This is a genomic window from Pseudomonas sp. GW822-FHT04H02 (genome assembly GCF_058800645.1).
This window is the reverse complement of record NZ_JBXAMM010000001.1, coordinates 948073-1005743: the sequence shown is the minus strand read 5'-3', so window position 1 is coordinate 1005743 and position 57671 is coordinate 948073. Positions and strand designations below refer to the sequence as shown.

At 66.1% G+C, this 57671-nt stretch carries 41 protein-coding genes and 3 pseudogenes (1 of these 44 running past the window's edge); 31 read left to right on the top strand and 13 right to left on the bottom strand.

All coding sequences use genetic code 11. The annotated features are described in order from the left end of the window. Positions 1 to 233, bottom strand: partial view of a LysR family transcriptional regulator gene (locus AC1RMG_RS04690; RefSeq protein ID WP_041118100.1) — the beginning only. 682 nt of this gene lie to the left of the window's left edge; only the first 233 of its 915 coding nucleotides appear in the window; the start codon lies at positions 231 to 233; its stop codon lies off the left edge, out of view. Between the two features lie 118 nt (positions 234 to 351). Between AC1RMG_RS04690 and AC1RMG_RS04685 the strand changes: the two genes are divergently transcribed. After that, positions 352 to 1347 carry an aldo/keto reductase gene (locus AC1RMG_RS04685; RefSeq protein WP_493168521.1) on the top strand — a complete coding sequence of 332 codons (996 nt, stop codon included), beginning with the start codon at positions 352 to 354 and terminating at the stop codon, positions 1345 to 1347. Positions 1348 to 1392: 45 nt separating this feature from the next. Here AC1RMG_RS04685 and AC1RMG_RS04680 read toward each other — a convergent pair whose 3' ends face one another. Then, on the bottom strand, positions 1393 to 1926 hold the full coding sequence (locus AC1RMG_RS04680) for a hypothetical protein (RefSeq protein ID WP_015635535.1): 534 nt from the start codon (positions 1924 to 1926) through the stop codon (positions 1393 to 1395). Positions 1927 to 2367: 441 nt separating this feature from the next. Between AC1RMG_RS04680 and AC1RMG_RS04675 the strand changes: the two are divergent. The 22 genes and pseudogenes from AC1RMG_RS04675 to AC1RMG_RS04570 all read left to right on the top strand — a co-directional run. Further along, positions 2368 to 3504: pseudogene (locus AC1RMG_RS04675) on the top strand (cache domain-containing protein); the annotation flags it as partial. A gap of 327 nt (positions 3505 to 3831) precedes the next feature. Next, positions 3832 to 4362, top strand: a pseudogene (locus AC1RMG_RS04670) (methyl-accepting chemotaxis protein); the annotation flags it as partial. Between the two features lie 79 nt (positions 4363 to 4441). Next, complete coding sequence (locus AC1RMG_RS04665) at positions 4442 to 4897, top strand: SRPBCC family protein (RefSeq protein WP_011061183.1); 456 nt, start codon at positions 4442 to 4444, stop codon at positions 4895 to 4897. An 85-nt stretch (positions 4898 to 4982) separates the two neighbouring features. Continuing rightward, entirely contained in the window at positions 4983 to 6731 is a 1749-nt protein-coding gene (locus AC1RMG_RS04660; RefSeq protein WP_493168519.1) for a copper resistance system multicopper oxidase, read from the top strand. Next, a complete protein-coding gene (locus AC1RMG_RS04655) occupies positions 6721 to 7719 on the top strand; it encodes a copper resistance protein B (RefSeq protein WP_019095245.1) in 999 nt (332 codons plus the stop codon). Before AC1RMG_RS04660 ends, AC1RMG_RS04655 begins: the two co-directional genes overlap by 11 nt. 154 nt (positions 7720 to 7873) lie before the next feature. Further along, complete coding sequence (locus AC1RMG_RS04650; protein WP_047286401.1) at positions 7874 to 8323, top strand: DUF411 domain-containing protein; 450 nt, start codon at positions 7874 to 7876, stop codon at positions 8321 to 8323. After that, positions 8320 to 8757, top strand: a complete 438-nt coding sequence (locus tag AC1RMG_RS04645) for a YqaA family protein (protein WP_493168517.1) — start codon at positions 8320 to 8322, stop codon at positions 8755 to 8757. The genes AC1RMG_RS04650 and AC1RMG_RS04645 overlap by 4 nt, the downstream gene beginning before the upstream one ends. Before the next feature lie 168 nt (positions 8758 to 8925). Next, positions 8926 to 9936 carry an alpha/beta fold hydrolase gene (locus tag AC1RMG_RS04640; protein WP_493168515.1) on the top strand — a complete coding sequence of 337 codons (1011 nt, stop codon included), beginning with the start codon at positions 8926 to 8928 and terminating at the stop codon, positions 9934 to 9936. 15 nt (positions 9937 to 9951) lie between these two features. Beyond that, positions 9952 to 10905: a D-2-hydroxyacid dehydrogenase family protein gene (locus tag AC1RMG_RS04635; RefSeq protein WP_053151526.1), complete on the top strand. Its 954-nt coding sequence runs from the start codon at positions 9952 to 9954 to the stop codon at positions 10903 to 10905. Between the two features lie 550 nt (positions 10906 to 11455). Further along, positions 11456 to 13024, top strand: coding sequence for a glycogen synthase GlgA (gene glgA, locus AC1RMG_RS04630; protein WP_011061176.1), 1569 nt, complete (start codon positions 11456 to 11458; stop codon positions 13022 to 13024). 13 nt (positions 13025 to 13037) lie between these two features. Beyond that, positions 13038 to 14834, top strand: a complete 1797-nt coding sequence (gene treZ, locus AC1RMG_RS04625; protein ID WP_493168513.1) for a malto-oligosyltrehalose trehalohydrolase — start codon at positions 13038 to 13040, stop codon at positions 14832 to 14834. Then, the gene (gene malQ / locus AC1RMG_RS04620) at positions 14831 to 16912 is read left to right on the top strand and encodes a 4-alpha-glucanotransferase (protein WP_493168511.1); all 2082 of its coding nucleotides are present in this window, start codon (positions 14831 to 14833) and stop codon (positions 16910 to 16912) included. The genes treZ and malQ overlap by 4 nt, the downstream gene beginning before the upstream one ends. Beyond that, positions 16909 to 19689 (top strand): malto-oligosyltrehalose synthase, encoded by a 2781-nt coding sequence (locus AC1RMG_RS04615; RefSeq protein WP_493168509.1) that lies wholly within the window; start codon positions 16909 to 16911, stop codon positions 19687 to 19689. Before malQ ends, AC1RMG_RS04615 begins: the two co-directional genes overlap by 4 nt. A gap of 21 nt (positions 19690 to 19710) precedes the next feature. Continuing rightward, positions 19711 to 20010: a DUF2934 domain-containing protein gene (locus AC1RMG_RS04610; protein ID WP_015635523.1), complete on the top strand. Its 300-nt coding sequence runs from the start codon at positions 19711 to 19713 to the stop codon at positions 20008 to 20010. Positions 20011 to 20123: 113 nt separating this feature from the next. After that, complete coding sequence (gene glgX, locus AC1RMG_RS04605; protein ID WP_011061171.1) at positions 20124 to 22283, top strand: glycogen debranching protein GlgX; 2160 nt, start codon at positions 20124 to 20126, stop codon at positions 22281 to 22283. A 2-nt stretch (positions 22284 to 22285) separates the two neighbouring features. Further along, positions 22286 to 23302 carry an acyl-CoA dehydrogenase family protein gene (locus AC1RMG_RS04600; protein WP_492583479.1) on the top strand — a complete coding sequence of 339 codons (1017 nt, stop codon included), beginning with the start codon at positions 22286 to 22288 and terminating at the stop codon, positions 23300 to 23302. Next, complete coding sequence (locus AC1RMG_RS04595) at positions 23299 to 24057, top strand: PIG-L deacetylase family protein (protein ID WP_493168507.1); 759 nt, start codon at positions 23299 to 23301, stop codon at positions 24055 to 24057. Before AC1RMG_RS04600 ends, AC1RMG_RS04595 begins: the two co-directional genes overlap by 4 nt. Then, positions 24054 to 24653, top strand: a complete 600-nt coding sequence (locus AC1RMG_RS04590) for a class I SAM-dependent methyltransferase (RefSeq protein ID WP_493168505.1) — start codon at positions 24054 to 24056, stop codon at positions 24651 to 24653. The genes AC1RMG_RS04595 and AC1RMG_RS04590 overlap by 4 nt, the downstream gene beginning before the upstream one ends. Beyond that, positions 24650 to 25315, top strand: coding sequence for a glycosyltransferase family 2 protein (locus tag AC1RMG_RS04585; RefSeq protein ID WP_072441934.1), 666 nt, complete (start codon positions 24650 to 24652; stop codon positions 25313 to 25315). Before AC1RMG_RS04590 ends, AC1RMG_RS04585 begins: the two co-directional genes overlap by 4 nt. Positions 25316 to 25597: 282 nt before the next feature. Next, positions 25598 to 26356 (top strand): PIG-L deacetylase family protein, encoded by a 759-nt coding sequence (locus tag AC1RMG_RS04580; RefSeq protein ID WP_011061166.1) that lies wholly within the window; start codon positions 25598 to 25600, stop codon positions 26354 to 26356. Between the two features lie 83 nt (positions 26357 to 26439). After that, positions 26440 to 27246, top strand: coding sequence for an endonuclease/exonuclease/phosphatase family protein (locus tag AC1RMG_RS04575; RefSeq protein WP_493168503.1), 807 nt, complete (start codon positions 26440 to 26442; stop codon positions 27244 to 27246). Between the two features lie 105 nt (positions 27247 to 27351). Then, positions 27352 to 28042, top strand: a pseudogene (locus AC1RMG_RS04570) (alpha/beta hydrolase). A gap of 118 nt (positions 28043 to 28160) precedes the next feature. Here the strand turns inward: AC1RMG_RS04570 and glgB are convergent. The 3 genes from glgB to AC1RMG_RS04555 all read right to left on the bottom strand — a co-directional run bounded on the left by glgB (position 28161) and on the right by AC1RMG_RS04555 (position 35845). Beyond that, complete coding sequence (glgB, locus tag AC1RMG_RS04565) at positions 28161 to 30392, bottom strand: 1,4-alpha-glucan branching protein GlgB (RefSeq protein ID WP_019095234.1); 2232 nt, start codon at positions 30390 to 30392, stop codon at positions 28161 to 28163. Further along, a complete protein-coding gene (gene treS / locus AC1RMG_RS04560; RefSeq protein WP_493168501.1) occupies positions 30389 to 33736 on the bottom strand; it encodes a maltose alpha-D-glucosyltransferase in 3348 nt (1115 codons plus the stop codon). Before treS ends, glgB begins: the two co-directional genes overlap by 4 nt. A gap of 120 nt (positions 33737 to 33856) precedes the next feature. After that, positions 33857 to 35845: an alpha-1,4-glucan--maltose-1-phosphate maltosyltransferase gene (locus AC1RMG_RS04555; RefSeq protein ID WP_053151444.1), complete on the bottom strand. Its 1989-nt coding sequence runs from the start codon at positions 35843 to 35845 to the stop codon at positions 33857 to 33859. A gap of 201 nt (positions 35846 to 36046) precedes the next feature. Between AC1RMG_RS04555 and AC1RMG_RS04550 the strand changes: the two genes are divergently transcribed. Beyond that, positions 36047 to 36211, top strand: a complete 165-nt coding sequence (locus AC1RMG_RS04550) for a hypothetical protein (RefSeq protein ID WP_019095231.1) — start codon at positions 36047 to 36049, stop codon at positions 36209 to 36211. Positions 36212 to 36268: 57 nt separating this feature from the next. Here the strand turns inward: AC1RMG_RS04550 and AC1RMG_RS04545 are convergent, their stop codons facing one another. Further along, positions 36269 to 36772, bottom strand: coding sequence for an MgtC/SapB family protein (locus AC1RMG_RS04545; RefSeq protein ID WP_493168499.1), 504 nt, complete (start codon positions 36770 to 36772; stop codon positions 36269 to 36271). Between the two features lie 274 nt (positions 36773 to 37046). Between AC1RMG_RS04545 and AC1RMG_RS04540 the strand changes: the two genes are divergently transcribed. The 7 genes from AC1RMG_RS04540 (at position 37047) to AC1RMG_RS04510 (ending at position 44026) form a co-directional block, all read left to right on the top strand. After that, positions 37047 to 37280, top strand: a complete 234-nt coding sequence (locus tag AC1RMG_RS04540) for a DUF3203 family protein (RefSeq protein WP_011061159.1) — start codon at positions 37047 to 37049, stop codon at positions 37278 to 37280. Between the two features lie 208 nt (positions 37281 to 37488). Then, positions 37489 to 38904 carry a cytochrome c oxidase accessory protein CcoG gene (ccoG, locus tag AC1RMG_RS04535; protein ID WP_011061158.1) on the top strand — a complete coding sequence of 472 codons (1416 nt, stop codon included), beginning with the start codon at positions 37489 to 37491 and terminating at the stop codon, positions 38902 to 38904. A gap of 157 nt (positions 38905 to 39061) precedes the next feature. Beyond that, the gene (gene mapR, locus AC1RMG_RS04530; protein ID WP_011061157.1) at positions 39062 to 40471 is read left to right on the top strand and encodes a GntR family transcriptional regulator MpaR; all 1410 of its coding nucleotides are present in this window, start codon (positions 39062 to 39064) and stop codon (positions 40469 to 40471) included. A 295-nt stretch (positions 40472 to 40766) separates the two neighbouring features. Further along, on the top strand, positions 40767 to 41822 hold the full coding sequence (locus tag AC1RMG_RS04525) for a hypothetical protein (RefSeq protein ID WP_262214568.1): 1056 nt from the start codon (positions 40767 to 40769) through the stop codon (positions 41820 to 41822). Between the two features lie 14 nt (positions 41823 to 41836). Next, positions 41837 to 42622 carry a PoNe immunity protein domain-containing protein gene (locus tag AC1RMG_RS04520; protein ID WP_053158334.1) on the top strand — a complete coding sequence of 262 codons (786 nt, stop codon included), beginning with the start codon at positions 41837 to 41839 and terminating at the stop codon, positions 42620 to 42622. Between the two features lie 14 nt (positions 42623 to 42636). Further along, positions 42637 to 43413 (top strand): PoNe immunity protein domain-containing protein, encoded by a 777-nt coding sequence (locus AC1RMG_RS04515; protein ID WP_493168496.1) that lies wholly within the window; start codon positions 42637 to 42639, stop codon positions 43411 to 43413. A gap of 58 nt (positions 43414 to 43471) precedes the next feature. Then, positions 43472 to 44026 (top strand): hypothetical protein, encoded by a 555-nt coding sequence (locus AC1RMG_RS04510; protein WP_065363984.1) that lies wholly within the window; start codon positions 43472 to 43474, stop codon positions 44024 to 44026. Between the two features lie 225 nt (positions 44027 to 44251). On the opposite strand, the gene AC1RMG_RS04505 is transcribed toward AC1RMG_RS04510, so the two are convergent. The 7 genes from AC1RMG_RS04505 to tpx form a co-directional block, all read right to left on the bottom strand. Then, entirely contained in the window at positions 44252 to 44998 is a 747-nt protein-coding gene (locus AC1RMG_RS04505) for an SDR family oxidoreductase (RefSeq protein WP_015635506.1), read from the bottom strand. Between the two features lie 208 nt (positions 44999 to 45206). Beyond that, complete coding sequence (locus AC1RMG_RS04500; protein WP_065363983.1) at positions 45207 to 47282, bottom strand: putative bifunctional diguanylate cyclase/phosphodiesterase; 2076 nt, start codon at positions 47280 to 47282, stop codon at positions 45207 to 45209. 278 nt (positions 47283 to 47560) lie between these two features. After that, on the bottom strand, positions 47561 to 49054 hold the full coding sequence (locus AC1RMG_RS04495; RefSeq protein ID WP_019095227.1) for an efflux transporter outer membrane subunit: 1494 nt from the start codon (positions 49052 to 49054) through the stop codon (positions 47561 to 47563). Further along, positions 49051 to 52158, bottom strand: a complete 3108-nt coding sequence (locus AC1RMG_RS04490) for an efflux RND transporter permease subunit (protein ID WP_015635503.1) — start codon at positions 52156 to 52158, stop codon at positions 49051 to 49053. Before AC1RMG_RS04490 ends, AC1RMG_RS04495 begins: the two co-directional genes overlap by 4 nt. A 37-nt stretch (positions 52159 to 52195) precedes the next feature. Then, positions 52196 to 55294: an MdtB/MuxB family multidrug efflux RND transporter permease subunit gene (locus tag AC1RMG_RS04485; RefSeq protein ID WP_015635502.1), complete on the bottom strand. Its 3099-nt coding sequence runs from the start codon at positions 55292 to 55294 to the stop codon at positions 52196 to 52198. Continuing rightward, positions 55291 to 56610, bottom strand: a complete 1320-nt coding sequence (locus tag AC1RMG_RS04480; RefSeq protein WP_123577787.1) for an MdtA/MuxA family multidrug efflux RND transporter periplasmic adaptor subunit — start codon at positions 56608 to 56610, stop codon at positions 55291 to 55293. The genes AC1RMG_RS04485 and AC1RMG_RS04480 overlap by 4 nt, the downstream gene beginning before the upstream one ends. Before the next feature lie 177 nt (positions 56611 to 56787). Further along, positions 56788 to 57288 (bottom strand): thiol peroxidase, encoded by a 501-nt coding sequence (tpx, locus tag AC1RMG_RS04475; protein WP_011061148.1) that lies wholly within the window; start codon positions 57286 to 57288, stop codon positions 56788 to 56790. Positions 57289 to 57671: the final 383 nt, after the last annotated feature.

Sequence of the window (57671 nt, the reverse complement as noted above, 5' to 3'; positions counted from 1 at the left end):
TCCTCCAGGTCCGCCAGCAAGCGTACGCAACGCTGGTAATAGGCGGCTCCGTCCAGGGTCGGGCTGACCTGGCGGGTGGTGCGGTGCAACAACTGCACCCCCAGATGGGCCTCCAGTTGCTTGATCAGAATGGTCACCGAAGCCGGCGGCATCTGCAGACTGTCGGCAGCCTTGGCAAAGCCGCCCAGCTCGACGATACGGGTAAAGACGCGCATGGCGTTGAAACGATCCATGGAGCAAACCTGCCGATTATTTAGAATTCAATAATAGTGATAGCACTTTTAGCCTATTTATCGGTTTTTTGTCGAGTAGCACACTGCAGGCTCTTTCCCCTTACCGGAGCATTCATCGATGCGCACTCGACAACTGGGCCAGGACGGCCCGCAGGTTTCCGCCATTGGCCTGGGCTGCATGGGCATGAGCGATTTCTACACCACCGGCAACGATCCCCAGGAAGCCGTCGCCACCTTGCATCGGGCCCTGGAACTGGGCGTCAACCTGCTCGATACCGCCGACATCTACGGCCCCCACAGCAACGAAGAGCTGATCGGCCGGGCCATTCGCGGCAAGCGCGAACAGGTGTTCCTGGCCAGCAAGTTCGGCATTGTCCGCGACCCGGCCAACCCGGCGGCCCGCGGGGTCGACGGCCGGCCGGAATACATCCGCGCCGCCATCGACGGCAGCCTGCGGCGCCTGGGGGTGGACACCCTGGACCTGTACTACCAGCACCGGGTCGACCCGGACGTGGCCATCGAGGAAACCGTCGGCGCCATGGCCGAGCTGGTCCAGGCCGGCAAGGTGCGCTACCTGGGCCTGAGCGAAGCCTCGGCGGCAACCCTGGAGCGGGCGCACAAGGTGCATCCGATCAGCGCCCTGCAAAGTGAATATTCGCTATGGAGCCGGGATCAGGAAGACAACGGCTGCCTCGCCGCCTGCCAGCGCCTGGGCATCGCCTTCGTGCCCTACAGCCCGCTGGGCCGGGGGTTTCTCACCGGGGCCCTGAAAAGCCCGGAAGACTTCGCCGCCGACGACTACCGGCGTTTCAACCCACGTTTCCAGGGCGAAAACTTCCAGCACAACCTGCGCCTGGTGCAACAGGTGCAGCAGTTGGCGGCGGACAAGGGGGTGAGCAGCGGGCAACTGGCCCTGGCCTGGGTGCTGGCCCAGGGCGATTACCTGATTCCGATTCCCGGAACCAAGCAACGACGGTATCTGGAGGAGAACGTGGCGGCGCTGGAGGTGAGGCTGAGCGCCGAGGAACTGGCGTCACTGGAGCAGATCTTCAGCCCGCAGACCACCGCCGGAACCCGGTACGCCGAAGAGGTAATGGGCTTGCTGGGGCGTTGAAAGCAGAGCTGTGCGCGCACCGGCAGGCAGTGCGCGCCATGGGAATCAGGCCTTGGTGGAGACGTTCTTGTCGGTCACCGTGGTGCCGTTGCCCTTGCCATAGTTCTGCAGACCCTGAAGTACATAGATGGCTTTCTTGTACTCGGGGATCAGGTAGTTGGCGTACTTGTTGCCCTTGAGGTTGTTGTTCTGGATGTCATCGAGCTTCATGGCGAAATACTCGAGGGCATTGAACGGCTGATCGGGGTTCTTCGGAATCCCGAAACGGTCGAACTGATCGCCCGCGTTGATCAGGTTCAGCGCCGTGACATCGGAAATCAGGCCATTGTTCTTGAGAAAGGTACTCATGCCGCCCAGGGACTTGGCGGTGACGTTGGTCGGATCGAAACCCTTGATCTGCTTGTGCAGCTTCAACTGATCCATCTTGCGGATGTCGAGCACGGTAGGGTTCTGGCCTACCAGGCTGAGCATCTGCCGTACCTTGGCGCTTTGGGAAACCGGTTTGGACGAGCTGCCCGGGCTTTCCTGCACCAGCAGCCCAGCCTTGCTGGTCCATCCGCCGACGTATCCGATTGCCATGCTGTAACTCCTGTAGTCCGGCCTTCCAATCACCTTTTTCAGCACCATGAAACTTCTGACAAGGTGCCTGAACAAGGATGTAAGCCGTGTTGAAACATCTGAATGGGCGCAAGTATCAACGCCGTGGCAAGCACCAACAACGCTTTATTTCCTGAATTTACAATTTTTGTACAAACTCGACACAATTACCGCAAAGGCCCTGTTTAAAAGGCCCGGGAAGTTTTCCCGCACATCAAGGCGTCATCTTTTCATGCCTGGCCTTGCCCTTGACCGGGCGCCTTTGCCCTACCCCACCATCCCTGGGCACAGTTTTTTTCCAGGGCATGCCTTTTTTTGGACGATCGTACTAAAGAGCGGAAAAACCGCGCCGACATCCTGTGGATGCCCTGACAAGGCATCGCATTCCCGAATAATAAAAATCGCTCGGTAAGGACAGGTCCCATGCCCGCTTTGCGCACGATTCAAGCCCGCTACACGCTGTTTCTGGTCCTGTTCATTGTCTTGATGCTGATACTCACGGTAGTGGGCATCAGCCAACTGGTAGCGCCCAAGCTGCGTCATACCGAAGAACAGGTAGCCCTCAACCGCATCGCCGAAGTGGCGCAGCGCATCCAGGGCGAACTGAACAAGGTCCAGGCCCAGCAACGCAGCATCACCCAGACCATTCCCCTGCTCGACAGCGACAGCATCGACAAGGTCCTGCCGGGCCTGGTGGACCAGTACGGTGAACAGAAAGTCTTCGGCGGCGGCATCTGGCCCCTGCCCGGCCAGCGCACCCCGGGGCGCAACAAACACAGCACCTTCTGGCACCGTGACGCCTCCGGCAAACTGGTGGTCAACACCTTCTGGAACAGCGACCCGGCGCCCAACTACTACGAGCAGCCCTGGTACCTGGGCGGCATGCAGACCGCCCCCGGCCAGTGCGCCTGGGCTGCGGCCTACAAGGACGATGCCAGCGCCGAGCCGCGCACCAACTGCGCCATGGCCATCCGCCGCGACGGCCAGCCCTGGGGCGTGGCCACCATCGACGTGACCCTGGGTTTCTTCAACGACCTGGTGGCGCGCCAGGAACAGGCACTCAAGGCCGAGATGCTGATCGTCGAAGCCGACGGCAAGATCATCAGCAACAGCTCGCGGATCAACGGCCCGATCGTGCTCAAGAACATCCGCGACCTGAGCCCCGGCTCCCCTTTCGCCGCCCAGGTCCAGGCCGCCCTGCAGCAGCGTGACCAGGGGGCACAGCGCGTCGAGTTCGACAATGCCGGGGTGCCCAGCACCTTCTTCATGCGCGCCATCGAAGGCACGCCCTGGTTTCTCGCCAGTGCCCTGCCGACCCAGCTGATCACCGCCCAGCGCGACGACGTGCTGAGTACCCTGAGCCTGTTGCAGATCCCCATGGTGATCCTGCTGGTGTTGCTGCAGGTCTATGCGATCCGCCAGCTGGTGCAGCGTATGAAGATCCTCAAGGGCAATATCGACGCCCTGGCCACCGGCGACGCCGACCTGACCCGGCGTATCGTGATCCGCGCCGAGGACGAACTGGGGGCCATCGGCCACTCGGTGAACCGCTTTATCCAGTACCTGCAGCAGATGATCGGCGAGGTCACCCAGGCCACCGAGGCCATGGCCGGGAGCCTGGGGCAGTTGCAGCAGAGCTCGGCCCACAGCCAGCAGATCCTGTTGCGCCATGCCTCGGAAACCGATCAGACGGTGACCGCCATTACCGAAATGAGCAGCACCGCCGACAGCGTTGCCGCCAACGCCGCCCAGACCGCAGACTTCACCCGCCGCGCCAACGAACACGCAGAACGTTCCCGGGTGGTGGTGGGCGAAGCTTCCGGCAGCGTCATCGCCTTGATCGACGAAGTCGCCGATGCCACCCACAAGGTCGAGGCCATGCAAGCCGACGCCCAGCGCATCACCGAGGTCCTCGGGGTGATCGGCGCCATCGCCGGGCAGACCAACCTGCTGGCCCTGAACGCCGCGATCGAGGCCGCCCGGGCCGGAGAACAGGGCCGCGGCTTCGCCGTGGTCGCCGATGAAGTGCGGGCCCTGGCCGCGCGGACCCAGGACAGCACCTCGCAGATCAACGAAATGCTCGCGCGCCTGACCCAGGGCGTGAGTTCCTCGGTCAGCGCCATGGAAAACACCCAGGCCAGTTGCCAGTCAGCGGCGGATGCCACAGCGCGGGTCAACAGCGGGCTCGACGAAATGGCCGACTCGGTGAGCCAGATCAACAGCCTGAGCACCCAGATCGCCACCGCCGCCGAACAGCAGAGCGCTGTGACCGAGGAGATCAACCGCAGCATGGTGAGCATCCGACACATGGTCGAGGAGCTGGTGGACAGCGCCCGGGCCGGGGAAAGCAACACCCAGAGCCTGTTGCAGGCCAATGCCCAGGTCAGCCACCTGATGAGCCGCTTCAAAGTCCGCTGAACGGTCTGCCCCCGCCCCTGGCAGCCCGCCGGGGCGGGGCTATATTTCAGGCTCCGGTCACAAGGACGTGAGGTGCCTCATGGGACAGCGCCAGACACATCTGTTGCATGAACAGATCAGCCACGAACTGTTTATCCAGGCCAGTATCGACACCGTCTACTACTACGTGACGCAGCCGGACCGCTGGCCGGAGTGGCACCCTTCCAGCCTGCGTGCCGACACCGGCCTGTGCGGTTCATTGCCCGCCGGCCACCGCTTCAGTGAAACCATGGACTTGCTGGGGGTGCAGCTGCCCATCAGCTACCGGGTGCTGGTGGCGGTGTTTCCCAAGGAGTTCAAGACCCTGTTCAGTTCCGCCGCGCTGGACGGTTCGATCCACTACCTGTTGAGCAAGCAGGGCGACGGCACACTGTTCCGGCGCACCCTGGAATACGCCACCGACCTGCAGCTCAGTGGCCTGCGAGCACGCATGGAGCAGCTTTCGAGCCAGGCCCTGGGCAACCTCAAGCAGCGTCTGGAACAGCCCGACGACTGACAAATCTGTAATGCCCACCTCAGTTTCCTGACAGCCAGCGCCGATTAGAGTCCGCTCCAATCCGCTGACTGACTGGAAGCCTCCGATGCCGCGCCCCTCCTCGTTCCACAGCCCCTCCCGCCGCACCTTCGTCAAGGCCCTGGCTGCCGGTGGTGTGCTAGCCGGCTTCGGCCTGTGGCGCAACCCGGTCTGGGCCGTCAGCAGCCCGGGCCAGCCCGAGGTCCTGGCCGGCAGCGACTTCGACCTGTGCATCCAGCAGTTGCCGGTGAATTTCAGCGGCCGGCCACGCAAGGCCATGGCCATCAACGGCAGCCTGCCCGGGCCCCTGCTGCGCTGGCGCGAAGGCGACCGGGTGACTGTGCGGGTGCGCAACCGCCTGGACCAGCCCAGTTCCATCCACTGGCACGGGATCATCCTGCCGGCCGACATGGACGGCGTGCCCGGCCTGAGCTTCGAGGGCATCGAGCCCGGCGGGCTCTACCGCTACAGCTTCCCGGTCAAGCAGCACGGCACCTACTGGTACCACAGCCATTCCGGGCTGCAGGAGCAACTGGGGGTGTATGGCCCGCTGGTGATCGACGCCCGGGAACCGGAGCCCTTCAGCTACGAACGCGACTACGTGGTGCTGCTCTCGGACTGGAGCGACGAGGAGCCGGGGCAGATCCTGCACACCCTGAAGAAACAGTCCGACTACTACAACCAGCACAAGCGCACCCTGGGCGACTTCATCGAGGACGTCGGCCGCGACGGCTGGGCGGCCACGCTGGCCGAACGCAGCATGTGGGCGCAGATGAACATGACCCCCACCGACCTCGCCGATGTCAGCGGCGCCACCTATACCTTCCTGCTCAACGGCCAGGCCCCGGGCCAGCCATGGTGCGGGCTGTTCCGCCCCGGCGAACGCCTGCGCCTGCGAGTGATCAATGCCTCGGCCATGAGCTATTTCGACCTGCGCATTCCCGGGGTGCAGATGACCGTGGTCGCCGCCGACGGCCAGCACGTGGTGCCCGTGACCGTGGATGAACTGCGCATTGCCGTGGCCGAAACCTTCGACGTGCTGGTGCAACCCGGTGCCGGAGCCCACGCCTTGTTCGCCCAGGCCATGGACCGCAGCGGCTATGCCCTGGGCACCCTGGCCAGCGCCCCCGGACTAGTGGCCGAGGCACCGGCCATGGACCCGCGACCGCTGCTGGGCATGACGGACATGGCCATGGGTGCCATGGATCACGGGGCAATGCCGGGCATGGACCATGGCGCCATGGCCGCCATGGATCACGGCGCGATGAACGCCACGATCAGCCACCCGACCTCGGAAACCAACAACCCCCTGGTGGACATGCAGGCGGTGAACCCCATGCCGCGCCTGGACGATCCGGGCATCGGCCTGCGCGACAACGGCCGCCGGGTGCTGCGCTACGCCGACCTGAAAAGCACCTTCGCCGACCCCGACGGTCGCGAACCGAGCCGGACCCTGACCCTGCACCTGACCGGGCACATGGAAAAGTTTGCCTGGTCCTTCGACGGCATTCCCTTTGCCGAAGCCGAACCCCTGCGCCTGCGGTATGGCGAGCGGCTGCGCATCGAACTGGTGAACGACAGCATGATGGCCCACCCCATCCACCTGCACGGGCTGTGGAGCGACCTGGAGGACGAACACGGCCGCTTCCAGGTGCGCAAGCACACCATCGACATGCCCCCGGGCACCCGCCGCAGCTACCGGGTCACCGCCGATGCCCTGGGGCGCTGGGCCTATCACTGCCACCTGCTGTACCACATGGAAAGCGGCATGTTCCGCGAAGTCCGGGTCGAGGAGGAACGCCACCATGAAGCTTGATTACCTCCGCTTCACCCGGCAGCCCGGCGTTGGCCTGGCCCTGCTCCTGCTGGCCTGGCCCTGGGCACCGGCACAGGGCGAATCGATGCCGGGCATGGACCATTCCAGCGTGCCCGGGACCGCCATGGGCGCCATGGACCACTCGCAGATGCCCGGCATGCAGGCGCCGACACAGGGCCAATCGACGCCCGGCGTGGCCCCCTCCACCATGCCCGGCCACGCCATGGGTGCCATGGACCACTCGCAGATGCCCGGCATGCAGGCGCCAGCCCCCACACGAAGCCGCACACCGATCCCGGTGCTGACCGATGCCGATCGGGCGGCGGTCTACCAGGGCCCCAGCGGCCACATCCACGGCCCGTCGCTGAACACTTTCCTGCTGGTGGACCAGTTGGAATGGCAGGACGCCGACCCGGGCGGCAGCGTCGCCTGGGAGGTCGAGGGCTGGGTCGGTGGCGACCGCGACCGGCTCTGGCTGCGCAGTGAAGGCGAACGCACCCGGGGCGTCACCGAGCACGCCGAGCTGCAAGCCCTGTGGGGCCATGCCATTGGCCCCTGGTGGGACCTGGTGGGCGGCCTGCGCCAGGACTTCAAGCCCGGCACGCCGCAGACCTGGGCCGCCCTGGGGCTGCAAGGCATGGCCCTGTACAACTTTGAAAGCCAGGTCACCGCCTACCTCGGCGAGGACGGCCAGGCTGCCTTGCGCCTCAAGGGTGACTACGACCTGCTGCTGACCCAGCGCCTGATCCTCCAGCCCTCCGCCGAGGTCAACCTCTATAGCCGCAATGACCGGCAACGGGGCCTGGGCGCAGGCCTGGCGGACAGCGAGATCGGCCTGCGCCTGCGCTACGAGATCCGCCGCGAGTTCGCTCCCTATATAGGGGTGACCTGGAACCGCAGCTACGGCCGCAGCGCCGACTACGCCCGGGACGAGGCCGAGCTGGACAACGACCCGCGCCTGGTCCTGGGCCTGCGCCTGTGGTTCTGAAGGCCACAACCGCTGGCCGGCCTTGGTATCACCTTGAAACAAAAGCCAGCGGCGGCCAGCGAAAAAAACCGCAAAATGCACCACCCCGAGCGTGCAACCGCGGGTGACCGGCCATGCCACCCTTCCTTATTGATCAGCGACAAAGAGACTTTCGATGAACACCTCACTGCGTCTGGCGGCCCTGTCCGCCCTGCTGATCGGCTCCCTGGCCCAGGCTGGAGAACTGATTCCCATCGACGTGCACCGCGACGCCAACTGCGGCTGCTGCAAAAAGTGGATCGAGCACCTGCAGGACAACGGCTTTGCCGTGACCGACCACGTGGAAAGCAACATGAGCGCGGTCAAGCAGCGGCTCGGCGTCGCCCCGCGCCTGGGCTCCTGCCATACCGCGGTGATCGACGGCAAGTTCGTCGAGGGCCACGTGCCGGCCGAACAGGTGCTGGCCCTGCGCAAGCGCGATGACCTGCTGGGCATCGCCGCCCCGGGCATGCCCATGGGCTCCCCCGGGATGGAAATGGACGGCATGGGCGCCGATGCCTTCCAGGTCATCGGCCTGACCCGCGAGGGCAAGGACGTGGTCGTCGCGGACTACCCGGCCCGTTGATCTTCGGCGCCTACTTCGGCCTGTTCCTGGCGGCGTTCGGCGCCGCCACCCTGCTGCCCCTGCAATCGGAAGCGCTGCTGGTGGGGTTGCTGCACAACAGCCAACTGGCAGTGCTCGGGCTGTGGCTGGTGGCGACCCTGGGCAATGTCCTGGGCTCGCTGGTCAACTGGTGGCTGGGCCAGCGCCTGGAACACTACAAGGAGCGCCGCTGGTTTCCGATCAGCCCGCGTCACCTGGAGCGGGCCCGGGGGCCTTACCAACGCTATGGCCACTGGACGCTCCTGCTGAGCTGGATGCCGCTGATCGGCGATCCGCTGACCCTGGTGGCCGGCGTCATGGGCGAACCCCTCAAGCGCTTCCTGCTGCTGGTCACCCTGGCCAAGGGCGCGCGCTACGCCGTGCTGGCGTGGCTGACCCTGGGCTGGATCGGCTGAGCGCCCGCAGCTCCCCATCACCGCGCAGGAGCTGGCTTGCCAGCGAAAGTGCCCGCCCCGGCACCACGTCTTCCTTGTCGGCAAGCCGGTGCCCAGGGTTTGCCTGTGGCTTAACGTCGCCCTAATCCGGCGGCTACAGCATCGCCCGCAACCTTGCGGAGTGTCCTTATGCCCCTTGCTACCCCTCGCTGGCTCAGTGCCTTGCTGCTGCCCCTGGCCCTGCCTGCCCTCGCCGCCCAGGCGCCGGTCTACGGTCCCGAACTGCAGGGCTTCGACTACCCCTATCCCTTGCAGCACTTCAGCTTTGTGTCCCAGGGCCAGGCACTGCAGATGGGCTATATGGATGTACCGCCCCAGAGCCCGGCCAACGGGCACAGCCTGGTACTGATGCATGGCAAGAACTTCTGCGGCGCCACCTGGGAGGGCTCGATCAAGGCTCTGAGCGCCGCAGGCTACCGGGTGATAGTCCCGGACCAGATCGGCTTCTGTACCTCCAGCAAGCCCGAACACTACCAGTACAGCTTCCAGCAACTGGCGCAGAACACCCATCAACTGCTGGCCAAACTTGGCGTCAGCCAGGCCAGCCTGCTGGGCCATTCCACCGGTGGCATGCTGGCCACCCGCTACGCCCTGCAATACCCCGATCAGGTACGGCAACTGGCCCTGGTCAACCCCATCGGCCTGGAAGACTGGAAAGCCCTGGGCGTGCCCTGGCGCAGCGTCGACCAGTGGTACCAGCGCGAGCTGAAGCAGACCGCCGAGGGTATCCGCCGCTACGAGCAGCAGACCTATTACGCCGGCCGCTGGAAGGCCGAGTACCAGCGCTGGGTGGACATGCTCGCCGGCCTCAACCAGGGCCCCGGCAAGCGCCTGGTGGCGTGGAACTCGGCGCTGATCTACGACATGATCTTCAGCCAGCCGGTGTACTACGAATTCCAGGACCTGAAGATGCCGACCCTGCTGCTGATCGGCACCGCCGACACCACCGCCATCGGCAGCGATATCGCGCCGCCCGAGGTCAAGGCGCGCATCGGCCACTACCAGGACCTGGGCAAGCAGGTGGCGCAGCGCATCCCCCATTCGACCCTGGTGCAGTTCCCGGGGCTGGGCCACGCACCGCAAATGGAACAACCCGAGCCTTTCCACCAGGCCCTGCTGGGCTGGTTGAAGCAACCCTGAGCCAGGAGCCCGAACATGGCACTAGAGATTGCGGTAATCGATGATTGGCAGGACGTAGCGCGCGAGGTAGTGGACTGGTCGGTGCTCGATAGCATCGGCCGGGTCAGCTTCCTTCACGACTACCCGGCAGACCCCGCCACCCTGGCCCGGCGCCTGCAACCGTTCCAGGTGATCTGCGTGATGCGCGAGCGCACCCGGTTCGATGAAACCCTGCTACGCAGCCTGCCGCAGCTCAAGCTGCTGCTCACCGGCGGCATGCGCAACGCCGCCATCGACCTCAAGGCGGCCAGCGCCCTGGGGATCCAGGTGTGCGGCACCGACAGCTACAAGCACGCCGCGCCGGAGCTGACCTGGGCCCTGCTCATGGCCCTGAGCCGCAACCTGCTGAGCGAAGCCTGCGCCCTGCGCGCAGGCGGTTGGCAACAGGGCCTGGGGGGCGATCTGCACGGCAAGACCCTGGGCATTCTCGGCCTGGGCAGCATCGGCCAACGGGTGGCGCAATTCGGCCTGGTGTTCGGCATGCGGGTGATTGCCTGGAGCGAGAACCTCACCGCTGAACGCGCGACCGCCGCCGGCGTGACCCATGTCGACAAGCAGCAACTGTTCGAACAGGCCGATGTGCTCTCGGTGCACCTGGTGCTCAGCGAGCGCAGCCGTGGCCTGGTGGACGCCCAGGCCCTGGCGTGGATGAAGCCCGGGGCGCTGCTGGTCAATACCGCCCGCGGGCCGATTGTCGATGAAGCCGCGCTGATTGCCGCCCTGGAACAGGGCCGGCTGGCGGGGGCCGCACTGGATGTATTCGAGCAGGAACCCTTGCCTGCCGACCACCCCTTGCGGCGCTTGCCCAATGTTCTGGCCACGCCCCATGTCGGCTATGTCAGCCGGCAGAACTACCAGCAGTTCTTCGGCCAGATGATCGAAGACCTGCAAGCCTGGCACGCCGGCCAGCCGATCCGCCTGCTCAACTGAAAGCCTCCCGTGGCGATCGCCAGGCAAGGTCCTGCGCAGCTTTTCGCAGGCTCGGCGGCGACCAGGCTCGCAGGGACGCTGGGCGCAGGAGCCCGCCTGTGCCCGTTCTTTGGGCGGCGCCGCACCACAACGGCACCGGCCGCTGGCAGCCCCTCCCCATTTTCGCCCCCGGGCCGCAACGGCCCCGCTCCCGGGCAGTGCATGGCCGACCTTTCGTCGGGACGCGTTCGCCGCCCGCCCTGCCAACCCCGGGAAACACCCACCTCCCCCGGCACCGCTCTAGGTTCTGTCCTAGACTGAATTTCGCACTGTGACCGGGCAGTCACATTCACCGAGAAAAAGTCGAAACTTTTCGCTTCGGCCCAAGGTCAGGTTAAAGGTAGGGTCGCTGCCACTGGTGCATTCCTTGCAACGGCTCCTCCACCCTTTCTGCTTCCACGCTCGAGCAGCGCAGGCTGATCGACGTGTGGCGCGTTTGCGCCCGGCCACAGGAATTGGCCACGCGCGGCGCTCGAGACACCAGAACAGATCAATAAAACGGGAGAGACACATGATCAGCGCCGTATTGGACACTCAGGGAGATCACCCTCAACAGCAGGCCGGCGACCGCGCCGCCCCCTCGGTTCCGGTCCCTGGGAACAAGACGGTGCTGCCGCTGGCGCGGCCCAATCCCAACCGCAAGCGAGTGCTGTTCGTCACTTCGGAAATCGCCGACCTGGTGAAGACCGGCGGCCTGGGCGACGTCTCTGCCGCCCTGCCCAGGGCCATGGCCCACCTGCACGATGTGCGGGTACTGATCCCCGGCTACCCCCAGGTGCTGCATAGCGAAAACCCGATCCACATCATCGGGGAGCTGGGTGGCCACGCGGCACTGCCGGCCTGCAAGATCGGGCGCATGGACATGCCCGACGGCCTGGTGATCTACGTGCTGATCTGCCCGGAACTCTACGAGCGCGAAGGCACGCCCTACGGCGCCAACAACGGCCGCGACTGGCCGGACAACCATATCCGCTTCGCCCGCCTGGGGCTGGCCGCCGCCGACATCGCGGCCAACCTGGCGCAGATCCACTGGTGCCCCGACCTGGTGCACGCCCATGACTGGCCCGCCGGGCTGGCGCCGGCCTACATGCACTGGCGCGGGCAACGCACGCCGACCCTGTTCACCATTCATAACCTGGCCTATCAGGGCGTGGTCAGCCTGGCCTCGTGCCCGGAACTGGGCATCCCCGAGCATGCCCTGCAACAGGAAGGCATGGAGTTCTACGGCAAGCTGTCGTTCCTCAAGGCCGGCATGGCCTACGCCAGCCACATCACCACGGTGAGCGCCACCTATGCCCAGGAAATCACCACCCCGGCCTTCGGTTGCGGGCTCGACGGCTTCCTCGCCAGCAAGACCCAGCAGGGCCTGCTCAGCGGCATCCCCAACGGCATCGATGAAAGCTGGGACGCCGCCACCGACGCCCACCTGCTCACGCCTTTCAGCATCGGCGACTGGGACGGCAAGGCAGCCAACGCCGCCCATGTGCGGCAGATGTTCGGCCTCGACGCCTCCAGCGGCCCGCTGTTTGCCGTGGTCTCGCGGCTGGTCTACCAGAAAGGCCTGGACCTGACCGAAGCGGTGGCCGAGTTCATCGTGCAGTCCGGCGGCCAGATCGCCATCATCGGCCGCGGCGAGCCGGAGGAAGAACAGTCCATGCGCGCCCTGGCCCGGCGCTTCCCCGGCCGCATCGGGGTGCACATCGGCTTCAACGAGACCGACGCCCGGCGCATGTTCGCCGGCAGCGATTTCCTGCTCATGCCCTCGCGCTACGAGCCCTGCGGTCTGAGCCAGATGTATGCCCAGCGCTTCGGCTCGCTGCCGGTGGCGCGCAACACCGGCGGCCTGGCAGACACCATCGAGAATGGCGTCACCGGTTTCCTCTTCGACGAATCCACCGTGGCCAGCTACCAGGAAGCCCTGACCCGGGCCTTCAAGGTGTTCGCCTACCCGGCGCTGCTCAATGCCATGCGCTGCCGGGCCATGGCCGCGCCCTTCAACTGGTGCAAGGCGGTGGAACCCTACGCCGAACTCTACGAGCAACTGGTGGCCAAGGCCCTGGGACAGGCCGCCCGACAGTAAGAGGCAAGGACCGATGCCCTCAAGCACGCTGCACACCTGGACTCATTGCGCGCGGCTGCTGGATGCCGAGCACACCCGGTTCGCCCTGTGGGCGCCGGATGCGCGCTGCGTCAGCGTCGAACTGGCGGACGGCCAGTCGCTGCCCATGCAGCCCCAGCCCGAAGGCTGGTTCATGACCCAGGCGCGCTGCCCCGCGGGCAGCGCCTACCGTTTCAATATCGACGAGCGGATCCAGGTCCCCGACCCGGCGTCCCGGGCCCAGCTCGGTGATGTCCACGGGCCAAGCCTGGTGGTGGACCCCGAGCGCTATCAATGGCAGCACCCGCAGTGGCGCGGCCGGCCCTGGCACGAGGCGGTGATCTACGAACTCCACGTGGGGGTCATGGGCGGCTATCAGGCGGTGCAGCAAGCCCTGCCGGCCCTGGTGGAACTGGGGGTGACCGCCATCGAGCTGATGCCCCTGGCGGAGTTTCCCGGCGAACGCAACTGGGGCTACGACGGCGTGCTGCCCTACGCCCCGGAAGCCTCCTATGGTTCGCCCGACGAGCTGCGCGCGCTGATCGATACCGCCCATGGCCTGGGCCTGGCAGTGATCCTCGATGTGGTCTACAACCACTTCGGCCCCGACGGCAACTACCTGCAGGAGTACGCCCAGGGCTTCTTTCGCCAGGACCTGCACACCCCCTGGGGCGCTGCCATCGACTTTCGCCGCCCGCAGGTCAGCGAGTTCTTTATCGACAACGCCCTGATGTGGCTGCTGGAGTACCGTTTCGACGGCCTGCGCCTGGACGCGGTGCACGCCATCGACGATCCGGATTTCCTGCGGCAACTGGCGCAGCGGGTCCGCCAGGCAGTGCCACCCGATCGCCATGTGTGGCTCAACCTGGAGAACGAGTTCAATCAGGCCAGCCTGCTGCAACAAGGCTTCGACGCACAGTGGAACGACGACGGCCACAACGCCCTGCATGTGCTGCTGACCGGCGAAACCGACGCCTACTACGCCGACTTCGCCGAGCAGCCCACTGAGCAACTGGCCCGCTGCCTGAGCCAGGGTTTCGCCTTCCAGGGCCATGCCAACCGCCATGGCGAGGCCCGCGGCGAACCCAGCGGGCACCTGCCACCCAGCGCTTTTGTGCTGTTTCTGCAGAACCATGACCAGATCGGCAACCGGGCCTTTGGCGAACGCCTCAACCAACTGGCGCCGACCCAGGCCCTGCACGCGGCCACGGTGCTGTTGCTGCTGTCACCGATGATTCCGCTGCTGTTCATGGGCGACGAAGTGGCCGCCCAGGAACCATTCCTGTTCTTCACCAGCCACCAGGGCCAGTTGGCCGAAGCGGTGCGCGAGGGCCGGCGCAACGAATTCGCCGCCTTCAGTGCCTTCGCCGACGCCGGGCAGCGCCAGCGCATTCCCGACCCCAACGCCGCCTCGACCTTCCAGGCCTCGCGCCCACGGGCCCAGTCCCGACAGGCCGAGGCCACCCGCGAGCTGTACCGCAGCCTGTTGCAGATCCGCCACCGCGAGCTGGTTCCGCGCCTGCCCGGCGCCCGGGCCCTGGGCTGCCAGGTACTGGCCGAGGGCGCCCTGAGTGCGCGCTGGCGCCTGGGGGACGGCAGCCTGTTGCGCATCGACCTCAACCTCGGCCCGCATCAGGTCGAACTGGCCGCCGAGGCCGCACCGCAGCTGTGCTTCGAATATCCGCCGCACACCCTCAAGCACTGGTGCCAGGGCCAACTGCCTGCCTACAGCGTGCTGGTGCTGCTGGCCCCCACCTCTTCCCCGACCGACCCAGATGGAGAATGCCTATGAGCGATGCGCAACTGGAACTGCTTGCCAGCCGCGCCGGCCTGGCAGTGGACTGGATCGATGCCAACGGCCGTGCCCAGAAGGTCGAGGACCGGGTCCTGCGGGCTGTCCTGGCCGGCCTGGGGCATCCGGCCGAAGACCCGCAGCAGGTCGAACAGAGCCTGCTGCAATTGCAAGGGGTGCAACAGAGCCGGCACCTGCCCCCGCTGCTGACCGCCGACCACGGCCAGAGCCTGGACCTGGCGCGCTACTTCCCCCCGCACACGGCCTGTTTCCTGCGGCTGGAGGACGGCAGCCCGTTGCACCTGGACCTGGATGCCGAGAGCCGGCTGCCGGGCTCGATTCCGGTGGGTTACCACGCCGTGAGTATCGACGACGAACACTTTGTCCTGGCAGTGGCCCCCGAACGCTGCTTCAGCGTGGCCGACGCCGTGCACCAGCCCACCCCGCGGGCCTGGGGCCTCAGCGTGCAGCTGTACGCCCTGCGCCGCCCCGGCGATGATGGCTTCGGCGATACCCAGGCCCTTGAAGAACTGGCGCGCCAGGCCGCCGAACGCGGCGCCGATGCCCTGGCCATCAGCCCGCTGCACGCCATGTTCAGCAGCGACCCGCTGCGCTACAGCCCCTATTCGCCTTCCAGCCGGCTGTTTCTCAACAGCCTGTATGCCGCCCCTGGCGCGATCCTCGGCGACCGCGCCTGGCGCACCGCGATCGAAGCCTGTGGCCTGGGCGAACAACTGCAGGACCTGGAACAGTTGCCGCTGATCGACTGGCCCCTGGCGGCCCAGGCCAAGTTGCAGGCACTGCGGGCGCTGTATGAAGGCTTCTGTCAGGGCGAGCACCCGCTGCACGAGGACTTCGCCAGCTACCGCCGGGCAGCCGGCGAAGCCCTGGAAAACCACTGCCGCTTCGAAGCCATCCAGGCCCAGCGCGCCGCCCGTGGCGAGGACCTGGACTGGCGTCACTGGCCGCCGCAGTGGCGTGATCCGGCCAGCCCGGCCCTGGCTCATTTCGCCGAGGAACAGGCCCACGAAATCGGCTTCCATGCCTTTTGCCAGTGGCTGATCGCCCGCAGCCTGGAGCGAGCGCAAAGCGCGGCCCGCAGCGGCGGCATGGGCATCGGCCTGATCGCCGACCTGGCGGTGGGCGCCGACGGCGGCGGCAGCCAGGCCTGGAGCCGGCAGGAGCAGTTACTGGCCAACCTGACGGTGGGCGCGCCACCGGACATCCTCAACCGCCAGGGCCAGAGCTGGGGGATATCGGCCTTTTCCCCGGAAGGCCTGCAACGCCACGGTTTCCGCGCCTTCATCGAAATGCTCAGGGCCAACTTCGCCCATGCCGGGGGCCTGCGCATCGACCATGTGATGGGCCTGCAACGGCTGTGGGTGATTCCCCTGGGCGCGCCCCCCAGCGATGGCGCCTACCTCTATTACCCGGTGGACGACCTGCTGCGCCTGCTGACCCTGGAATCCCATCGCCACCAGGCCATAGTGCTGGGCGAAGACCTGGGCACAGTGCCCGACGGGCTGCGGGAAAAACTTGCCGCCCGGGCCATGCTCGGCATGCGTGTGCTTTTGTTCGAACAGGACCACGGCTGCCACTTCAAGCCCATCCTCGACTGGCCGGACAATGCCCTGGCCACCACCAGCACCCATGACCTGCCGACCCTCAACGGCTGGTGGCATGGCCGCGATATCGACTGGAACCAGCGCCTGGGCCTGGTGGACGAAGCGGCGGCGCGGCACTGGCGCGAACACCGCCAGCACGAACGCAACGGCCTGCGCCACGCCCTGGCCCAGGACCCGCAGAACTTTCGCGAGGAAAGCCACGAGGCCGACCAGGTGGTAGACGCCAGCGTGCGTTTCCTCGGCCACACCCGGGCGCCCCTGGTGCTGCTGCCCCTGGAGGACGCCCTGGGCATCGACGAACAGGCCAACCTGCCCGGCACCCTCGACAGCCACCCCAACTGGCGCCGACGCCTGGCCACTGCCAGCCGGCACTTGCTGGACGACAGCGACGCTGCGCGGCGCCTGGAGCTGCTGGCCTGTGCCCGGCAGCAGGCCCTGGAGCGTGACCGATGAGCCCGCCAGCCACGCCAATGCCACGGGCCACCCTGCGCCTGCAATTTCACCAAGGCTTCACCCTGGATCATGCGCTACCCCTGGTGCCCTACTTCGCCGGCCTGGGCCTCAGCCATCTCTACGCCTCGCCACTGCTCTGCGCGCGGGCCGGTTCCATGCACGGCTACGACGTGGTGGACCCCACCCGGGTCAACCCCGAGCTGGGGGGCGAGGCGGCCCTGGTACGGCTGGTGGATGCCCTGCGCCAGCACGGCATGGGCCTGATCCTGGATATCGTCTCCAACCACATGGCGGTGGGCGGCAATGACAACCCCTGGTGGCTGGACCTGCTGCAATGGGGGCGCCTGAGCCCGTACGGTGAGTTCTTCGATATCCAGTGGCATTCCCCGGACCCGCTGATGGAAGGCCAGTTGTTGCTGCCCTTCCTCGGCAGCGACTATGGGCAGGCCTTGCAGGAAGGCAGCCTGCAACTGCAGCTGGACGACGATCGCTGCGGTTTCCATGTTCGCCACTATGAACACTGTTTCCCCATCTGCCCCGCCGACTTCGGGGAACTGCTACGCCTCGCCGGCCCGCCGGATGCCGCCCAGGCCCTCAAGCCCCTGGCCGACAGCTTTGCCGCCCTGCGTTTCAGCGGCGACGCCCACGCCCAGGCACAACCGCTGCAGCAGGCCCTGGGCCAACTGTTGCAGCAACCGGCGCTGCACCAGGCCGTCACCGCCCACCTGCAAGGCTACAACTCACGCCACGACGAAGGTTTCCAGCGCCTGCACCATCTGCTGGAGCAACAGAGCTATCGCCTGGCCAGCTGGCGCACCGCCGCCGACGACATCAACTGGCGACGCTTCTTCGACGTCAACGAGCTGGGCGGGCTGCGGGTCGAGCGCCCGGCGGTGTTCGAAGCCACCCACGGCAAGATCTTCGAGCTGATCCAGCGTGGCCTGGTGGACGGCCTGCGCATCGACCATATCGACGGTCTGGCCGACCCGCGCAGCTATTGCCGCAAGCTGCGGCGCCGGATCGACCGCCTGCGCCCGGGCCAGCACCTGCCGATCTACGTCGAGAAGATCCTCGGCGCCGGGGAAACCCTGCACCGCGACTGGGGCGTGGATGGCAGCACCGGCTATGAGTTCATGAACCAACTGTCGCTGCTGCAGCAGGCCCCTGCAGGCCAGCCGGTGCTGGCCGAACTGTGGAGCCGGCACAGCCAGCGCCCCGCGGCGTTCGCCGAAGAGGCACTCCTGGCCCGTCAGCAGATTCTCAACGGCTCCCTGGCCAGCGACTTTGAAAGCGTGGCCCAGGCCCTGTTGCAGGTGGCGCGCCTGGACCTGATGAGCCGCGACCTGACCCTGGGGGCCATCCGCCGCGCCTTGCAGGAACTGATCGTGCACTTCCCGGTGTACCGCACCTATATCAGCGCCTGTGGCCGCGGGCAGCAGGACCAGCAGTTGTTCCAGCAGGCCCTGGACGGCGCGCGACAGAGCCTGGGCGAGGCCGACAGGCCGGTGCTCGACTGCCTGGAGCGCTGGCTCGGCGGCCAGGGCTGGCGCCAGCAGCCACCGGGCCGTGGGCGCAAGCTGCTGCGCCACGCCTGCGTGCGTTTCCAGCAACTGACTTCGCCCGCCGCGGCCAAGGCCGTGGAAGACACCGCCTTCTACCGCTCGGCGGTACTGCTGGCGCGCAACGACGTGGGCTTCAACAGCGAACAGTTCAGTGCGCCGATCGCCGCCTTCCACACGGCCTGCCAGCAACGCCTGGCCAGCTTCCCCGACAACCTGCTGACCAGCGCCACCCACGATCACAAACGGGGCGAGGACAGCCGCGCGCGCCTGGCAGTGCTCAGCGAGCGGGCCCCCTGGTATGCCGCCCAGGTGGAGCACTGGCGCACCCTGGCCGCGCCCCTGCGCCAGCAGGCGGATGCGCCTTCGGCGGGGGACGAACTGATCCTTTACCAGACCCTGCTGGGCAGTTGGCCCCTGGAACTGGCTGCCGAGGATCAGGCGGCCCTGCAAGACTATGGACAAAGGATCTGGCAATGGCAGCTCAAGGCCCTGCGCGAGGCCAAGCTGCAAAGCAGCTGGGCGGCGCCCAACGCAGAATACGAAGAGGCCGTGCAGGCCTTTGTCCAGGCCCTGCTGCTGGCGCCCCAGGGCCTGGCATTGCGCCAGTCGATTGCCGCGGCGGCCCGGGCCATTGCCCCGGCGGGCGCCCTCAACAGCTTGGCGCAAACCTTGCTGCGCATGACCGTGCCTGGGGTCCCCGACCTGTACCAGGGCAACGAGTTCTGGGATTTCAGCCTGGTGGACCCGGATAACCGCCGGCCGGTGGATTACCCGGCCCGGCAGGCGGCCCTGGAGCGCGGCGGCGAACCACGCCAGTGGCTGGCCCAGTGGCACGACGGACGCATCAAGCAAGCCTTGATCGCCCGCACCCTGAACCTGCGTGGCCAGTACCCGGAGCTGTTTCGCCGGGGCCGCTACCAGCCGCTGCCGGTGCTTGGCCAGCATGCCGGGCGGGTCCTGGCGTTCATGCGCGAGCACGGTGCACAACGGGCAGTGGTGATAGTGCCGGTGCAGGTCGCCGGCCTGCTGGGAGATCGCGCAATGCCCTTGATCGAGGCGCCGCTGTGGGGCGATACCCGGGTGCAGCTACCGTTCGACGCCTCGGGGCAAAAGCTGAATGGACTTTTTTCCACGGTGGCAGTCACACCCCACAGGGAGCTGATGCTTAGCGCCGCACTGCAAGACTTTGCGCTCAACCTTTTGATTCAACCTTGAATTCAGTCCAGGAGCATTGCGATGAGTACCGACGACAAACGCATTCGTGAATTCGCTTATCAGATCTGGGAGTCGGAAGGTAAGCCAGAGGGCCAGGAAGCCCGGCATTGGGACATGGCCCGCAAGCTCGCCGAGGCCGAAGCCCTGGCTCCAAGCACGCCACCCAAGGCCGGCAAGGCCAAGCCTGCCACCGGAAAGCCCGCCGCCAAGAGCGCGGCCAAGCCCAAGGCCAAGTCGGCCGCCGCCGTGGTAGTGCCCCCGGGAGAAAAACCCGCGGCGGCGAAGAAGCCCCGGGCGCCGCGCAAACCGCCGGCCAACTGACACCCGCCGGCCATCTCGTCCTCGTCAACCCGTGGCGCGCCCGCGCGCCATAAGGGTCGCGTTCGCCCTGAAGAAAGGGCCCGGCCCGTCACCCTCTCACTGCAGGAGCAACCATGAGCAGATCCAAGCAGCCCGCCGCCACTCCCGAGAGCGAACCCTCGCGCATTCGTGAAGGCCTGCCCTTCCCCCTCGGCGCCACCTGGGACGGCCTGGGGGTCAACTTCGCGCTGTTCTCGGCCAATGCCACCAAGGTCGAGCTCTGTGTGTTCGATGATGCCGGCGAAGTGGAACTCGAACGCATCGAACTTCCGGAATACACCGACGAAATCTTCCACGGCTACCTGCCCGACGCTCACCCGGGGCTGATCTACGGCTACCGCGTGCACGGCCCCTACGACCCGGCCAACGGTCACCGTTTCAACCCCAACAAACTGCTGATCGACCCCTATGCCAAGCAACTGGTGGGCGAGCTGAAATGGTCCGAGGCGCTGTTCGGCTACACCATCGGCCACCCGGATGCCGACCTCAGTTTCGACGAGCGCGACAGCGCGCCCTTCGTGCCCAAGTGCAAGGTCATCGACCCGGCCCACACCTGGGGCAACGACCAGCGGGTCAGCGTGCCCTGGGACAAGACCATCATCTACGAGACCCATGTGCGCGGCTTCACCATGCGCCACCCTTCGGTGCCCGAGAACCTGCGGGGCAGCTTCGCCGGGCTGATGGTGGACGACGTGCTGGAGCACATCCGCAAGCTCGGGGTGTCGTCGGTGGAGCTGCTGCCGATCCACGCCTTCGTCAACGACCAGCACCTGCTGCACAAGGGCATGACCAACTACTGGGGCTACAACAGCATCGCCTTCTTCGCCCCCGACCCGCGCTACCTGGCCAGCGGCAAGATCGCCGAATTCAAGGAAATGGTCGCCCACCTGCACGAAGCCGGGCTGGAGGTGATCCTGGACGTGGTCTACAACCACACCGCCGAAGGCAACGAGCAAGGCCCGACCCTGTCCATGCGCGGCATCGACAACGCCTCCTACTACCGCCTGATGCCTGACGACAAGCGCTTCTACATCAACGATTCGGGCACCGGCAACACCCTGGACCTGAGCCACCCCTGCGTGTTGCAGATGGTCACCGACTCGCTGCGCTACTGGGCCACGGAAATGCACGTGGACGGCTTCCGCTTCGACCTGGCGACCATTCTCGGGCGTTACCACGACGGTTTCGACGAGCGCCACAGCTTCCTCGTGGCCTGCCGCCAGGACCCGGTGCTGCGCCAGGTGAAGATGATCGCCGAGCCCTGGGACTGCGGCCCCGGCGGCTATCAGGTGGGCAACTTCCCGCCGGGCTGGGTGGAATGGAACGATCGCTTTCGCGACACCGTACGGGCCTTCTGGAAGGGCGATGACGGCCAGCTGGCGGATTTTGCCGGGCGCATGACCGCCTCCGGCGAGATGTTCAACCAGCGCGGCCGCCGGCCCTACGCCTCGGTCAACTTCGTCACTGCCCACGACGGTTTCACCCTGCACGACCTGGTGTCCTACAACGACAAGCACAACGAAGCCAACGACGAGAACAACCAGGACGGCAGCAACAACAACCTGTCCTGGAACCACGGCGTCGAAGGCCCCAGCGACGACCCCGAGATCAACGCCCTGCGCCTGCGCCAGATGCGCAACTTCTTCGCCACCCTGCTACTGGCCCAGGGCACGCCGATGGTGGTGGCCGGCGACGAATTCGCCCGCACCCAGCACGGCAACAACAACGCCTACTGCCAGGACAGCGAGATCGGCTGGGTCAACTGGGAGCTGGATAACGACGGCAAGTCCCTGCTCAAGTTCGTCAAGCGCCTGATCAAGCTGCGCCTGAGCTACCCGATCCTGCGGCGCGGGCGCTTCCTGGTGGGCAGCTACAACGAGGACATCGGGGTCAAGGACGTCACCTGGCTGGCTCCCGACGGCAGCGAGATGACCACCGAGCACTGGCAGGACCCCCATGGTCGCTGCCTGGGCATGCTGCTGGACGGCCGCGCCCAGGAAACCGGGATCCGTCGCCCCGGGGCCGATGCCACGCTGCTGCTGGTGGTCAACGCCCACCACGACATCGTCAACTTCCGCCTGCCTGAGGTGCCCGCCGGGGAGTTCTGGACCTGCATGCTCGACACCAACCAGCCGGCGGTGCGCGGCCAGGAACGCTTTGCCTTCGGCCACGAGTATTCGGTGACCGGGCGCTCCCTGCTGCTGTTCGAACTGCAACATGAGGAAGAAGACTGAACATGGACCTGCAAGGCTTCCTGCATCACTCCCCCGACCTGGGGCATGCCGACACCCGCGCCCTGGGCCTGTGCCTGGACGCCCTGGTGGGCGCCGGGCTCGACCGCCTGCCACTGCCCGCCGGGGGCGCCACCCTGCAACGCTGGCAGGCCCTGGCCAGGGTCGCCGGCCATGACCTGGGCCTGTGCAAGCTCTACGAGGGGCACACCGACGCCCTGGCGATCATGGCGGAACTGGGCTGCCCCGTGCCCCCCGGCACCACCTGGGGCACCTGGGCCGCGGAGCCGCCCCAGGCCCGGGTGCACGCCGTTGCCGATGGCCCGCACTGCCGGCTCAGCGGCACCAAGGCCTGGTGCTCGGGGGCCGAGGTGCTCAGCCATGCCCTGCTCACCGCCTGGGACGCCGACGGCCACCAACGCCTGGTGGCGGTGGCGCTGGACCAGCCCGGGGTGCAGGTCGAGAGCGGCAGCTGGCAAGCGGTGGGCATGGCCAGTACCGGCAGCCAGCGGGTTGACTTCCACGAGGCTCGTGGCCAGTGGGTCGGCGGGCCGGATGACTACCTGCAGCGCCCGGGCTTCTGGCAAGGCGCCATCGGCATCGCCGCCTGCTGGCTGGGAGCCGCCCAGGCCATCGCACACCCCCTGCGCGAACACTGCGCCAAACGCGACGAGCCCCATGCCCTGGCCCACCTGGGGGCAGTGGACAGCGCCCTGCATCAGGCCGCCTGCGTGCTGCGCCACAGTGCCCGGCAGTTGGATCAGGCGCCCCAGGCTGAGTGCCAGTTGCTGGCCCGGCGCGCCCGGGCGGTGACCGAGGCCAGCGTCGACAGCGTGCTGCACCACGTCGGCCGGGCGCTGGGCGCCGGCCCCTATTGCCTGGACCGGCACTTCGCCCGGCTGCTGGCGGACCTGCCGGTGTTCATCCGCCAGAGCCATGCCGAGCGTGACCTGGCCATTCTCGGGCAACAGCTGGCCAACGCCGCCCACGCTGCAGCGGACCCGGGAGGATGGCAACTGTGAAAGCCAATCCGATTGTCGGTCGCGGCACCTCGCTGCGGGCCTGGCAGGCTTCCTCGCAACTGCAGGCCATGGCCGCGGTGGATATTCGAACCCTGGTCCCGCAAGGAGCACGGGCAGTGATTGTGGCCCCGCACCCGGACGATGAAATCCTCGGCTGTGGCGGCCTCCTGCAACTGCTGGCGGCGCAGGGGCGCGAGCTGCTGCTGATTTCGGTCACCGATGGTTGCGCCAGCCATCCCGGCTCCCGGCGCTGGCCGGTACAGCGCCTGAGCCAGGTACGGCCCCAGGAGTCCGCCGAAGGCTTGCGCCGCCTGGGCCTGCCGCTGCAGCGCATCACCTGGCTGCGCGCGGGCTTCGAGGACAGCCGCGTCGCCCGGGACGAAGCCGCCCTGACGCAGTTCATCCAGGGTTGCCTGCGCGCCGGTGACGTGCTGTTCAGCACCTGGTGCGAGGACGGCCACTGCGACCACGAAGCCGTGGGCCGGGCCAGCGCCCTGGCCGCCCGGGCCACGGGCGCGAGCCTCAAGGAACTGCCGATCTGGACCTGGCACTGGGCCGATCCCGAGGGCCGGCAGCTGCCCTGGGAGCGGGCCCGCAAGGTGCTGCTCAGCCCTGCCCAGGTGGCCCGCAAGCGCCATGCCATCCACGCCTTTGCCAGCCAACTGGAGGGCGACCCGCAGATCGGCCTGGCGCCCGTGCTGGCACCGCACATCATCGAGCGTCTGCTGCAACCTTTTGAGGTGGTGTTCCTATGAGTGTCGACAGTCACTATTTCGAAGGGCTGTTCGCCCGGGACCAGGACCCCTGGGCCTTTCGCCAGCGCTGGTATGAACAGCGCAAACGTGCAATCACCCTGGCCAGCCTGCCGCGCCGCCACTACCGGAGCATTTTCGAACCCGGCTGTGCCAACGGCGAACTCAGCGCCGAACTGGCCAGCCGCTGCGACAGCCTGCTGGCCTACGACACCGCGCGCAACGCGGTGGACCTGGCCCGGCAGCGCTTGCGCTCCTTCCCCCACGCCCGGGTGGAACACGGCCGCCTGCCCCAGGACTGGCCCAAGGGGCCCTTCGATCTGATCGTCATCAGCGAGATCGGCTATTACCTGGACGCCGCCGACCTGGCGCAGCTGGTGGCACGGGCCCAGGGCTCCCTGGCCGCGGATGGCCAGCTACTGGCCTGCCACTGGCGCCCACCCATTGCCGAGTGCCCCCTGGATGCCGGACAAGTGCACGAACTGCTCCATCGCCATTTGCAACTGCCACGCTTGCTGGAGCACCAGGAAGCGGACTTTCTCCTCGACCTCTGGGGCCGCGAAGCGGATTCGGTCGCGACCCTGGAGGGCCTGCGATGATCGGAGTGGTGATACCCGCCCATAACGAGGAGCAACTGCTGGCCGACTGCCTGCGCTGCGCCCTGAAAGCCGCCAGCCACCCCGAGCTCAATGAAGACGTGGCGATCCTGGTGGTGCTCGACAGCTGCTCCGACGGTTCTCTGGACATTGCCCGCCAGTTCGCCGTGCAACACCTGCAATTGCAGGTGCGCAATGTCGGACGGGCACGGGCCGCGGGCGCGCAGTTGCTGCTGCAGGCCGGCGCCCGCTGGCTGTCCTGTACCGATGCCGACAGCCGCGTACCCGAGGACTGGCTGGTGGCCCAACTGGCCCTGGGCGCCGACGCCGTCTGCGGCACCGTCACCGTCGACCGCTGGAGCGAAGGCTTCGAACCCCAGGCCCGGATCCGCTATCACGACGCCTACCAGGACAGCGATGGCCACCGGCACATCCATGGCGCCAACCTCGGCATCAGCGCTGCAGCCTATGTCCGCGCCGGCGGCTTCGAGGCCCTGGCCTGCCACGAGGATGTGCAGCTGGTGCGGCAGTTGCAGCGCTGCGGCGCCAGCATCGCCTGGAGCCGGCATCCGCAAGTGATTACCAGCGGGCGCCTGGATTCGCGGGCCAAAGGTGGGTTCGGCGATTACCTCAAGGGCCTGAACGAACCTTGCGCAGGGCTGTGAAGTACAGCATGGCATTGGTCAGTGCGCCTCCCCGGGGGGAGAATTGCCGTCTACCCTGTGACGGGCTTGGTAATCAGCAAATAAGCCTGGGCTGGCACTGCGTGGAAAGCTCCAGGCTGTGTATGATTACCCCCGAATCGCGGTGCTCCAAAGGTATGGGGCACCGGTACTTCACGCTGAGGCAGGTGCCAAGGAATCAGCGTGCGTGCAAACCCAGGGTCGCGACTGAACGGAGGTTCAACCGCTACTGCCGTGGCCCGGAAAACAGGGATGTGACACCCCATGAAAGCCATACCCGCAATCGACAGCAACTGGCCCAGCCAAGTCTGGAACAGTGCCCGCAGCCTGGCCGAGGTGCCGGCCATCAATCTGGCCAACCTGGTTCCGGCCGGCTCCCGGGCAGTGATAGTCGCCCCTCACCCCGGTGACGAAGTGGTCGCCAGCGGCGGCCTGCTGCAAGTGCTGGCCCACCACGGCCACCCTCTGCAACTGATTTCCATCAGCGACGGCAGCGCCAGCCATCCCGGGTCGGAGCTGTGGCCCAAGCGCCGCCTGAGCGTATTCCGGCCCCAGGAAAGCGCCGAAGCCCTGCGTCGCCTGGGCCTGCCCCTGCACAGCCTGAAGTGGATCCGCGGCGGCTTTGCCGACAGCGCCTTGAGCGAACGGGAACAGCAACTGGTGCCCTTCATCTGCCGCTACCTGCGCGACACCGACGTGGTGTTCAGCACCTGGCGCGCCGATGGCAACCTCGACCACGAAGCCGTGGGCCGGGCCACGGCCAAGGCCGCGAGCCTGGTGGGTGCGCGTTTTCATGAGATCCCGATCTGGGCCTGGCACTGGGCGGCCCGCGAGGAGCACCAGATCCCCTGGCAGCGTGCGCGCAAGCTGCGCCTGGACACCTGGACCGTGGCCCGCAAGCGCCACGCCGCCCACGCCTATGCCAGCCAGTTGCAGGGCGAGCCGGAGATCGGCCTGGAGCCGTCGCTGTCGCCGGTGCTGCTGGAGCGCCTGCGCCTGCCCTACGAGATCATCCTGATGTAGGCCTGCGCGGGTGGAAAATAAGCTGAACGCACGCACCGGTCGCCAGTCCCATCTGTAACCGCCACTGATTCCAAGGAGCCCGCGTGAGCAGCGATTCCACCCGCCAGCCCAACCCCGAGGCGGTCCAGCGGTTACGCGTTCTGACCGTCAACACCCACAAGGGCTTCACCGCCCTGAACCGCCGCTTCATTCTTCCGGAACTGCGCGAGGCCGTGCGCAGTACCCAGGCCGACCTGGTGTTTCTCCAGGAAGTGCTGGGCGAGCACGAGCGCCATGCCTCGCGCCTGGACAACTGGCCTCAGCAGTCACAGTACGAGTTTCTCGCCGACAGCATGTGGAGCGACTACGCCTACGGGCGCAACGCGGTGTACCCCGACGGCCATCACGGCAACGCCCTGTTGTCGAAGTTTCCGATCCGCCAGTACCGCAACCTCGATGTTTCGATCACCGGCCCCGAGCGCCGGGGCCTGCTGCACTGCGTGCTGGATGTGCCCGGCCACGCCGAGGTCCACGCCATCTGCGTGCACCTGAGCCTGCTGGAAAGCCATCGCCAGTTGCAGCTGGCGCTGCTGGGCCAGTTGCTCGAATCCCTGCCCGAGGAGGCACCGGTGATCATCGCCGGCGACTTCAATGACTGGCAGATGCACGGCAACGCTACCCTGGGCCGGCGCAACGACCTGCACGAAGCCTTCGAACGCCATCATGGCCGCCCGGCCAAGACCTACCCGGCCCGCTGGCCACTGCTGCGCCTGGATCGGGTCTACCTGCGCAACGCCCACAGCCACCGCCCGCAGATCCTCGGCAACAAGCCCTGGACCCACCTCTCCGATCACCTGCCGCTGGCGGTGGAAGTGCACCTGCGGCCTGGGGCCGCACATCAGAATTCATGAATAAATAGCCGTATTCCCGCCAGAGTCGACCATGCTTTTCCCCGAACCCGAGCCTGGGGGCGCCCGCCTCCGGGCCAACCTTGAGCCCAGAGAAGGAGTCAAGCGATGAGCGAGCAACCCACGATTGTCCTGGTCCACGGTTTCTGGGGCGGTGCCGCCCACTGGAACCGGGTCATCGTCGAACTGCTGAACCGCGGTTACGAGAAGATCCGCGCCGTGGAACTGCCCCTGACCTCCCTCGCCGAGGACGTCGAACGGACCCGCAAACTGGTGGCCCAGCAAGCGGGGCCGGTGCTGCTGGTGGGGCACTCCTACGGCGGCGCGGTGATCACCCAGGCCGGGCATGCGCCAAACGTCGCGGGCCTGGTGTACATCGCCGCCTTCGCCCCGGACCAGGGTGAAAGCCCCGGTGGCCTGACCCAGGAGTTCCCGCCTGAAGCCGCCGCCAATCTGGCGCCCGACAGCGACGGCTACCTCTGGGTGCGTCCGGAGCGTTTCCAGCAGAGCTTCTGCCAGGATCTCAGCCCCCAGGAAGGGCTGGTCATGGGCCTGACCCAGAAGGCGCCGCTGGCCAGTACCTTCGGCGACGCCCTCGGGGCCCCCGGCATGGCGCGATAAACCTTCCTGGTACCAGGTGTCCCGTGCCGACCGCATGATCGCCCCGGCGAACCAGGAGCGCATGGCCGCCCGGCTCAACGCCCGCAAGGTCATTCACCTGGACGCCAGCCACGCCTCCCTCGCCTCCCAGCCCGGGCCCGTAGCCGCGCTGATCGCCGAGGCCGCCGACTCCCTGTAACCGGTTGACTGGGCGATCTTCAGACGAGCCGTTGGCGACCTCGCAAACCCCGCGCCCCAGCGACGGAGCGCCGCCCAGACCGTTCGTAACCTTCGGCAACGGCTACAGGACGCCTGGGTCAACTGTCAGGGCGCAGGATCAGTACGGCCAGCGGCGGCAGGTTGAGTACCAGGGACAGGGCCTGGCCATGGCTGCTCTGCTCTTCGCTGAAGGCCTCGCCACCGTTGCCGTAGTTGGAGCCGGCATACAGTTGCGAATCGCTGTTGAGCAACTCGCTCCAGCGCCCCGCCACCGGTACGCCGACGCGATAGCCCTGGCGTGGCACCGGGGTGAAGTTGGCCACCACCAGCAGCGGTTCGCCGCTCTTGCTCCAGCGCAACCAGGCATAGACGCTGTTGATCGCATCGTCGCCGATCAGCCATTGGAAACCCTGGGGCACGTCGTCCTGGTCGTGCAGCGCCGGGTACTGGCGATACAGGCGGTTGAGGTCCCCCACCAGTTGCTGCACCCCGCGGTGCTCGGGGTATTGCAGCAGGTACCAGTCCAGTTGCTGGTCGTGGTTCCACTCGCGCCATTGGCCGAACTCGCAGCCCATGAACAGCAGCTTCTTGCCCGGATGGGCCCACATGAAGCTCAGGTAGGCCCGCAGGTTGGCGAACTTCTGCCAGCGATCGCCGGGCATCTTGTCGATCAGCGAGTGCTTGCCGTGCACCACTTCGTCGTGGGAGATCGGCAGGATGAAACGCTCGGACCAGGCGTACACCAGGCCAAAGCTCAGTTCGTTGTGATGGTGGGCGCGGTACACCGGGTCCTGCTGGATGTAATGCAGGGAATCATGCATCCAGCCCATGTTCCATTTATAGGCAAAGCCCAGGCCGCCCTGGTCGGTGCGCTGGCTGACCCCGGGCCAGGCGGTGGACTCCTCGGCGATCACCAGGGCACCCGGGGCCTCCAGGGCCACGACGTCGTTGAGGTGTCGCAGAAAATCAATGGCTTCGAGGTTTTCCCGGCCGCCGTGGCGGTTCGGCACCCATTCCCCGGCCTTGCGCGAATAGTCGCGGTAGAGCATCGAGGCCACGGCATCCACCCGCAGGCCGTCGACGTGGAAATGCTTGAGCCAGTGCAGCGCCGAAGCCAGCATGAAACCGTGCACTTCGGTACGCCCCAGGTTGTAGATCAGGGTGTCCCAGTCCTGGTGGAAGCCCTCCAGGGGGTTGCCGTACTCATACAGTGCAGTGCCGTCGAACTGCGCCAGGCCGTGGGTATCGGTGGGAAAGTGCGCCGGCACCCAATCGAGAATCACCCCGATGCCCGCCTGGTGGCAGGCGTCGACGAAGGCTGCGAAATCCTGCGGGCTGCCGTAGCGGGCGCTGGGGGCGAACTGCGACAGCGGCTGGTAGCCCCAGGAGCCGCCAAACGGGTGCTCCATGATCGGCATCAGCTCGATATGGGTAAACCCCAGGTCCTTGACGTAGGGAATCAGCCGTTCGGCCAGTTCGGCCCAGCTGTACTGGCGGGCCACTTCTCCAAGGTCGTCCACTTCGCACTGCCAGGAACCGGCATGCAGCTCATAGATCGACAGCGGCGCGTCCACCCGCTGGCGCTCGCCACGGGCCAGCATCCACTCCTGGTCCTGCCAGTCGATGGTCAGGGGCGGCGCGACTCTGGAGGCGGTGTCCGGCGGCAACTGCGTGGCCAGGGCCATGGGGTCGGCCTTGAGCGGCAGGATGCCCTGGGGCCCGAGGATCTCGTATTTGTAGGCCTCGCCCGCCTGCAGGCGCGGGATGAACAGCTCCCAGACCCCGGAGGGATGGCGCAGGCGCATCGGGTGCCGGCGCCCGTCCCAGATATTGAAGTCGCCCACCACCGAGACCCGCCGGGCATTCGGGGCCCAGACCGCAAAACGCACGCCGTCGATGCCGTCCACGGTGGTCAGTTGCGCCCCCAGGCAGGAACTGAGGTCGCGGTGATTGCCTTCGGCAAACAGGTACAGGTCCATCTCTCCCAGCAGGGGGCCGAAGCTGTAGGGGTCTTCACTGACCTGTTCGCCCCCGGCCCATTGAATGCGCAAGAGATAGGGCCGGGCCTCGGGAAAGTGCCCGACAAACAGCCCCGGCACCTCACCGGCTTGCAGGCTGCCGAGCACCTGCTGCTGGTCGCGGTCCAGCACCTGCACACTCAGCGCCCCGGGCAGGAAAGCGCGGATGAATTGCCCGCCGGCGCCATCGCCGTGGGGCCCGAGAATGGCGAATGGATCGCGGTGTTCGGCCCGTACCAGGGCGTCGATGGCCTTGGCCGAAGGAAGCAATGCCGGTTGCTGCTTTCCCTGTTCCTTGTTCGAGAAACTCATGACTGCTCTCCACCACTCTCAATATCGGAAAAGGGTTTCAGTTCACGTAACAGCCCCACCAGGCCGTGCAATGGCACAGGCAACCAGGCGGGACGGTTCTCCGCTTCATAGGCCAGCTCGTAGGCGGCCTTCTCCAGGCTGAACAGTGCCAGGGCGGCATCCGCGGCCGCCGGGTCCTGCCAGCCATGGGCAAGATTAGCCGTCGCCAGCCGATACGCCTGGACAAAGGCGTGGCGCGCCTCGGCCAGGTAGCGCGTGACCACTTTGCGCCGCCCCGCCGCCGCGCCTTGCGCGCCGTCCACCGCCGGTGCCTCCAGGGCCATGGCCGCCGCGTAGTCGAAGGAACGCAGGACCCCACTGACATCCTTGTACGGGCTGTGCTTGCCGCGGCGCTCGGCCAGGGGCCGGGCCGGCTCGCCCTCGAAGTCGATCAGGTAGGCATCGCCCTTGATCACCAGTACCTGCCCCAGGTGCAGGTCGCCGTGGACACGAATCCGCACGCCCCCCACCAACTGTTTGGCCAGTTGCTGGATGTGACCCAGGATCAGCGCCTTATGCTGCAACAATTTGCCGAGCAATTTCTGCTCCCCTGCCGCGAGTTCGGCCTGGTGCTGTTGAAGCAGTTGCAACCCGCGCTCCAGTTGCTCGGCAACCTGCTGGTTCCAGGCCTGGGCATCTTTGGCGGTGGCGTGCTCGGGAGCGAAATCCGGATTGTCGCTGGGGGCCGCCAGCAGCAGGTGCATTTCCCCCAGGCGCTGGCCCAGCAGGCCGGCGAAATCCTGGAGCTCGCCCAGGGCGTTGTAGTGCTGCTCCTGCTCGGACATGGCCTCGGCCAGCTCGTCGCGGATCGCCCGCTCGAGGTTGTTCTGGGTCCACTCCCAGGCATCGCCCTGATTGTTCAGGTAGCCCTGGGCGATCATCAGCAGATGGTCTTCGCCCTGGGCATCGCGGCGCAGCACCGAGCCCAGCAGCGGCGAGATGTGGGCAAAGCCGGCAGCGGTGAGGAAGGCGCCCATTTCCAGTTCCGGGTGAATGCCCCCCGCCACCTTGCGGATCAGCTTGAGCACCAGGCTGCCGCCCACCACCACCGAGCTGTTGGATTGCTCCGCCGACAGGTAGCGCACCTCGGCGTCGGCCCCCAGGCCCAGCGCCGCCAGCTGCGCGGTGGCCTCGAAACGGATCTGGCCCTGCTCGCTGTCCAGGCTGGTGGCGCCCTGCAGCGCCAGCAGCACGTTGCGCACGAAACTGTCGAGGGCGAAGGCGTCGGTGATCAGCCCCACCTGGCGCCCGCGACGCACCCGGGCCATGGCCAGTTGCTGGGGCAAGGCGCTGTTGATCTGCTCTTCGGCCAACAGGCCGAACGGCAACTGGTAGCGCTCGCTGCGCCCGGCGCTGGTGACTTCGATCTCGCTGAGCAGCACCGGGTGCTGCGGGTCGCCAAAGCGCACGCCGTAGGCGATCCGCGCCTGGTCGATGGCGCTGTCCTTGCCGGCGAACCAGCGCCGCTTGGGCAGCCAGTTGGGCAGTACTTCCTGCTCCAGGGTGGTGCGCGATGGCGCTTCGAGCAATTCTTCGAGGCGTTTCTTCAGCACCAGGGTGGTGAAATCCGGCAGGCTCTGGGCCGGTTCCACGTGCCAGCTGGGCATCTGGTTTTCCGCCGCCAGGACGAACCAGTAGAAACCGTAGGGCGCCAGGGTCAGGAGGAAATTCAGCTGTCCGATGGGCGGAAAGGCGTTCCCGCCGAGCATCTCCACCGGCACCATGCCCGCGAACGCCGAGAGGTCCAGCTCCGCGGCCTGGGCGCTACGCGAGACGTTGGCCACGCACAGAATGATCTCCTGCTTGCCGTCAGGCCCGGTGTATTCCCGGGTATAGGCCAGGATCCGTCGGTTGCTCGGCGACAGCATCTTCAGCGTGCCGCGGCCAAAGGCCTTGGACTGCTTGCGCACCGCCAGCATGCGCCGGGTCCAGTTGAGCAGCGAATGGGGATCGCCGGACTGGGTCTCGACGTTGACTGACGGGTAGCCGTACAGCGAATCCATGATCGGCGGCAGCACCAGGCTGGCCGGGTCGGCCCGGGAGAAACCGCCGTTGCGATCGATGGACCATTGCATCGGCGTACGCACGCCATCCCGGTCCCCCAGGTAGATGTTGTCGCCCATGCCGATCTCGTCGCCGTAGTACAGGGTCGGGGTACCGGGCATCGACAGCAGCAGGCTGTTGAGCAGCTCGATGCGCCGCCGGTCACGCTCCATCAGCGGTGCCAGGCGCCGGCGGATCCCCAGGTTGATCCGCGCCCGGCGGTCGGCGGCGTAGTAGTTCCACAGGTAGTCGCGCTCGCGGTCGGTGACCATTTCCAGGGTCAGTTCATCGTGGTTGCGCAGGAAGATCGCCCACTGGCAGTTGGCCGGGATCTCCGGGGTCTGGCGCAGGATGTCGGTGATGGGGAAGCGATCCTCCTGGGCCAGGGCCATGTACATGCGCGGCATCAGCGGAAAGTGGAAGGCCATGTGGCACTCGTCGCCGTCGCTGCCTGTGACATCACCAAAGTACAGCTGGGTGTCTTCCGGCCATTGGTTGGCCTCGGCCAGGAGCATGCGGTCCGGATAGTTGGCGTCGATTTCGGCGCGGATCTGCTTGAGCACCTGGTGGGTCTCCGGCAGGTTCTCGTTGTTGGTGCCATCGCGCTCGATCAGATAGGGAATGGCGTCCAGGCGCAGGCCGTCGATGCCCATGTCGAGCCAGTAGCGCATCACCGAGAGCACGGCCTTCATCACCTGGGGGTTGTCGAAGTTGAGGTCCGGCTGGTGGGAGTAGAAGCGGTGCCAGAAGTACTGGCCGGCCACCGGGTCCCAGGTCCAGTTGGACTTCTCGGTGTCGAGAAAGATGATCCGCGTGCCGTCGTATTTCTGGTCGTCGTCGGACCACACGTAGAAATTGCGCGCCGCCGAACCCGGCTTGGCCTTGCGTGCCCGCTGGAACCAGGGGTGCTGGTCGGAGGTGTGGTTGATCACCAGCTCGGTGATCACCCGCAGCTCGCGCTTGTGGGCCTCGGCGATAAAGCGCCGGGCGTCAGCCAGGGTGCCGTAGTCGGGGCTGACCCCGCGGTACTCGGCGATGTCGTAGCCGTCGTCGCGCCGCGGCGAGGGGTAGAACGGCAACAGCCAGATGGTGTTGACCCCCAGGTCCTTGATGTAGTCGAGTTTGGCGATCAGCCCGGGAAAATCGCCGATTCCGTCGTTGTTGGAATCGAAGTAGGACTTCACATGCACCTGGTAGATCACCGCGTCCTTGTACCAGAGCGGGTCCTTGATAAAGGTCGTGGAGCGAGGTTTCTTGGCCATGTCGGGCTCCTGAAAAAATTGAATTCGCAGCTGCCACAAACCACGCCCCACCGTGGGAGCTGGCTTGCCAGCGAAGGCGTCGGCCGGGCCTGCACAAGGCCCATGGGCCCAAGCCGGCTCCTACGTGGCGGTGATGCGCCAGATGCCGAAGGGCTGCGCCGGTTCGATGCGCATGAACTGGGTCTTGCCGTACCAGGTCCAGCGGTGGCCGTTCATCAGGTCCTCGCCCTGGGTCTGGGCGTCATCGGCCAGGCCCATTTCCCACAGCGGCAATTCGAAATGCGCCTCCTGGGGGTTGAACGGGTCGAGGCTGACCGCCACCAGCACGAAGTTGTCGCCGCTGCGCTTGCCGAAATACAGGATGTGGTCATTCCAGGCGTTGTACAGCTTGAGCCCCAGGTGGCTGTGCAGCGCCGGGTTCTGCCGGCGGATGCGGTTGAGCTGGGCGATCTCGGCAATGATGTTGCCCGGCGCCGAGAAGTCCCGGGGGCGGATCTGGTATTTCTCCGAATCCAGGTACTCCTCCTTGCCCGGCACCGGCGCCGATTCGCACAGCTCGAACCCGGAATACATGCCCCACAGCCCGGATCCCATGGTGGCCAGCACCGCGCGGATCAGAAACCCCGGGCGCCCCGAGTCATGCAGGAACTGCGGGTTGATGTCCGGGGTGTTGACGAAGAAGTTGGGGCGGAAGCAGTCGCGCCACGGCGGCTGGTTGAGTTCGGCCAGGTAGCTGGACAACTCGCTCTTGGTGTTGCGCCAGGTGAAGTAGGTGTAGCTCTGGGTGTAACCGACCTTGCCCAGGCGCGCCATCATCGCCGGGGTGGTGAAGGCTTCGGCGAGGAAGATCACCTCCGGGTACTGGCGGCGCACTTCGCCGATCAGCCACTGCCAGAACGGCAGCGGCTTGGTGTGGGGGTTGTCCACGCGAAAGGTCTTGACCCCCTCCTCGACCCAGCCGATGACGATGTCCCGCAGTTCCAGCCACAGGCTGGGAATGGCCTCGGCGGCATAGAAGTCGACATTGACGATGTCCTGGTACTTCTTCGGCGGGTTCTCGGCGTATTTGATGGTGCCGTCCGGGCGCCAGTTGAACCAGCCCGGGTGCTGCTTGAGCCAGGGGTGGTCCTGGGAGCACTGGATGGCGAAGTCCAGGGCGATCTCCAGGCCGTGGTCGGCGGCCGCCGCCAGCAGCCGGCGGAAGTCCTCCCGGCTGCCCAGTTGCGGGTGGATGGCCTCGTGGCCGCCCTCCTCGCTGCCGATTGCATAGGGGCTGCCGGGATCGTCCGGGCCTGCGCTCAGCGAGTTGTTGGGCCCCTTGCGGTGGCTGCGGCCGATGGGGTGGATCGGCGGGAAATACAGCACGTCAAAGCCCATGTCGTGAATCATCGGCAGCCGCGAATGAACGTCGTTGAACGTGCCGTGGCGGGCCGGATCGTCGGTGATCGAGCGGGGAAACAGCTCGTACCAACTGGCGAACTGGGCCTGTAGCCGCTCCACATCCAGCGGGTACTCGGGGCTCAGGCTCAGGTAGGGCCGGTGATCGGCCTCGGCCATCAGGCGCGCGCTGGACTCGCTGAGAAACAGCGCCACCTGCTCGGCCTCCAGCAACCCGGACAGCTCGCGCTGCAACGCCAGCAACTGCTCGCGCAGCGGCCCTTCGCTGCGCTCGGCGGCCTGTTGCACATGGCTGCGGCCCTCCTGCAGCTCCAGGCTGACCGCAACCCCGGCCAGGTGCTTTTTCTCCAGCTCATAGCAGAAGCTGGCGAACTGATCGATCCAGGCTTCGATACAGAAGCGGTAGCGCCCCACTTCGGGCACCGTGAAACGCCCCAGCCAACCGTCGTTGCCCTGGTCTTCCAGGGCCTGGCTGGCCCAGCTGTCCTGCTGCTCGTTGTGCCAGCGCACCCGCACCGCCAGTTTGTCGTGGCCGTCGGCGAATACCTTGCACGCCACCTCTACCTCCTGGCCGGCCACCGCCTTGACCGCGAACTGGCCGCCGTCGAGCACCGGGCGGATGCTCTCGATGGCAATGCGCGGCAGCAGCAGGGCCTGGGACAACGGCAGGTGCGCCTGGTATTGCTGTTCGGTCGGTTTTTCTACAGTCATCGAGCATCACCCCTTTTTCACGTCTTCGACGCTCTGGTGGCGGGGCCGCGGCCCCGGTGAATCAATGCACTTAGGTTCCGAGCCAAAGCCTGCGGCGAAAGTTCACCGCGATTGGTCGGCCAAGCGGCGGGAATCAAATCCGCGCCGCTGCGGTCCACCAGAAGAGCCCGTGCATCTGCAAGCACAAAGGAGGCCAGCGCGATGAATATCCCGATCCCGGCAGAAACCCCCGATCCCAACATCGACCAACCGACCCTGCCCCCCAGCGAGCCTGAGCCGATCCCGGAGCAGGAACCGCCGGAAAGCACCCCGCCACCCAAGGGCGACCCGCCCACTACCATGCCGCCGGTGGTGGTCAGCGCCTGAGCCCGGGCGCCTGCCCAGCCAGCAAGCATAGACAGCCACGTGGGGAGGCCCGGAGCATCAGCCGGCCTGGCGCTTTTCCAGGCGCCGGACAATCAACGGCATCAGGCTGAAGACCATCAGCGCCAGCAAGGTACTGAGCACCGCCGTGGCCTCGCGGCCCATGCCGGCGGCCACGCCGATGGCGGCGGTCATCCACAGCCCGGCGGCGGTGGTCAGGCCCTTGACGTGCTGGCCCTGGTCTTCTTCACGGCCCTTGAGGATGGTCCCGGCGCCGAGAAAACCGATCCCGGCGATGACCCCCTGGAGCACCCGGCTCATGGCGTCGGCCTGGGCCCCGGACAGGCTCGGCACCAGCACGAACAGGGCCGCGCCCATGGCCACCAGCATATGGGTGCGAACCCCGGCGGCCTTGCCCTGATGCTCGCGTTCGAAGCCCAGAATGCCCCCCAGCAGGGCCGCCACCAGCAGCCGCAGGGTGATCTGGGTCAGTTGCCGGGCATCGCCGATATCGGCGAATTCGTCTTGCAGGGTCAGCCAGACTTCTTGCCACCAGGTGTTCATGCGATCGCTCCTCGTCCCTTCGCGGGTTCCTGAGCGATGGACCGCGCCCGCCAGCAAAAGGTGCCGCCATATCACCACCGCAGGAACCGGCTTGCCGGAGAAGAGGCCCAAGCCGGCTGCCAACCCCACGGACGCCTTCGCTGGCCAGCCAGTTCCTGCACAAGCCTGCGCCAGCGCCTGCCAGCGCCTGCCCAGCCACCGTTGATCGCCGTGGTCGAACCCTGGCCGGCCCCTGCGCCCTAACCTGTACAGCCATTGCCTTGAGGTAACCGCCATGAGCCTGCGCATCGAAAACCAGACCTGCTATTTCGACACCGAAACCCTGCACCAGCACCTCCCGGCCAGCGCCGTGACCATCATCACCGACAGCGCCAAGTCGATGTCGGCGGTGGACCTGGGTGGCGAGCGGGTCTACATCACCGAAGCAGAAGCCGACGCATTGACCGTAGCAGGCGCCACCGACGGCCGGCGCCATCTGAAAGCCAGTGAAGGTGATTCGGTGATTTGACTGACCTGGATCAGGGCCCGCCCCGCGGCCCTGTGCCAGCACGGCCTGCAGCCCTCCCTGGTGGCACCTGAGGGGGTACGGCAAGTTGTCGCAGGGGCGCTGCAAAGGGCCATCTGATCCGGTTTTTTATCAAATACCTGAGTCTGTTATGCAAACAGATCCGTGGTCATAGTTGCCCGGCCTGATGGAGGCTGATGAGCGAACGACCATGAGCGAAAGAATCCCCGTCCGATTAGTAGAAACCTTCGAACCTTCACGCCCTACACAGATGAAGACGAAGACCACTGACAAACACGTCTACACCCGCAGTTTCAGCGGCCTGTTCCGCACCCTGCGCATGAGCGGAGCAGGTTTCCTGTTCCTGCTGTTCTTCGGCACCGTGTGGCTCAACTGGGGTGGCCGCCAGGCCGTGCTCTGGGACCTGGCCGAAAGCAAGTTCCACATTTTCGGCGCAACCTTCTGGCCCCAGGACTTCATCCTCCTCTCGGCGCTGCTGATCATCTGCGCCTTCGGCCTGTTCGCCATCACCGTGTTCGCCGGCCGCGTCTGGTGCGGCTACACCTGCCCGCAAAGCTCGTGGACCTGGCTGTTCATGTGGTGCGAAAAGGTCACCGAGGGCGAGCGCAACCAGCGGATCAAGCTGCAGGCCGCGCCCTGGGGCCTGAACAAGCTGGCCCGCCGGGCCATGAAGCACACCCTGTGGCTGGGCATCAGCCTGCTCACCGGCCTGACCTTCGTCGGCTACTTCACCCCCATCCGCCCCCTGGCCCAGGAACTGCTGACCCTGCAGATCGGCGGCCTGAGCCTGTTCTGGGTGCTGTTCTTCGCCGCGGCCACCTACATCAACGCCGGCTGGCTGCGCGAGGCGGTGTGCATGCACATGTGCCCTTATGCGCGCTTCCAGAGCGTGATGTTCGACAAGGACACCCTGACCATTTCCTACAACCCGGTGCGCGGCGAAAGCCGTGGCCCGCGCAAGCGTGATGTGAAGCCTGCCGATGTCGGCCTGGGCGACTGCATCGACTGCCAGCTGTGCGTACAGGTCTGCCCTACCGGCATCGACATCCGCGACGGCCTGCAGATGGAGTGCATCGGCTGCGCTGCCTGCATCGACGCCTGCGACTCGATCATGGACAAGATGGGCTACGCCCGCGGCCTGATCGCCTACACCTCGGAACACGAGTTGCAAGGCGGCAAGACCCACCTGCTGCGTCCGCGCCTGGTGGGCTACAGCCTGGTGCTGCTGGTGATGATCGGCGCCCTGGCCCTGGCCCTGGTGCAGCGGCCGATGGTGTCCCTGGACGTGAGCAAGGACCGCGGCCTGTTCCGCGAGAACGCCCTGGGCCAGATCGAGAACATCTACAGCCTGAAGATCATCAACAAGACCCAGGAACGCCAGCAGTACCACCTGGCCCTGGTGGATGGCGAAGGCTTCGAGCTGCAGGGCAAGACCGAGCTGAGCCTGGCCCCCGGTGAAATCACCGACCTGCCGGTGTCCGTGGCGATGACCCAGGACAAGGCGCAGAGCAGCTCCCAGGCCATCAGTTTCAAGGTCAGCGACAGCGATGACCCGGGCGTCTACGCCGTGGCCAAGAGTCGTTTTGTCGCGCCGATGAACCGCTGAGCCTCTAGAATGCCCTGGCGAGGGAGCCGGCTCCCCCCGGGGCCGGCCCCGGAGCCAATGAACCGGACACCCGCCGCCAGCCCGCTGGCGGCGTTCGTCACTCCCTCGCCACCGCAGATATGTCGACCCGATGACCAGACTGGATCCTCAACCGCAGATGAAACGCTACGAAAAATTCGCCGATGACATCGCCGAACTGATCCGCTCCGGGGTCCTGGGGCCGGGCCAGCGTGTGCCTTCGGTGCGCTACGCCAGCCAGACCTACGGGGTCAGCCCGTCGACGGTGTTCCAGGCCTATTACCTGCTGGAGCGTCGCGGCCTGATCCGCGCCCGCCCGCGCTCCGGCTACTTCGTCAATGCCCACGCGCCGAGCCCGTTCTCGGAGCCGGTGATCAGCAGCGAAGTCAATGAGTCCACCGAAGTCGATGTCAGCGAACTGGTGTTCTCGGTGCTCGATTCGATCAAGGACCCGAGCACCGTGCCTTTCGGCTCGGCGTTCCCCAGCCCGACCCTGTTCCCCCTGCAGCGCCTGTCGCGCTCCCTGGCCAGCGCCAGCCGCGAGATGGACCCGCGGGTGGTGGTCACCGACATGTCGCCGGGCAATCCGCAGCTGCGCCGGCAGATCGCCCTGCGCTACATGGTGGCCGGGCTGATGCTGCCCATGGAGGAGTTGCTGATCACCAACGGCGCCCTGGAGGCGCTGAACCTGTGCCTGCAAGCGGTGACCGAGCCCGGCGACCTGGTGGCCATCGAGGCTCCGGCCTTCTACGCCAGCCTGCAAGTGCTGGAGCGGCTCAAGCTCAAGGCGGTGGAAATCCCCGTGCACCCGCGCGACGGCATCGACCTCGGGGTGCTGGCCCAGACCCTGGAGCGGCACCCGATCAAGGCCTGCTGGTGCATGACCAACTTCCAGAACCCCATGGGCGCGAGCATGCCCGAGGCGAAGAAACAGGAGCTGGTGGAGCTGCTGCGCCAGCACCAGGTGCCGCTGATCGAAGACGACGTCTACGCCGAGCTGTACTACGGCCAGCAGGCGCCGAAACCGGCCAAGGCCTTCGACACCGAGGGCCTGGTGATGCACTGCGGCTCCTTCGCCAAGAGCCTGGCCCCGGGCTACCGCATCGGCTGGGTCGCGGCCGGGCGCTATGCGCAGAAGATCGAACGGCTGAAACTGATGACCTCGCTGTGTGCCTCGATGCCGGCCCAGGCGGCGATTGCCGACTACCTGCAACACGGTGGCTACGACCGCCACCTGCGCAAGCTGCGCTATGCCCTGGAAGAACAGCAGAGCGCCATGCTGGCGGCGATCGCCCGTTACTTCCCGGCCCAGACCCGGGTCAGCCAGCCGGCCGGCGGCTACTTCCTGTGGCTGGAGCTGCCGCCGCAGATGGACTCGCTGAAACTGTTCCAGATGGCCCTGGCCCAAGGCATCAGCATCGCCCCGGGGCCGATCTTTTCGCCGACCCAGCGCTTTCGCAACTGCATCCGCCTGAACTATGGCAGCCCGTGGAACGAAGCCGCGGAAAAGGCCATGGAAACCCTGGGGCGGATCATTCGGTCCTTTTGAGCACAACCGCCCCACCCGCACCTGTAGGAGCCGGCTTGCCGGCGAAGAGGCCCGTGAGCCATGCAGCGCCTGAGCGGACGCCTTCGCTGGCAAGCCGGCTCCTACGGAGCGGTACACACCGCGCAATCTCCAGGCCGAGTGAGTCGCTGCAAGAGCGGAACCGCAAGTAGCCGCACCCGCCGGAATGGATATGTACCCCATCCCACGCGCCCCATGACAGAACCAAATCCCCTTGCCACCTCCCCTCAACTCATTCAGCATCCGCGCTCCAATTTTCCAGGGAAAGGAACACGTCATGGTCGAAGACCTGTATTACGACGACTACCCAGAGGCCAAGGCCGAACTGATCAAGGCCATCGAACGTGGCCGCCTGCCACTGCTGACCCAGGAACTCAACGCCTACGACTGCATCCAGGCGATCTTCGAACTGGACGCCATCAACAACCCCAAGGACGAGCAAGACGCCTTCTTCGACCTGGCCCTGGCCCTGATCGGCTGGATTCCCGGCCCCGGGCACGGCCTGAAGATCCTTTTGCGCCTGATCAACCGCGCCCCCCAGCGCCACGCCGAAAAGCTCTTCGACCTGATCCGCCACACCCTGCTGGCCTGCCGCCTGAAGACCAGCCCCGAACAGCTGCTGGAAAAGTGCCTGGACCCCGTGCGCCTGGCCGAGGAACTGCCCGAGATCATCCGCGGCGTGAGCGCCTCCAGCACCTTCAACAGCCTTACGCCCCAGCAGCAGCGCCTGGTGCTGCACAACCTCAACGAAGCCTGCGAACACACCGAGTTCCTCATGGTGTCGGTGCAAGAGCGCATCGCCCCCTGGATCGCCGAGCAACGCAACAACTCGGCCGCCGCCCACAGCCGCGGCCCGGCCCTGGCGCCCAAGCCGCAGTCGTCCCTGGAACCGCGCCCAACGACCCTCACCGCCGCGCCACAACCCGGGGCCCACGACGCCGCAAGCCTCGCCCAGGACATCAACCAGGGCCTGGAACACCTCACCGGTGAGGGCCACTGGCTGGAACTGAACCTGCACTACCCCAACCTGGAGCCGGTGTCCGGCGCCGCCTACCGAGCGGTGTTCAGTGACGGCTCGCAAGCCGAGGGCAACCTCGACCAGGAAGGTTTTGCCCGCCTGGAAGGCATCCCCGAGGGCCCGGTGAAGGTCTACTACGGCGAAGACCCACGGCCCTACCTGCGCCGGCCAATCGTTGCCCTGCCCGCGGATGCACAGCAGTTGGAAGAAGAGCTGGAGCAGCTTGACCTGGAGCCCGCCGAAGTCGACCTGCCGACCCTGCTGCTGGAAACTTCGCAGCGCAAGGCGCCCTTCACCCTGATTCCCGTGTACTGAGCCAAGGCACCGACATGAACCGCAGACAAGTGTTTCTCAGCCACAAGCAGTACCACGACTTCCTCGAAAGCCTGGCCGGCGAAGAGGCCCACTGGCAGACCCACTCGATGATGGCCGACAGCCCCGAGCAGGAAGCCTCCCTCAAGGCCTCCAATGTGCGCAGCGCGCGCCTGCACCACCTGATCCTGGGCTACACCGGCGGTGCACCCATGGAGCAACTGGCCCGGGAGCTGGATGGGGTGATCGAAGGCTACGAGGACTACCAGCGCAAGATGGGGGTTTATGAAGAACGGCCGGATATCGCGCCGCTGAACATCGAAGACTACCCCGACGAGTACGAGGAATATGTCCAGGTCATCAGCCTGTGCATCCTGCTGCAACGCAGCGACCTGCTACCGCGTCTGGTGCTGCTGCAGGACCGTGCCGGCTTTGGCGGCCAGGACACCCTGATCGAGGACCTGCTCAAGGCCTACCTGCCGGATCGTGAAGACGTTGATCAGTGGTTCCACGACGTCTCCACGCCCCTGATCCGGGCCATCTACACCGAAGATCCGGATGAACCCCGGGAACTGCTGGTGGAGTACTGCAACCAGTGGTACGAGGCGTTCGAACAGGCCCCATGGCACGACAGCCACCTGGACGGCGACGAGGGTTCCTACTTCGGCTACTGGGCCTTTGAAGCGGCGGCGGTGGCCTACCTCTACGGCCTGGACGACAGCGCGGTGAAACACATGGTCTTCCCCCGGGAGATGCTCGAATACGCCCGGCGCTTTACCCCGCCGCCGATGCCCTTCCACTGAGGCCGGGTACTGACATGCAACGCAGGCAGGTGTTTCTCGACCCGAAGCAGTACCACATCCTCCTGGAGTTCCTGGCGGGTACCGAAGCCCATTGGCAGACACACTCTATGGAAGAGGACTACCCCGGGCAGGAAGCCTCGCTCAAGGCCTGGGAGGTCAAGCGAGCACGCCTGGACCATCTGATCCTGGGCTACACCGGCGGCAAGGCCATGCCGGAGCTGGCCCAGGAGCTGGACGCACTGATCGCCAGCTACGAGGAGCATCAGCGCACCCTGGCCCTGTGCAACGAGGTGCCCGATATCGCGCCGCTGAACATCGAGGACTACCTCGACCAGTACGAGGAATACGTGCAGGTCATCAGCCTGTGCATCCTGCTGCAACGCCGCGACCTGCTGCCGCGCATGGTGGCGCTGCAGGACCGCGCCGGCTACCACGCCGAGGACACCCTGATCGAGGACTTGCTCAAGCCCTGCCTGCCGGACCGCGCTGACATTGATGAGTGGTACCACCCGGTCTATACGCCGCTGATCAGGGCCATCTACGCCGATCAAGCGGACGAGGCCCGGGAGCTGCTGGTGGAGTACTGCAACCAGTGGTATGAAGCGTTCGAGCAGGCCCCATGGCACGACTCCCACCTGGACGGTGAATCCTACTTCGGCTACTGGGCCTTTGAAGCTGCGGCAGTGGCCTACCTCTACGGCCTGGACGACAGCGCGGTCAAGCACATGGTCTTCCCCCGGGAGATGCTCGAATACGCCCGGCGCTTTACCCCGCCGCCGATGCCCCAATAGCTGGCGCAGCACTGATAGCCCCCGTTTACCGCTCCTTCTTAAAGGTTATGCATTGCCCATGAAATCCTGGATCAAGACCCTGCTGATCACCCTGCTCGCAGCCGCCCTGTGCCTGCTGTTCGCCCGCGTTGTGCTGCCCCCGCTGCTGGTGCAGTTGATACCGCCGAGCTGGGAAGGCGGCCCGTGGTTCTGGGTCAATCTGCTGCTGGCGGGTTTCCTGGCCGGGCTGGTGGTGGCGCCCCTGCTGCGGACCCGGCGTTATTACCCGGTGCCGCTGCTGCTTCTTCTGTCCGTCCTGGTGGTGGTCGGCAATTGGGCGCAGAACCGCTGCAATGACGCCCAGTTGCAGGCCATCGAGCAGCTGGAAAGGCGCAGCGCGAGCCATTCGAACCTGGGGTTCTCCAATGAGGAACCCGCACCATCGGCGCCTGTGGACGTGAGCGCCACACCGGGCGTCTGGGCCCATGAGCAAGGCGATGGATATGGCTACAGCTGCAACCGCCCGGGGGAAACCCTGGGGTTCCTGATGCCACAGTTGATGAGCTTTGGCACCAGCGTACTGGGGCTATTGCTGGCCCTGCTGATCGGCCCCGGCCGCCGCCGCGCCCGCTGAGGAAACCGCAGGAGCTGGCTTGCCAGCGAAGGCGTTTGCAAGCGCGGCGCAAGACTCAAGGGCCCCTTCGCCGGCAAGCCGGCTCCTACACGGCAGACCACAAGCTCGGAGGGGGCTGTAGGAGCTGGCTTGCCAGCGAAGGCGTCTGCAAGGTCGGCGCAAGGCTTGAGGGCCCCTTCGCCGGCAAGCCGGCCCCTACGGGATAGGCCGCGGACTTGCGGGGGCTCAGCGGCCGCCGCCCAGGTCGACGAAGGTGCCGGTGGCGTAGGAGGCCTTGTCCGACAGCAGCCAGACAATCGCCTCGGCCACTTCATCAGGACGCCCGCCACGCCCCATGGGGATTGCCGATTCCAGCTTGCTGACCCGGTCGGCATCGCCGCTCAGGGCATGAAAGTCGGTGTAGATATAGCCCGGGCGCACCGCGTTGACGCGGATGCCCTCGCCCGCCACTTCCTTGGACAGGCCGATGGTGAAGGTGTCCAGGGCGCCCTTGGAGGCGGCGTAGTCGACGTATTCCCCCGGCGAACCCAGGCGCGCCGCCACAGAGGAGACGTTGACGATGCTGCCGCCCTGCCCGCCATGGCGCGGCGACATGCGCAGCACCGCATGCTTGGCGCAGAGGATCGGCCCCATGACATTGGTCTTCATGATCTTCTGGATGCGAAATTCGGACATTTCATCCAGCCGCGACTTGTGGCCCACGGTCCCGGCATTGTTGACCAGGGCCGTGACCCGCCCCAGTTCGCTGTCGACCCGCTGGAACAGACCGATCACTTCATCCTCGATACTGACGTCGGCGCGCACCGCAATGGCCTGCACGCCCAGGGCGCGAACCTGTTCGAGCACCTGCAGGGCGGACTGCTCGTCGGCCTGGTAGTTGATGCACACCTTGAATCCCTGCTGCGCGGCCAACACTGCCGTGGCGGCGCCTATACCCCTTCCGCCACCGGTGATGACGATGACTTTATCCATGCTGCCGACTCCCTCACTGAACATTTCAACGCGAGCCATTAAACACCGCGCGGGCGGCGATGAAAACTGCGCAAATGTGCCACATCAAGCCAGTAGAAGTGCACGGTAGCCCCGCGCACCGACGGCGCAAACCGGCAGGGACCTGGGCGGCGGCCATATCCCTGCGAACTGCCGCCAGATCGCGACCGCAGCCGGCAAGGCGAGAGGCTCAGGCTTTTTCTTCGCCCCGGTGGATGCCCTGCATGAAACCTTCGGGCGGCAGCGGATGGCCAAGGAAATAGCCTTGCAGGGAATCACAGCCCAGTTGGGTGAGGAAGGTCTGCTGCACCCCGGTTTCCACGCCCTCGGCGACGATCCGCAGGCCCAGTGCCTGGCCCAGGGCGACAATGGCCGAGACGATGGCGGCATCGTCGCTGTCGTGCTCCAGGTCGCGGACGAAGCCGCGGTCGATCTTCAGCTCGTTGGCCGGCAGGCGCTTGAGGTACATCAGGCTGGAATAGCCGGTGCCGAAATCGTCGATGGACAGGTCCACCCCCATGTCCGCCAGCTGTTGCAGGACAAGCATGCTGACATCGGCGTCGTTCATTGCCGTGGTTTCGGTGATTTCCAGGGTCAGGTTGTTGGCCGGCAGGTGGTAGCGTTCCAGGGCATTGGCCACGCTCCTGACCAGCCCGGCATGGCAGAACTGCAAGGCCGAGAGATTCACCGCGATGCGCCAGTCGGTGTAGCCCTGGACGTACCACTCGCGCATCTGCCGGCAGGCCTCGTTGAGCACCCACTCGCCGATGGCAATGATCAGCCCGGTCTTCTCCGCCAGTTCGATGAACTTGTCCGGCAGCAACAGGCCATGCTGGGGATGCTCCCAGCGCAGCAGCGCCTCGGCCCCCACCGGCAGGCCATTGGCAGCGTCGAACTTGGGTTGGTAGTGCAGGCGGAACTGATGATGCTCCAGGGCATTGCGCAGATCCTGCAGCAATTGCAGCTGGCGCCGGGCATTGCTGTTCATCGAGGCATCGAAAAAGCTGTAGCCATTCTTGCCGGTGCCCTTGGCGTGGTACATCGCCGCATCGGCGTTCATCAGCAGTTCCTGGGCACTCAGGCCATTGCCCGGGTACACCGCAATGCCGATGCTGGCGGAAATCTGCAGGTCGTGCTCGGCCACCCGGAACGAGCGCGATACCAGCCCCACCTGGCGTGCCGCCAGGCGCAGGGCATCGTCCGGCTCGGCCAGTTGCACCAGCAGCACGAACTCATCGCCGCCGATCCGCGCCAGGGTGTCCTCGCTGCGCAAATCCTCGCGCAGGCGCTGGGCCACTTCGCGCAGCAACTGGTCGCCCATGTGGTGGCCAAAGGCGTCGTTGACCGGCTTGAAACCGTCCAGATCGATGAACATCAGCGCAAAACAGCCACCATGGGCAGTGACCCGGTGCATCGCCTGGTCAATGCGGTCGGCCAGCAGAATGCGGTTCGGCAGCCCGGTCAGGGTGTCGTGCAACGCCAGTTGGGTCAGTTCCTTGTTGGCTTCGGTCAACGATTGCGCCAGCACCGCGGTGCGGGCTTCCAGCCGCGCATCCAGCACCGAGGTCAGCAAGGCGATGATCAGCACCGCCAGGGTGGTGATCAGCACCAGGTTGTCCAGGCCCTTGCCGCTCAGGCCGTTGCCCAGGGCGCCGCAGAAACTGCCATCGGCGAAACGCGCCGCGGCCATGCCGGTGTAATGCATGCCGACGATGGCAAAGCCCATGACAATCGCCGCGCCGGTCCGGGCCAGACGTACGTAAGGGGTGTTCTGGCGCAGGCGAAAGGCAATCCACAGCGCCGCCAGCGACGCGCCGAAGGCAATCAGCAGCGAGGCGCCGAACAGGCTCGGGTCGTAGTCGATGCCCGGCTGCATGCGCATGGCCGCCATGCCGGTGTAGTGCATGCCACTGATGCCCGAGCCCATGATCAGCGCGCCGAACAGCAACTGCCACAGCGGCAGCCGCGGCTGGCTCACCAGCCACAGGGCAAAGCCGCAGGACAGGATCGAGATCAGCAGCGACAGGGCGGTGAGCTGGATGTCGTAGCCCAGGTCGATGGGCAGGCTGAAGGCCAGCATGCCGATAAAGTGCATGGACCACACACCGACGCCCATGGCCAGGGCTCCGCCCATCATCCATAGATAAGCGGCACGGCCGGTGGTGGTGGCAATGCGCCCGGTCAGGTCGAGGGCAGTATAGGAAGCGAGGATCGCCACGAAAATGGAGATCAGGACCAGTGCGGAGGAGTAGCTACCGATGAGCATGAGGCGTCTCTTGGCCGTTGTGCCGACATCCCTGCGCGGCGGGCAAAACCGCAGATTGTACTGATTGCGTGGAAGAACGCATCTACAAAGTTAGCAAAAAGCCATTAGTCGGACAGAACGCCGTTTTCGGCTGTCTCATACCCCTACAAGCCCTGTGGGCATGGGCTTTGCGGGAAGTCGCGAGCAGTTGCAAACGGCTCCGGATACGCCCTGCCTGCGGCTGTCGAGCAGGCCTTGCAGCCACCTTGCAGCCACCTTGCTGCAAGGCCTTCAAGGGCCTATTTCTGCTCGCTGGCCTGCAGCTGGCCATCCCAGCCACCGCCCATGGCGGCGATCAACTGCACGCTGGCGATCAGCCGGCTCTGCAACAGGCTGAGCACGCTACGCTCGTTGCTCAGGGCAGTGGTCTGGCTGGTGACCACATCCAGGTAGGCGATCAGCCCGGCCTTGTACTGGTTCTCGGTCAGGCGCAGGGCCTCGCGGGCCGAATCCAGGGCCTGCTGGCGCACCCCCGCCTCGTCCTCCATGACCTTGAGCTGGACCATGTAGTTCTCCACCTCGCGGAAACCGTCGAGCACGGTCTGCCGGTACTTGGCCACGGTCTGGTCGTACACCGCCTCGGTGCGGTCCACTTCCGCCGAACGCTGGCCGCCGTCGAACAGGGTCATGGCCAGTTTCGGCCCTACCGACCAGAAGCGGTTCGGCAGGCTGATCCAGTCGGCGTAGGTGCTGCTGCTGTAGCCGCCGGCCAGGCTCAGGGTCAGGTCCGGGTAATAGGCGGCCTTGGCCACGCCGATCTTGGCGTTGGCGGCAATCACCGAACGCTCCGCCGAGGCGATGTCCGGGCGCCGCTCCAGCAGTTGCGACGGCACGCCCAATGGCACCTGGGGCAGCACGGGGATGGTCTTGCTCTCGGCCAGGTTGAACTCTGCCGGCGGCACGCCGATCAGCACGGCGATGGCGTTCTCGAACTGCGCCCGCTGCCAGATCAGGTCGATCAGGTCGGCCTGGGTGCTTTTGAGCTGGGTCTGGGCCTGGGCCACCGCATCCTTACCGGAGACCCCGGCCTGGTACTGGTTCTGGGTCATGGTCAGGGAGCGCTGATAGGCCGCCACCGTGGCCTCCAGCAGGCGCTTCTGCTCATCGATCACCCGCAGTTGCAGGTAGTTCTGCGCCAGCTCGGACTGCTGGCTCAGGCGCATGGCCGCCAGGTCGGCGAAGCTGGCCTCGGCGCTGGCCTCGTTGGCTTCCAGGTCACGGCGCAACTTGCCCCACACGTCCGCTTCCCAGCTCACCCCCAACTGGGTGTTGTAGGTGTCGCGAATGCCGCTGCTGGAACTGCTCAGGGCCGAACTGCTGCTGCCGGTGCCCTGGCTGGCGCGGGTCTTGCCGGCGCTCAGGTCGACACTGGGAAAGAACGACCCCCGGGAGCTGCGCACCAGGGCCCGGGCCTGACGGAACTGTGCCTCGGCCTGGGCCACGCTCTGGTTGGAACTGTTGAGCTTGTCGATCAGGCCATTGAGCTGGGCATCGCCGTACAGCTCCCACCAGGCGCCACGGGCCAGGGCGTCGCTGGGGTTGGCCTGGCGCCAGCCTTCGGCTTCCTTGTAGTGCACCGGCTCGGCCACCTGCGGGCGCTGGTAGTCGGGACCGATGGCGCAGGCGCTGAGCAGCAGCACGCACAAGCCCAGGCTCAAGGCCCGCGAGCCCCGGGCCATGGCCAGGCGCTGGGCGGACAGCAGAGTAACGGGACGGGACGATTGGTCGGTCATAGCGGCGTTTCCAGAGCAGCATCGGTACGGACCCCACGCCAGTGGTTGAACTTGTGGCGCAGGCGATCGAGATAGAGGTAGACCACCGGGGTGGTGTAGAGGGTCAGGACCTGGCTGAAGACCAGGCCGCCAATGATGGTCAGGCCCAGGGGCTGGCGCATTTCCGAGCCTTCGGCCCCGCCCAGCAGCAACGGCAAGGCGCCGAGGATCGCCGCCAGGGTGGTCATCAGGATCGGCCGCAGGCGTTGCAAGCAGGCGCTGCGGATCGACTGCAACGGGTCCAGGCCCTGGTGCCGCTCCAGTTGCAGCGCCAGGTCGATCATCAGGATCGCGTTCTTCTTCACCACCCCGATCAACAGGAACAGCCCCAGCAGCGAGATCAGGCTGAACTCACCGCCCAGCACATAGATCGAGAGCAAGGCGCCAACCCCGGCCGAGGGCAAGGTGGAGAGGATGGTCAGCGGGTGGATGTAGCTTTCATAGAGCACCCCGAGCACCAGGTACACCGCCAGCAGCGCGCCGAGGATCATGAACGGCTGGCTCTTCTGGGTGGCGGCGAAGGCATCGGCGGTGCCGGCCATCTTGACGATCACGTCTTCGGGCATGCCCAGCTTGGCGATCGCCCGTTCGATGGCGGCGGTGCCCTGCTCCACCGTCACGCCCTCGGCCATGTCGAAGGAAATGCTTTCCGAGGCGAACTGCCCTTCATGGCTGACCCGGTCGTCTTCCAGGCTGTTTTCATAGTGGGCGATGGCCGACAGCGGAATCCGCGCGCCGTCGGCGGTGATCACCTGCACTTGATTCAGGGTAATCGGGTCCTGGGCGTATTTCGGGTTGACCTCCATCACCACCTGGTACTGGTTGAGGCTGTCGTAGATGGTGGAGATCTGCCGCTGGCTGTAGGCGTTGTTGAGCACCGCGGTGACCATGTCCATGTCCACCCCCAGGCGCTTGGCCTGGTCGCGGTCCACCATCAGGGTCACTTGCTGGGCACCGTGGCCTTCCCGGGCGTCGATGGCGGTGAGCTCAGGCAAGGCGCGCAGCGCCGTCACCACTTTCGGGTACCACTGGCGCAACTCGCCCAGGTCACCGCTTTGCAGGATGTAGGAATACTGCGAGGTGGTCTGCTCGCGGCCGCCGCCGAACTGCAGGTCCTGGTCGGCCATCAGCATCAGTTGCGCGCCGGGCACCTTGGGCATTTCCTTGCGCAGGCGCTCGATGACCTTCTGCGCCGAGATATTGCGTTCCTTGATCGGCTTCAGGCGTACCAGCATGAAGGCGTTGTTGGTGCCGTTGTTGCCACCGATGAAGCCGGCCACGCTCTCTACTGCCGCATCCTTGAGCACGGCGCGGCGGAATATTTCCATCTTCGGCTGCATCACGCTGAAGGACAGGCCGTCGTCGCCGCGGACAAAACCGATCAACTGGCCGGTGTCCTGCTGGGGCATGAAGGTCTTGGGCACCACCACGTACAGGGCCACGTTGACGCCAATGGTCAGCAGCAGGCTGAGCAGGGTCAGGCGCCTGTGCCGCAGCACCCAGTCCAGGCTGGTGGCGTACTTGCCCATCATCCAGTCGTTGCTGCGCCGGCTCCAGCGTTGCAGGCGGTTCTCCTGGCCCGGGGTGTGGGGCTTGAGCCAGCGCGCGCAGAGCATCGGGGTCAGGGTCAGGGACACCACCAGCGATACCACGATGGCCGCGGCCAGGGTGATGGAGAACTCGCGGAACAGGCTCTCGATGATCCCGCCCATGAACAGGATCGAGAGAAACACCGCCACCAGCGACACGTTCATCGACAGCAGGGTGAAGCCCACCTCCTTGGCCCCCAGGTACGCCGCTTTCATCGGCGCGATGCCTTCGTCGATGTGCCGGGAGATGTTCTCCAGCACCACGATGGCATCGTCCACCACCAGCCCGGTGGCAAGGATCAGCGCCATCAGCGACAGGTTGTTCAGGGAAAAACCGTAGAGGTACATGATGGCAAAAGTGCCCACCAGGGATACCGGTACCGCCAGGGTCGGGATCAGCGAGGCGCGGAAATTGCCGAGGAACAGGTACACCACCAGGATCACCAGGGCCACGGCGATCAGCAGGGTCATCTCGGCCTCGTGCAGGGTGGCCTTGATCACCGGTGAGCGGTCCATGGCCAGGTTGAGCTTGACGCTGGCCGGCAGCACCGCCTGCAACGCCGGCAACTGAGCCTTGATCTCGTTCACCGTCTCGATGATGTTGGCCCCGGCCTGGCGGTTGATCACCAGCAGCACCGCCGCGTCGTCGTTGAAGAAGCCGCTGTTGTAGCGGTCCTCGACGCCGTCGCTGACCTTGGCCACGTCCTTCAGGCGCAGGGCCGCGCCGTTGTTGTAGTGGATGATCAGCGGCTCGTAGTCACGGGCCTTTTCCAACTGGTCGTTGGCCTGGATCTGCCACAGCCGCTGGTCATCCTCCACCGAGCCCTTGGGCCGGCGCTGGTTGGCATTGGCGATGGCATTGCGCACGTCGTCCAGGGCCACGCCGTACTGGTTGAGCAGTTGCGGCTCCAGTTCGATGCGCACCGCCGGCAAGGAGCTGCCACCGACCTGCACTTCGCCCACGCCCTGCACCTGGGACAGGCTCTGGGACAGGATGGTCGAGGCCAGGTCGTAGAGCTGGCCTTTCTCCAGCACATCGGAAGTCAGCGACAGCACCATGATCGGCGCCTGGGACGGGTTGACCTTCTTGTAGGTAGGCATGCTGCGCATGCCGCTGGGCAGCAGGTTGCGCGAGGCGTTGATGGCTGCCTGCACCTCCCGTGCCGCGCCGTTGATGTCGCGGTCCAGGTCGAACTGCAGGATCACCCGGGTCGAGCCCTGGCTGGAACGGCTGCTCATGGTGTTGACCCCGGCGATGGCGCCGAAGGAACGCTCCAGGGGCGTGGCCACGGTGGACGCCATGACCTCGGGACTGGCCCCGGGCAGGCTGGCCTGGACCACGATCACCGGGAAGTCCATCTGCGGCAGCGGCGCCACCGGCAGCAGGCCGAAGCTGACGCCGCCCAGCAGCATGATCGCCAGCGACAACAGCATGGTCGCCACCGGGCGCTTGATGAAGGGGCCGGAGAGGTTCATGCCGACACGCTCCAGGCTTGAGGCAGGCTGCGGCCCTTCATGCCTCCACCTCTTGGGCGTCTTCACGCTTGCCGAAGCGCCGGCCCAGGCGGTCGAAGTACAGGTAGATCACCGGCGTGGTGAACAGGGTCAGCACCTGGCTCACCAGCAGGCCGCCGACCATCACCAGGCCCAGGGGCTGGCGCAGCTCGGCGCCGGAACCGGTGGCCAGCATCAGTGGCACGGCGCCGAACAGCGCCGCCAGGGTGGTCATCAGTATCGGCCGGAAACGCAGCAGCGCCGCCTGGTAGATAGCCTGTTCCGGGGCCATGCCCTGGTGGCGTTCGGCGTCGAGGGCGAAGTCGATCATCATGATCGCGTTCTTCTTGACGATGCCGATCAGCAGGATGATGCCGATGATGGCGATCATGCCCAGGTCGTTGCCGCTGAGGATCAGCGCCAGCAAGGCCCCCACCGCCGCCGAGGGCAAGGTGGAGAGGATGGTGATCGGGTGGATATAGCTCTCATAGAGCACGCCGAGCACGATGTACATGGTCACCACCGCCGCCAGGATCAGCAGCAAGGTGCTCGACAGCGAGGCCTGGAAGGCTTCCGCCGCGCCCTGGAAGCGGGTCTGCACGCCCACCGGCATGCCGATCTCCTGCTGCACCTGCTCGATCACGTCCACCGCCTTGCCCAGGGCCACGCCCGGAGCCAGGTTGAAGGACATCATTACCGCCGGGAACTGGCCGATATGGGCGATGGCCAGTTGCGCCTGGCGCTCCTCGACATGGGCCAGGCTCGACAGCCGCACTTGGCCGCCGTCGGTGGTCTTGACGTGGATCTGCTCCAGGGCCTGGGGCCCGATGCGCTCGCCGGCCTGGGCCTGGAGCACCACCCGGTACTGGCTGGCCTGGGTGTAGATGGTGGAGATCTGGCGCTGGCCGAAGGCGTCGTACAGGGCGTCGGTGATGTTCGCCACCGAAACCCCGACCCGGGACGCGGCGTCACGGTCGATCACCATGAACACCTGCAGGCCCTTGTCCTGCAGGTCGCTGGCCACGTCGGTGAGCTCCGGACGCTGGGCCAGGGCCTGCACCAGGCGATTGCTCCACAGGCTCAGCAGCTCGGCATCCGGCGACGACAGGCTGAACTGGTACTGGGTGCGGCTGACCCGGTCCTCGATGGTCAGGTCCTGTACCGGCTGCATGAACAGGCGGATGCCCAGCAGCTTGTCCACCTCGGGCTGGATCCGCGCGATCACCTGGGCTGCGCTCAGGTCGCGCTCGCTGTGGGGCTTGAGGTTGATCAGCAGGCGACCGCTGTTGAGGGTGGCGTTGTCGCCGTCCACCCCGATGTAGGACGACAGGCTTTGCACCGCCGGGTCCTGCAGGATGATCTTGGCCAGGTCCTGCTGGCGCTGGCTCATGGCGGCGAAGGACACCGACTGCGGCGCCTCGGAAATGCCCTGGATGACCCCAGTGTCCTGCACCGGGAAGAAGCCCTTGGGCACCACCATATAAAGGAACACGGTCAGGCCCAGGGTGCCGATGGCCACCATCAGGGTCAGGAACTGGTGCTTGAGTACCCACTGCAACTTGCGCCCGTAGCTTTCGATCAGCCAGTCGATCCAGGCCCCGCTGGCGCGGTAGAAGCGCCCCTGCTCTTCAGGCTTGGGCTCACGCTTGAGCAGCCGCGCGCACATCATCGGGGTCAGGGTCAGGGACACCACCAGGGAAATCAGGATCGCCACCGCCAGGGTGATGGCGAACTCGCGGAACAGCCGGCCCACCACGTCGGCCATGAACAGCAGCGGGATCAGCACCGCGATCAGCGACAGGGTCAGGGAGATCAGGGTGAAGCCGATCTGCCTGGCGCCCTTGAGCGCTGCCTGCATCGGGCTGTCGCCCTCCTCGATGAAGCGCGAGATGTTCTCCAGCATGACGATGGCATCGTCCACCACGAAGCCGGTGGCGATGGTCAAGGCCATCAGGGTCAGGTTGTTCACCGAGAAGCCGGCCAGGTACATCACCCCGAAGGTGCCGATCAGCGACAGCGGCACGGCAATCGAAGGAATGATGGTGGCACTGGCCCGGCGCAGGAACAGGAAGGTCACCATCACCACCAGCGCGATGGCGATCAACAGTTCGTGCTGCACATCCTTGACCGAAGCGCGGATGGTCTGGGTACGGTCGGTGAGCACGGTGACGTCCAGGCCTGCCGGCAGGTTGTCGGTGATGCTCGGCAGCAGCGCCTTGATCCGGTCCACCACCTCGATCACGTTGGCCCCGGGCTGGCGCTGGATATTGAGCAGCACCGCCTGGTTCTCGTTGGCCCAGGCCGCCAGGCGCTCGTTCTCCGCGCCATCGACGATCTCGGCCACATCCTTCAGGCGCAGCGGCGCGCCATTGTTGTAGGCCAGGATCAGCTCGGCGTAGTCCTTGGGCGAAGTCAACTGGTCGTTGGCGTCGAGCATCGAGACCCGGGTCGGGCCGTCGAAGTTGCCCTTGGGCTGGTTGACGTTGGAGGCGCCGATCAGGGCGCGCACGTCCGCCAGGTTCAGCCCGTTGGCCGCCAGGGCCTCGGGGTTGACCTTGATCCGCACCGCCTGGCGCTGGCCGCCGGCAATGCTGACCATGCCCACGCCGCTGATCTGGGCGATCTTCTGCGCCATGCGCGTATCCACCAGGTCATTGAGCTTGGGCAGCAGCATGGTCTTGGAGGTAATGGCCAGGGTCAGCACCGGGGTGTCCGCCGGGTTGACCTTGTTGTACACCGGCGGCGCCGGCAGGTCCTTGGGCAACAGGTTGGTGGCAGCGTTGATCGCCGCCTGCACCTGCTGCTCGGCCACGTCCATATTGATATCGAGGCTGAAGCGCAGGGTCAGCACCGAGGCCCCGCCGGAACTGGTGGAGGCCATCTGGGTCAGGCCGGGCATCTGCCCGAACTGGCGTTCCAGGGGCGCGGTGACCGCGCTGGTCATCACGTCCGGGCTGGCCCCGGGGTACAGGGTCATGACCCGGATGGTCGGGTAGTCCACCTGGGGCAAGGCCGACACCGGCAGCAGGCGATAGGCGATCAGGCCGGCCAGGACAATGGCCAGCATGCTCAGGGTGGTGGCTACCGGACGGAGGATGAACAGCCGCGAGAAATTCATGCGCCGACCTTTTGCGCCTTGCCATCAACCGGCTTGCCGTCTGCGGCCGGTGCCCCGGCGGGCTGGCCCTGCAGGTGTTCGGTGGGGGTGGTGGGCACGTCGATGCTGTCGTTGACCACTTCCACCTCGCTGCCGTCCTTGAGGCGGTCGGTGCCTTCCATCACCACCCGGTCGCCGGCCTTGAGGCCGTCCTGGATCACCGTCGAGTCGCCGTTGCTGGCGCCCACCTTGAGCTGACGGATCTTCACCTTGTTATCACCATCCAGGGCGTAGACGAAGGTGCCGTTGGTGCCGAACTGGATCGCTGCCGAAGGTGCCAGCACCACGTTCTTCAGGGTGTCGGCCAGCAGCCGCACATTGACGAACTGGTTGGGGAACAGGCCCTGGTCGCGGTTATCGAAGCGCGCCTTGAACTTCAGGGTGCCGGTGGTGGTGTCGATCTGGTTGTCCAGGCTCTGCAGCACGCCTGTGGCCTGCAGCTTCACGTCACCGCGGTCCCAGGCTTCCACCGCCAGCCTGGCGCCGCTGTGGTAGCGGGCGAGCACGGTTTCCAGGCTGTTTTCCGGCAGGGTGAAGGCCACGCTGATGGGCTGGGTCTGGGTGATGATCACCAGCGCGGTGGTGTCGTTGGCCGCCACCAGGTTGCCCACGTCCAGCTGGCGCAGGCCCAGGCGGCCGGCGATCGGCGCGCGGATGTTGGTGAATTCCAGGTTGAGCTTGGCGTCGTTGACCGCCGCCTGGTTGGTCTTGACCGTACCCTGGTACTGCCCCACCAGCGCCGCGGCGGTATCCAGGGTCTGTTTGGCGATGCTGTCCTGGGCGTACAGGCCGCGGTAACGCTCAAGGTCGACCTGGGCGTTCTTCAACTGGGCCTGGTTCTGCAGCAAGGTGCCTTCGGCCTGGAGCAAGGCGTTCTGGTACGGACGCGGATCGATCTGTGCCAGCAGGTCGCCGGCCTTGACCATCTGCCCTTCCTCGAAGTTGACCTTGACCAGTTCCCCCGCCACCCGGCTGCGCACGTTGATGGTGTTCAGTGCCGTCACCGTGCCCAGGGCCTTGTAGTACACCGCGAAATCCCCCTGGGTCACCGGTGACACCCGCACCGGGATCGGCCCGCTGGCGCCGCCGAAACCGGGGCGCATGCTGCCGCTGCGCCCGGTATGCCCGGCCGCGGCTTTCTGCCCGGCGGCCTCCTGGTGGGTACTGGCCGGCCAGAATTTCCAGCACAGGCCAGCGACCAGCAGCAGGACGAACAGGCCGAACAGCCAGCGACGGGAGTTGCGGGAGACAGAGGATTGCATGGAGTGATCAACCATTGGGCGCGTGGGAGGCTTCTTTGAGAAGGCTGAAAGATAAGCACTGGAACCGTTTTAGCAAAGCGCCTTTACCGGCAATTTACCTTTGACTGACGTTTCAAGGAGCGGTGCTAAGCCACTGAAGCACAAATAAAAACGGCCTGGACAGAGCCAGGCCGTGAATAATTGTAAAACCTGTTACTTGAGCACGGCCAGGGCCGCGTCGTAGTTCGGCTCTTCGGCGATTTCCTTGACCAGCTCGCTGTGCAGCACCTTGTCGTTTTCATCCAGCACCACCACGGCGCGGGCAGTCAGGCCGGCCAGCGGGCCGTCGGCGATGGCCACGCCGTAGTTCTCGATGAACTCGCGGCCACGCAGGGTCGACAGGTTCTGCACGTTTTCCAGGCCTTCGGCGCCGCAGAAGCGTGCCTGGGCGAATGGCAGGTCGGCAGAGATGCACAGCACCACGGTGTTGGCCAGCTCGTTGGCCTGGGCGTTGAACTTGCGCACCGAGGTGGCGCAGGTCGGGGTGTCGACGCTTGGGAAGATGTTCAGCACCTTGCGCTTGCCGGCGAGGCTGCTCAGGGAAACATCGGCCAGGCCTGCGCCCACCAGGGTGAACGCTGGGGCTTTGGAACCGACTTGCGGCAATTGGCCGTTAACCTGCACCGGGTTGCCTTTGAGAGTGACTTGAGCCATGAACGGAGTCCTTATTGAACAGTGATGATGGAACAGCAATGAGAAATTCCTGAGAGGCCGAAGTTAAGCATGAAACGGCCCGGGCACCTATGCCCCACGGGCAAATTGTCCAACAACCCACCCCGACACCGGCATTACCGGATGCAGGGGCTGGCTTGCCAGCAAAGGCGCTTTCAAACCTTGCGCAAGCCTCAAGGGCCCCTTCGCCGGCAAGCCGGCTCCTACAGGGGCGAATTTGGGTGTTTCGGTGTAGGAGCTGGCTTGCCAGCGAAAGCGATTTCGAGACTTGCGCAAGCCTCAAGGCCGCCTTCGCCGGCAAGCCGGCTCCTACAGGGGCGAATTTGGGTGTTTCGGTGTAGGAGCTGGCTTGCCAGCGAAAGCGA

Bases quoted from the DNA above. Each gene is read 5' to 3' on its own strand.
- AC1RMG_RS04485 (WP_015635502.1), bottom strand. From the start codon at position 55,294: ATGAATTTCTCGCGGCTGTTCATCCTCCGTCCGGTAGCCACCACCCTG.
- AC1RMG_RS04550 (WP_019095231.1), top strand. From the start codon at position 36,047: ATGAATATCCCGATCCCGGCAGAAACCCCCGATCCCAACATCGACCAA.
- AC1RMG_RS04655 (WP_019095245.1), top strand. From the start codon at position 6,721: ATGAAGCTTGATTACCTCCGCTTCACCCGGCAGCCCGGCGTTGGCCTG.
- AC1RMG_RS04545 (WP_493168499.1), bottom strand. From the start codon at position 36,772: ATGAACACCTGGTGGCAAGAAGTCTGGCTGACCCTGCAAGACGAATTC.
- AC1RMG_RS04555 (WP_053151444.1), bottom strand. From the start codon at position 35,845: ATGACTGTAGAAAAACCGACCGAACAGCAATACCAGGCGCACCTGCCG.
- AC1RMG_RS04635 (WP_053151526.1), top strand. From the start codon at position 9,952: ATGGCACTAGAGATTGCGGTAATCGATGATTGGCAGGACGTAGCGCGC.
- treS (WP_493168501.1), bottom strand. From the start codon at position 33,736: ATGGCCAAGAAACCTCGCTCCACGACCTTTATCAAGGACCCGCTCTGG.
- AC1RMG_RS04515 (WP_493168496.1), top strand. From the start codon at position 42,637: ATGCAACGCAGGCAGGTGTTTCTCGACCCGAAGCAGTACCACATCCTC.
- AC1RMG_RS04490 (WP_015635503.1), bottom strand. From the start codon at position 52,158: ATGAACCTCTCCGGCCCCTTCATCAAGCGCCCGGTGGCGACCATGCTG.
- AC1RMG_RS04585 (WP_072441934.1), top strand. From the start codon at position 24,650: ATGATCGGAGTGGTGATACCCGCCCATAACGAGGAGCAACTGCTGGCC.
- AC1RMG_RS04510 (WP_065363984.1), top strand. From the start codon at position 43,472: ATGAAATCCTGGATCAAGACCCTGCTGATCACCCTGCTCGCAGCCGCC.
- AC1RMG_RS04680 (WP_015635535.1), bottom strand. From the start codon at position 1,926: ATGGCAATCGGATACGTCGGCGGATGGACCAGCAAGGCTGGGCTGCTG.
- AC1RMG_RS04500 (WP_065363983.1), bottom strand. From the start codon at position 47,282: ATGCTCATCGGTAGCTACTCCTCCGCACTGGTCCTGATCTCCATTTTC.
- AC1RMG_RS04660 (WP_493168519.1), top strand. From the start codon at position 4,983: ATGCCGCGCCCCTCCTCGTTCCACAGCCCCTCCCGCCGCACCTTCGTC.
- malQ (WP_493168511.1), top strand. From the start codon at position 14,831: ATGAGCGATGCGCAACTGGAACTGCTTGCCAGCCGCGCCGGCCTGGCA.
- AC1RMG_RS04520 (WP_053158334.1), top strand. From the start codon at position 41,837: ATGAACCGCAGACAAGTGTTTCTCAGCCACAAGCAGTACCACGACTTC.
- ccoG (WP_011061158.1), top strand. From the start codon at position 37,489: ATGAGCGAAAGAATCCCCGTCCGATTAGTAGAAACCTTCGAACCTTCA.
- glgX (WP_011061171.1), top strand. From the start codon at position 20,124: ATGAGCAGATCCAAGCAGCCCGCCGCCACTCCCGAGAGCGAACCCTCG.
- AC1RMG_RS04525 (WP_262214568.1), top strand. From the start codon at position 40,767: ATGGTCGAAGACCTGTATTACGACGACTACCCAGAGGCCAAGGCCGAA.
- AC1RMG_RS04665 (WP_011061183.1), top strand. From the start codon at position 4,442: ATGGGACAGCGCCAGACACATCTGTTGCATGAACAGATCAGCCACGAA.
- AC1RMG_RS04590 (WP_493168505.1), top strand. From the start codon at position 24,054: ATGAGTGTCGACAGTCACTATTTCGAAGGGCTGTTCGCCCGGGACCAG.
- AC1RMG_RS04600 (WP_492583479.1), top strand. From the start codon at position 22,286: ATGGACCTGCAAGGCTTCCTGCATCACTCCCCCGACCTGGGGCATGCC.
- glgB (WP_019095234.1), bottom strand. From the start codon at position 30,392: ATGAGTTTCTCGAACAAGGAACAGGGAAAGCAGCAACCGGCATTGCTT.
- glgA (WP_011061176.1), top strand. From the start codon at position 11,456: ATGATCAGCGCCGTATTGGACACTCAGGGAGATCACCCTCAACAGCAG.
- AC1RMG_RS04505 (WP_015635506.1), bottom strand. From the start codon at position 44,998: ATGGATAAAGTCATCGTCATCACCGGTGGCGGAAGGGGTATAGGCGCC.
- AC1RMG_RS04650 (WP_047286401.1), top strand. From the start codon at position 7,874: ATGAACACCTCACTGCGTCTGGCGGCCCTGTCCGCCCTGCTGATCGGC.
- mapR (WP_011061157.1), top strand. From the start codon at position 39,062: ATGAAACGCTACGAAAAATTCGCCGATGACATCGCCGAACTGATCCGC.
- AC1RMG_RS04540 (WP_011061159.1), top strand. From the start codon at position 37,047: ATGAGCCTGCGCATCGAAAACCAGACCTGCTATTTCGACACCGAAACC.
- tpx (WP_011061148.1), bottom strand. From the start codon at position 57,288: ATGGCTCAAGTCACTCTCAAAGGCAACCCGGTGCAGGTTAACGGCCAA.
- treZ (WP_493168513.1), top strand. From the start codon at position 13,038: ATGCCCTCAAGCACGCTGCACACCTGGACTCATTGCGCGCGGCTGCTG.
- AC1RMG_RS04610 (WP_015635523.1), top strand. From the start codon at position 19,711: ATGAGTACCGACGACAAACGCATTCGTGAATTCGCTTATCAGATCTGG.
- AC1RMG_RS04480 (WP_123577787.1), bottom strand. From the start codon at position 56,610: ATGGTTGATCACTCCATGCAATCCTCTGTCTCCCGCAACTCCCGTCGC.
- AC1RMG_RS04580 (WP_011061166.1), top strand. From the start codon at position 25,598: ATGAAAGCCATACCCGCAATCGACAGCAACTGGCCCAGCCAAGTCTGG.
- AC1RMG_RS04640 (WP_493168515.1), top strand. From the start codon at position 8,926: ATGCCCCTTGCTACCCCTCGCTGGCTCAGTGCCTTGCTGCTGCCCCTG.
- AC1RMG_RS04615 (WP_493168509.1), top strand. From the start codon at position 16,909: ATGAGCCCGCCAGCCACGCCAATGCCACGGGCCACCCTGCGCCTGCAA.
- AC1RMG_RS04495 (WP_019095227.1), bottom strand. From the start codon at position 49,054: ATGACCGACCAATCGTCCCGTCCCGTTACTCTGCTGTCCGCCCAGCGC.
- AC1RMG_RS04685 (WP_493168521.1), top strand. From the start codon at position 352: ATGCGCACTCGACAACTGGGCCAGGACGGCCCGCAGGTTTCCGCCATT.